Origin of the sequence: Mycoplana sp. BE70 (assembly GCF_031455855.1) — a bacterium.
In the GTDB taxonomy this organism is placed as follows: domain Bacteria; phylum Pseudomonadota; class Alphaproteobacteria; order Rhizobiales; family Rhizobiaceae; genus Mycoplana.
In genome coordinates this window covers 276,950-333,088 of sequence record NZ_JAVDTM010000003.1, presented here as the reverse complement: position 1 = coordinate 333,088, position 56,139 = coordinate 276,950, and the positions used below count along the sequence as shown (strand labels likewise).

General features: G+C 64.0%; 54 protein-coding genes and 1 tRNA gene (2 of these 55 only partly in view). 32 read left to right on the top strand and 23 right to left on the bottom strand.

The annotated features are described in order from the left end of the window. From J2Y48_RS25320 to J2Y48_RS07770, 4 genes are all read right to left on the bottom strand, one after another. Positions 1-168: the 5' portion of a DUF982 domain-containing protein gene (locus J2Y48_RS25320; RefSeq protein ID WP_405030180.1), read on the bottom strand. The gene continues 72 nt to the left of window position 1, outside the view; only the first 168 of its 240 coding nucleotides appear in the window; its start codon is at positions 166-168; the stop codon falls past the left edge of the window. Between the two features lie 159 nt (positions 169-327). Beyond that, complete coding sequence (locus tag J2Y48_RS07780) at positions 328-477, bottom strand: hypothetical protein (RefSeq protein WP_310415283.1); 150 nt, start codon at positions 475-477, stop codon at positions 328-330. A 53-nt stretch (positions 478-530) separates the two neighbouring features. Further along, positions 531-752 (bottom strand): hypothetical protein, encoded by a 222-nt coding sequence (locus J2Y48_RS07775; protein ID WP_310415280.1) that lies wholly within the window; start codon positions 750-752, stop codon positions 531-533. 418 nt (positions 753-1,170) lie between these two features. Next, a complete protein-coding gene (locus J2Y48_RS07770; RefSeq protein WP_310415277.1) occupies positions 1,171-1,725 on the bottom strand; it encodes a hypothetical protein in 555 nt (184 codons plus the stop codon). A 284-nt stretch (positions 1,726-2,009) separates the two neighbouring features. On the opposite strand from J2Y48_RS07770, the gene J2Y48_RS07765 reads away from it, so the two are divergent. Then, on the top strand, positions 2,010-2,351 hold the full coding sequence (locus J2Y48_RS07765; RefSeq protein ID WP_310415274.1) for a hypothetical protein: 342 nt from the start codon (positions 2,010-2,012) through the stop codon (positions 2,349-2,351). A 381-nt stretch (positions 2,352-2,732) separates the two neighbouring features. On the opposite strand, the gene J2Y48_RS07760 is transcribed toward J2Y48_RS07765, so the two are convergent. After that, a tRNA-Gln gene (locus J2Y48_RS07760) sits at positions 2,733-2,806 on the bottom strand. A gap of 304 nt (positions 2,807-3,110) precedes the next feature. On the opposite strand from J2Y48_RS07760, the gene J2Y48_RS07755 reads away from it, so the two are divergent. From J2Y48_RS07755 to J2Y48_RS07745, 3 genes are read left to right on the top strand one after another with little or no spacing between them, the layout of a single operon-like run. Beyond that, entirely contained in the window at positions 3,111-4,661 is a 1,551-nt protein-coding gene (locus J2Y48_RS07755) for an exopolyphosphatase (RefSeq protein WP_310415269.1), read from the top strand. Further along, complete coding sequence (locus tag J2Y48_RS07750; protein WP_310415266.1) at positions 4,658-5,395, top strand: RlmE family RNA methyltransferase; 738 nt, start codon at positions 4,658-4,660, stop codon at positions 5,393-5,395. The genes J2Y48_RS07755 and J2Y48_RS07750 overlap by 4 nt, the downstream gene beginning before the upstream one ends. Then, on the top strand, positions 5,395-5,778 hold the full coding sequence (locus J2Y48_RS07745; RefSeq protein ID WP_310415263.1) for a VOC family protein: 384 nt from the start codon (positions 5,395-5,397) through the stop codon (positions 5,776-5,778). Before J2Y48_RS07750 ends, J2Y48_RS07745 begins: the two co-directional genes overlap by 1 nt. Before the next feature lie 6 nt (positions 5,779-5,784). On the opposite strand, the gene J2Y48_RS07740 is transcribed toward J2Y48_RS07745, so the two are convergent. After that, positions 5,785-7,191, bottom strand: a complete 1,407-nt coding sequence (locus tag J2Y48_RS07740) for a DHA2 family efflux MFS transporter permease subunit (protein ID WP_310415260.1) — start codon at positions 7,189-7,191, stop codon at positions 5,785-5,787. Between the two features lie 260 nt (positions 7,192-7,451). Between J2Y48_RS07740 and guaB the strand changes: the two genes are divergently transcribed. The 3 genes from guaB (at position 7,452) to J2Y48_RS07725 (ending at position 11,253) form a co-directional block, all read left to right on the top strand. Further along, positions 7,452-8,951 (top strand): IMP dehydrogenase, encoded by a 1,500-nt coding sequence (gene guaB / locus J2Y48_RS07735; RefSeq protein ID WP_310415257.1) that lies wholly within the window; start codon positions 7,452-7,454, stop codon positions 8,949-8,951. A 258-nt stretch (positions 8,952-9,209) separates the two neighbouring features. Next, a complete protein-coding gene (gene adhP / locus J2Y48_RS07730; protein WP_310415254.1) occupies positions 9,210-10,238 on the top strand; it encodes an alcohol dehydrogenase AdhP in 1,029 nt (342 codons plus the stop codon). 136 nt (positions 10,239-10,374) lie between these two features. Next, positions 10,375-11,253, top strand: coding sequence for a dienelactone hydrolase family protein (locus J2Y48_RS07725; RefSeq protein ID WP_310415251.1), 879 nt, complete (start codon positions 10,375-10,377; stop codon positions 11,251-11,253). A 92-nt stretch (positions 11,254-11,345) separates the two neighbouring features. Here the strand turns inward: J2Y48_RS07725 and J2Y48_RS07720 are convergent, their stop codons facing one another. Then, the gene (locus J2Y48_RS07720; protein ID WP_310415248.1) at positions 11,346-12,299 is read right to left on the bottom strand and encodes a LysR substrate-binding domain-containing protein; all 954 of its coding nucleotides are present in this window, start codon (positions 12,297-12,299) and stop codon (positions 11,346-11,348) included. A gap of 276 nt (positions 12,300-12,575) precedes the next feature. Between J2Y48_RS07720 and J2Y48_RS07715 the strand changes: the two genes are divergently transcribed. After that, positions 12,576-12,875, top strand: coding sequence for a DUF1127 domain-containing protein (locus tag J2Y48_RS07715; protein ID WP_310415245.1), 300 nt, complete (start codon positions 12,576-12,578; stop codon positions 12,873-12,875). A gap of 108 nt (positions 12,876-12,983) precedes the next feature. Here the strand turns inward: J2Y48_RS07715 and J2Y48_RS07710 are convergent, their stop codons facing one another. From J2Y48_RS07710 to J2Y48_RS07685, 6 genes are all read right to left on the bottom strand, one after another. Beyond that, complete coding sequence (locus J2Y48_RS07710; RefSeq protein ID WP_310415731.1) at positions 12,984-13,832, bottom strand: DUF937 domain-containing protein; 849 nt, start codon at positions 13,830-13,832, stop codon at positions 12,984-12,986. Between the two features lie 150 nt (positions 13,833-13,982). Further along, positions 13,983-15,356: a glutamate--cysteine ligase gene (locus tag J2Y48_RS07705; RefSeq protein ID WP_310415242.1), complete on the bottom strand. Its 1,374-nt coding sequence runs from the start codon at positions 15,354-15,356 to the stop codon at positions 13,983-13,985. Between the two features lie 160 nt (positions 15,357-15,516). Further along, positions 15,517-16,254 (bottom strand): 16S rRNA (uracil(1498)-N(3))-methyltransferase, encoded by a 738-nt coding sequence (locus J2Y48_RS07700; protein WP_310415239.1) that lies wholly within the window; start codon positions 16,252-16,254, stop codon positions 15,517-15,519. Positions 16,255-16,265: 11 nt separating this feature from the next. Next, the gene (locus tag J2Y48_RS07695; RefSeq protein ID WP_310415236.1) at positions 16,266-17,768 is read right to left on the bottom strand and encodes an anion permease; all 1,503 of its coding nucleotides are present in this window, start codon (positions 17,766-17,768) and stop codon (positions 16,266-16,268) included. A gap of 66 nt (positions 17,769-17,834) precedes the next feature. After that, entirely contained in the window at positions 17,835-18,344 is a 510-nt protein-coding gene (locus tag J2Y48_RS07690; protein WP_310415233.1) for an NUDIX hydrolase, read from the bottom strand. A gap of 156 nt (positions 18,345-18,500) precedes the next feature. Beyond that, positions 18,501-19,307 carry a FadR/GntR family transcriptional regulator gene (locus J2Y48_RS07685; protein WP_310415230.1) on the bottom strand — a complete coding sequence of 269 codons (807 nt, stop codon included), beginning with the start codon at positions 19,305-19,307 and terminating at the stop codon, positions 18,501-18,503. 235 nt (positions 19,308-19,542) lie between these two features. Here J2Y48_RS07685 and J2Y48_RS07680 point away from each other — a divergent pair, with 235 nt between their 5' ends. Next, the gene (locus tag J2Y48_RS07680; RefSeq protein ID WP_310415227.1) at positions 19,543-20,820 is read left to right on the top strand and encodes a DUF3422 family protein; all 1,278 of its coding nucleotides are present in this window, start codon (positions 19,543-19,545) and stop codon (positions 20,818-20,820) included. A 3-nt stretch (positions 20,821-20,823) separates the two neighbouring features. On the opposite strand, the gene J2Y48_RS07675 is transcribed toward J2Y48_RS07680, so the two are convergent. Further along, the gene (locus J2Y48_RS07675) at positions 20,824-21,735 is read right to left on the bottom strand and encodes a LysR family transcriptional regulator (RefSeq protein ID WP_310415224.1); all 912 of its coding nucleotides are present in this window, start codon (positions 21,733-21,735) and stop codon (positions 20,824-20,826) included. Positions 21,736-21,843: 108 nt separating this feature from the next. On the opposite strand from J2Y48_RS07675, the gene J2Y48_RS07670 reads away from it, so the two are divergent. From J2Y48_RS07670 to J2Y48_RS07655, 4 genes are all read left to right on the top strand, one after another. Continuing rightward, positions 21,844-23,280: an FAD-linked oxidase C-terminal domain-containing protein gene (locus J2Y48_RS07670; protein ID WP_310415221.1), complete on the top strand. Its 1,437-nt coding sequence runs from the start codon at positions 21,844-21,846 to the stop codon at positions 23,278-23,280. Further along, positions 23,277-24,482 carry an FAD-binding protein gene (locus tag J2Y48_RS07665; RefSeq protein ID WP_310415217.1) on the top strand — a complete coding sequence of 402 codons (1,206 nt, stop codon included), beginning with the start codon at positions 23,277-23,279 and terminating at the stop codon, positions 24,480-24,482. The genes J2Y48_RS07670 and J2Y48_RS07665 overlap by 4 nt, the downstream gene beginning before the upstream one ends. 4 nt (positions 24,483-24,486) lie before the next feature. After that, complete coding sequence (gene glcF / locus J2Y48_RS07660) at positions 24,487-25,785, top strand: glycolate oxidase subunit GlcF (RefSeq protein ID WP_310415214.1); 1,299 nt, start codon at positions 24,487-24,489, stop codon at positions 25,783-25,785. A gap of 84 nt (positions 25,786-25,869) precedes the next feature. Further along, positions 25,870-26,241: a hypothetical protein gene (locus tag J2Y48_RS07655; protein WP_310415211.1), complete on the top strand. Its 372-nt coding sequence runs from the start codon at positions 25,870-25,872 to the stop codon at positions 26,239-26,241. Positions 26,242-26,318: 77 nt separating this feature from the next. Here the strand turns inward: J2Y48_RS07655 and J2Y48_RS07650 are convergent, their stop codons facing one another. Further along, the gene (locus J2Y48_RS07650; protein WP_310415207.1) at positions 26,319-27,026 is read right to left on the bottom strand and encodes a L,D-transpeptidase; all 708 of its coding nucleotides are present in this window, start codon (positions 27,024-27,026) and stop codon (positions 26,319-26,321) included. A 202-nt stretch (positions 27,027-27,228) separates the two neighbouring features. Further along, entirely contained in the window at positions 27,229-27,963 is a 735-nt protein-coding gene (locus J2Y48_RS07645) for a L,D-transpeptidase (protein ID WP_310415204.1), read from the bottom strand. A 251-nt stretch (positions 27,964-28,214) separates the two neighbouring features. Here J2Y48_RS07645 and J2Y48_RS07640 point away from each other — a divergent pair, with 251 nt between their 5' ends. Continuing rightward, positions 28,215-28,865, top strand: coding sequence for a DNA-3-methyladenine glycosylase I (locus tag J2Y48_RS07640; RefSeq protein ID WP_310415200.1), 651 nt, complete (start codon positions 28,215-28,217; stop codon positions 28,863-28,865). A 15-nt stretch (positions 28,866-28,880) separates the two neighbouring features. Further along, positions 28,881-29,279 (top strand): hypothetical protein, encoded by a 399-nt coding sequence (locus J2Y48_RS07635; protein ID WP_310415195.1) that lies wholly within the window; start codon positions 28,881-28,883, stop codon positions 29,277-29,279. Between the two features lie 56 nt (positions 29,280-29,335). Here the strand turns inward: J2Y48_RS07635 and J2Y48_RS07630 are convergent, their stop codons facing one another. Continuing rightward, positions 29,336-29,725, bottom strand: coding sequence for a DUF305 domain-containing protein (locus J2Y48_RS07630; protein ID WP_310415192.1), 390 nt, complete (start codon positions 29,723-29,725; stop codon positions 29,336-29,338). A gap of 60 nt (positions 29,726-29,785) precedes the next feature. Beyond that, entirely contained in the window at positions 29,786-30,205 is a 420-nt protein-coding gene (locus tag J2Y48_RS07625) for a hypothetical protein (protein WP_310415189.1), read from the bottom strand. A gap of 99 nt (positions 30,206-30,304) precedes the next feature. On the opposite strand from J2Y48_RS07625, the gene hisS reads away from it, so the two are divergent. From hisS to J2Y48_RS07595, 6 genes are all read left to right on the top strand, one after another. Further along, positions 30,305-31,825, top strand: a complete 1,521-nt coding sequence (gene hisS, locus J2Y48_RS07620; RefSeq protein ID WP_310415186.1) for a histidine--tRNA ligase — start codon at positions 30,305-30,307, stop codon at positions 31,823-31,825. 13 nt (positions 31,826-31,838) lie between these two features. After that, the gene (locus tag J2Y48_RS07615; protein WP_310415184.1) at positions 31,839-32,978 is read left to right on the top strand and encodes an ATP phosphoribosyltransferase regulatory subunit; all 1,140 of its coding nucleotides are present in this window, start codon (positions 31,839-31,841) and stop codon (positions 32,976-32,978) included. Further along, positions 32,975-33,670 carry an ATP phosphoribosyltransferase gene (hisG, locus tag J2Y48_RS07610; protein ID WP_310415181.1) on the top strand — a complete coding sequence of 232 codons (696 nt, stop codon included), beginning with the start codon at positions 32,975-32,977 and terminating at the stop codon, positions 33,668-33,670. Before J2Y48_RS07615 ends, hisG begins: the two co-directional genes overlap by 4 nt. A gap of 70 nt (positions 33,671-33,740) precedes the next feature. Then, positions 33,741-34,448 carry a glutathione binding-like protein gene (locus J2Y48_RS07605; RefSeq protein WP_310415178.1) on the top strand — a complete coding sequence of 236 codons (708 nt, stop codon included), beginning with the start codon at positions 33,741-33,743 and terminating at the stop codon, positions 34,446-34,448. 94 nt (positions 34,449-34,542) lie between these two features. Further along, positions 34,543-35,760 carry an FAD-dependent oxidoreductase gene (locus J2Y48_RS07600; protein ID WP_310415175.1) on the top strand — a complete coding sequence of 406 codons (1,218 nt, stop codon included), beginning with the start codon at positions 34,543-34,545 and terminating at the stop codon, positions 35,758-35,760. Positions 35,761-35,941: 181 nt separating this feature from the next. After that, positions 35,942-38,722 carry an EAL domain-containing protein gene (locus tag J2Y48_RS07595; RefSeq protein ID WP_310415173.1) on the top strand — a complete coding sequence of 927 codons (2,781 nt, stop codon included), beginning with the start codon at positions 35,942-35,944 and terminating at the stop codon, positions 38,720-38,722. A 51-nt stretch (positions 38,723-38,773) separates the two neighbouring features. On the opposite strand, the gene J2Y48_RS07590 is transcribed toward J2Y48_RS07595, so the two are convergent. The 3 genes from J2Y48_RS07590 to groES form a co-directional block, all read right to left on the bottom strand. Next, positions 38,774-39,220, bottom strand: coding sequence for a hypothetical protein (locus tag J2Y48_RS07590; RefSeq protein ID WP_310415170.1), 447 nt, complete (start codon positions 39,218-39,220; stop codon positions 38,774-38,776). A 455-nt stretch (positions 39,221-39,675) separates the two neighbouring features. Beyond that, positions 39,676-41,316 (bottom strand): chaperonin GroEL, encoded by a 1,641-nt coding sequence (gene groL, locus J2Y48_RS07585; protein ID WP_310415167.1) that lies wholly within the window; start codon positions 41,314-41,316, stop codon positions 39,676-39,678. A 74-nt stretch (positions 41,317-41,390) separates the two neighbouring features. Further along, a complete protein-coding gene (gene groES, locus J2Y48_RS07580; protein WP_097135412.1) occupies positions 41,391-41,687 on the bottom strand; it encodes a co-chaperone GroES in 297 nt (98 codons plus the stop codon). 270 nt (positions 41,688-41,957) lie between these two features. On the opposite strand from groES, the gene J2Y48_RS07575 reads away from it, so the two are divergent. The 8 genes from J2Y48_RS07575 (at position 41,958) to J2Y48_RS07540 (ending at position 51,429) form a co-directional block, all read left to right on the top strand. After that, positions 41,958-42,797: a sulfurtransferase/chromate resistance protein gene (locus J2Y48_RS07575; RefSeq protein ID WP_310415160.1), complete on the top strand. Its 840-nt coding sequence runs from the start codon at positions 41,958-41,960 to the stop codon at positions 42,795-42,797. Beyond that, a complete protein-coding gene (chrA, locus tag J2Y48_RS07570; RefSeq protein WP_310415155.1) occupies positions 42,790-44,169 on the top strand; it encodes a chromate efflux transporter in 1,380 nt (459 codons plus the stop codon). Before J2Y48_RS07575 ends, chrA begins: the two co-directional genes overlap by 8 nt. An 89-nt stretch (positions 44,170-44,258) precedes the next feature. Further along, the gene (locus J2Y48_RS07565; protein WP_310415152.1) at positions 44,259-45,107 is read left to right on the top strand and encodes a TIGR01459 family HAD-type hydrolase; all 849 of its coding nucleotides are present in this window, start codon (positions 44,259-44,261) and stop codon (positions 45,105-45,107) included. A 17-nt stretch (positions 45,108-45,124) separates the two neighbouring features. Then, the gene (locus J2Y48_RS07560) at positions 45,125-46,105 is read left to right on the top strand and encodes a bifunctional riboflavin kinase/FAD synthetase (RefSeq protein WP_310415150.1); all 981 of its coding nucleotides are present in this window, start codon (positions 45,125-45,127) and stop codon (positions 46,103-46,105) included. Positions 46,106-46,352: 247 nt separating this feature from the next. Continuing rightward, positions 46,353-49,268, top strand: coding sequence for an isoleucine--tRNA ligase (gene ileS, locus J2Y48_RS07555; protein ID WP_310415147.1), 2,916 nt, complete (start codon positions 46,353-46,355; stop codon positions 49,266-49,268). A 171-nt stretch (positions 49,269-49,439) separates the two neighbouring features. Then, positions 49,440-50,057 carry a hypothetical protein gene (locus J2Y48_RS07550; RefSeq protein WP_310415145.1) on the top strand — a complete coding sequence of 206 codons (618 nt, stop codon included), beginning with the start codon at positions 49,440-49,442 and terminating at the stop codon, positions 50,055-50,057. Positions 50,058-50,061: 4 nt separating this feature from the next. Next, positions 50,062-50,544, top strand: a complete 483-nt coding sequence (locus J2Y48_RS07545; protein WP_310415142.1) for a GNAT family N-acetyltransferase — start codon at positions 50,062-50,064, stop codon at positions 50,542-50,544. A 78-nt stretch (positions 50,545-50,622) separates the two neighbouring features. Next, a complete protein-coding gene (locus tag J2Y48_RS07540) occupies positions 50,623-51,429 on the top strand; it encodes a GGDEF domain-containing protein (protein WP_310415140.1) in 807 nt (268 codons plus the stop codon). A gap of 2 nt (positions 51,430-51,431) precedes the next feature. On the opposite strand, the gene J2Y48_RS07535 is transcribed toward J2Y48_RS07540, so the two are convergent. Continuing rightward, the gene (locus tag J2Y48_RS07535; RefSeq protein ID WP_310415137.1) at positions 51,432-51,884 is read right to left on the bottom strand and encodes a nucleoside deaminase; all 453 of its coding nucleotides are present in this window, start codon (positions 51,882-51,884) and stop codon (positions 51,432-51,434) included. A gap of 73 nt (positions 51,885-51,957) precedes the next feature. Between J2Y48_RS07535 and J2Y48_RS07530 the strand changes: the two genes are divergently transcribed. The 3 genes from J2Y48_RS07530 to J2Y48_RS07520 are packed head-to-tail and all read left to right on the top strand — an operon-like array spanning position 51,958 to position 55,452. Further along, the gene (locus tag J2Y48_RS07530; protein WP_310415134.1) at positions 51,958-53,967 is read left to right on the top strand and encodes a pseudouridine synthase; all 2,010 of its coding nucleotides are present in this window, start codon (positions 51,958-51,960) and stop codon (positions 53,965-53,967) included. A gap of 6 nt (positions 53,968-53,973) precedes the next feature. Then, complete coding sequence (gene rsmD, locus J2Y48_RS07525; RefSeq protein WP_310415131.1) at positions 53,974-54,534, top strand: 16S rRNA (guanine(966)-N(2))-methyltransferase RsmD; 561 nt, start codon at positions 53,974-53,976, stop codon at positions 54,532-54,534. A 24-nt stretch (positions 54,535-54,558) separates the two neighbouring features. After that, positions 54,559-55,452, top strand: a complete 894-nt coding sequence (locus J2Y48_RS07520) for a patatin-like phospholipase family protein (protein ID WP_310415128.1) — start codon at positions 54,559-54,561, stop codon at positions 55,450-55,452. 9 nt (positions 55,453-55,461) lie between these two features. On the opposite strand, the gene J2Y48_RS07515 is transcribed toward J2Y48_RS07520, so the two are convergent. Beyond that, positions 55,462-56,139: the 3' end of a monovalent cation:proton antiporter-2 (CPA2) family protein gene (locus J2Y48_RS07515; protein WP_310415125.1), read on the bottom strand. 1,146 nt of this gene lie beyond the right edge of the window; the window shows 678 of its 1,824 coding nt (coding positions 1,147-1,824); its start codon lies off the right edge, out of view; its stop codon occupies positions 55,462-55,464.

Here is a 56,139-nt window from a genome sequence, read left to right as displayed (position 1 = left end):
AGCCCCGCTCCTGAGCACGGCGCGGAAGACCCGCTTGGCTTCGCCGTAGGCAATCCCTTGTTTGTTGGGCCACAGCTTCAGGCATTCCGAAGCTTCAAGAGTGCTTCGCACTTTTTGGAGCCGACCGGGACCGTTCAACTCCAATTCCACGGATTTTGTCCAGTACATTGGATCCATTGTGGCACTCCTCCGATCCCTCCTGGGGAAAGAAACGGGCCAGGACAAGCAGTGTTCCATGCTATCCAAGCGTCGGGGATTGCAGGCACAGTCCCCGGAAGGTCGCTCGAAGCCAGCGCACAGGCCGTCCAGATCTAATTTACAAGCATACTATTGTGGTTGCTCCTGTCTATGGGGCGGTACCAGCGTTTCATCGCCCGGCGACATTTCCAGTCGACGGTTATGGAACAGCACCACGCTGAGCACGATAGCGGCCAAGACGCACAACAGGAACACGAAGGAAAGGCCGGACTTGTCCATGACGCATTCTAGCACCGGCGCGACACGCCTGCCGAGTGTTTGCTTCTAGTGCGTCAAAACAGGTGGTCGCTTCTTTCGAGTGCGATACTCGTGGTCAGATAGCCGACGGCAAAGGGTATGAAACTCCACAGTTGCAGGCAGAGACCGACGGTATTGATGCCGCGACCGTGACCGAAGCCAACCGGGTCAAGATATATCAGGGCGAATTGTGTGGCCGCGCCGATTGCGAAGCCGATCGCCATTCGGACCGCCACTTTGAAAGCCAAGGTGTCCATTGCCGTTCCTCCTGCCGGCACGAACTGTGCTTTCGATCAAATGTTCCTCGCTGCTTTGCGACAAACGCGGGAGGGCGTTAGCACATTGGCCGGGCCCGATTGGGGGAACGTCCTCCAACGTGTCATAAGGACGGTCAGCAGCCACGGTCGCCACATATTCGCCTAAAAAAACGGTCAATATAAATCCGGTATCGGGTAGATACTGTTTCCTCCTGTTGAGTAACGCATGGATAGATCGGAGTTCTTCCGGTCGGTGTTGCCGATCTTAACGATCCAGCGGCGACAGCGGACCTATACGCTCCGGTCTGACTGATGGGAGAATCTCATGGCACGGCTAGGTCTCATAGCAGTGGCAGCGCTTTCGCTTGCCACTTCACTTCCCCTTATCTGCGCAACGACTGCCCCGGCCGCCGCACAATCATTGAGCGGGGGCGACGACGGCGGCGATATCAGCGCCAGCGACGTACGTGAGTTTTTGAGGGATGCGCTTCGCGCCCGCCAGGATCGGCGCGACGTGCTCCGAGATTTGCTCGCCGAACGGCGTGACCGTCGTGATGAGCTCATGGACCTGATCGGAGACGGCGGCGACACGATGGGAGACCGCGGCGATCGACGCGAGCGGCTTCGCGATCTCCTCGCCGACCGACGGGACCGCCGGGATGATCTGATGGATCTGATGGGGGACCGTGGCGACCGGCGCGAACGGCTCATGGACCTCATCTCCGCACGGCAGGACCGCCGGGATGAGCTCATGGATCTGATCGGACAGCGCGGCCGGCTTGGAGGAGACCGCGGCGATCTGCGGCAACGCCTGCTGGAGCGTCTTGCGGCAGGCGACGACGAAAACTGCGTCTTCATTTCGCGCAGCTTGCGGGCCGAAAACGGCGACTGGCTGGCCTTCGTTCGCAGGCGGGTCTGCCGGGACTAAGGCGCGTCGCGACTGTTCGCTCGCACGCTGTAGGTCATTGCGCATGTCTTTGTCCCGAAACCGGTTCCCCTTTCGGGAGACAAGGCCGGATGACGCTTCGACTGCGCGTATGATCGAGCTTGGTGATGAGCGCGATCTTTCCGAGACCCGTGGCGGCGAGGGCGAGCATGCGCTTCCCGCCGGCGACGTGCCCGCAAATGGAAGGTCTATTGGGTTCCAGTTCGCCTTCGCAACGGGATGCACACAACGGGATGCACGAGGCCGGCTGGGGTATTCCTGCCGGCCAACTGAACACGAAGCCAGGAGAACACGAAGCCAGGAGAGGTCAAATGAACAGGATTCTTTTCATAGCGGCAGGCCTCCTGCTGTTGTCGTTCCCAGCCTTGGGTCAGACCGCGTCCGGCTCAGGCTCCGGCGACCGGGGCGCGATCCAGGATCGCGAAATCGAAGACCTCTTGCGCAGCATCACGGACGAGGTCTCCGGCGGAGGTGGCCCGCGGCGCGGCGCGGCCTTTGTGCTCCGCAGCGGCGATGCGACGGTAGCTGTCCGCTGCGACCCGCGGGAAACGATGAAAGACTGTGTGGACCTGACCGCGGCGCTGCTGGAAAAGGCTCGCTCTGCGATGCCACCGGGCGGCGGTGCCGCCGGAACCGCACCTCCGCGGCCATAACCTGCCGCAGACGGATGCCATCGTCATCGCCGAGCCTTGTCGACAGCAACCGGTCGCTGCCGCAGGACGGTAAAACTCTGCCTGCGTCGGCGACTTGATCGTCCGAGAGCATCGGGCTCGGCGGTCCAGTTAGAAGAGCTGTTTCATCCCGTTTAGCCGATCCGGAAAGCGGCCGCGCAGTCATCGTTGCGGCTTGCGAAGCTGCAAACCAGTGCCTGCCGATCCGCTCTCGAAGCTCAACCGTCGCGACACGTTCGAGATTGCCAAGGTTTCCGCCACCTACCGCACGGTGGGCTTGTAGCAGCGGATTGCAGCAAAATGCCATCATCCGCCGACGTTGGCGTGGGGCATTTCGACGATCCAATGAGGTAGAAAGAGAATTGGCTGGGGAACCTGGATTCGAACCAGGACTAACGGAGTCAGAGTCCGTGGGTCTACCGTTAACCTATTCCCCACCAGCTGGCTTCGACCAAGGTGGCCGGCGCCTGTGAGGCGGGCTTATAACCAAAAGCCTCGCGGATGCAAATAGGGTTCTCGATTTTTTTTGTGGGACATCCAAGCCCGTCATTCTTGACCTGCGCGCGATTGGTTCCCCGCGCTCGATGGATCGGTCGTTGTGGCCACGAAAGCATGGGATTTTGCCGACGCACAAAAGCAATTGTCCAAAACGGTCCGCGCTGGTAAGGTCGCGGCAACGAAAAATCGAGAGAGCGCCTGCTGCAGCTCGTCAGGGCTTTGCGCGGCGCGATAGGCAGACACGTGAACGACCCCGACCACGGCCAAAGGCCGTCCGTTTCCGGGGGGCAGGCCACGGGTGGACCGGCAAGACCGAAGCGGTCGCGCCGCCGCAAGGGAAAGGCAAAACGGGCCCAAGGTCCGTCTGGCGGTTCCCTTTCCCCGGGCAACGATTCCAGCCACAGCGGCCTGGAAACTCGCCCCCAATCCGTCACCAAAGACGGCGATGCCGTCCGCAAGCGCAAACGTCGGCGCCGCGGCAAGGGTGGCGGCCAAGCCAACACGCCGGCACCGGCCGAGGCCGGGTCTCCCGCGCCAGCCGTTTCGGAGCGGTCCGGGCAGGGCCATTCGAGCCGCCCGCCCCATCACCAGCGCGGCCTGCAGGGCCGCCCGTTGAAGAGTTCGGAGCGGCCGCCCGAGGTTGTCGGGCCGTCGCTGAAGTCCGTACCGTCGTCGATTGCGCGCCAGCCGGTGCCGCCAACAGCCGGCCGCAACGGAGGCCAGCCTTCGACGGTCAGCGGAACGCGCGGCGAGCCGAACGACACGTCGCTCTATGCCGCGCTCGATCTCGGCACGAACAATTGCCGGCTGCTGATCGCGCAGCCCACCCGTCCCGGGCAGTTCCGCGTCGTCGACGCCTTCTCGCGAATCGTGCGGCTCGGCGAGGGGCTCGCCGCAAGTGGCCGCCTTTCGGACGAGGCGATGGACCGATCGGTCGAGGCGCTGAAGATCTGCGCGGGCAAGCTGAAGAGCCGCAACATCCGCCGCAGCCGGCTGATCGCCACCGAGGCCTGCCGGCGGGCGGAGAACGGCGAGGCCTTTCTCAATCGCGTCCGGTCGGAGACCGGCCTGGAGCTTGAGATCATCAACCGGGAGACAGAGGCGCGGCTTGCCGTTTCCGGCTGCTCCTCGCTGGTCGGGCGCGAGGCGAAGTCGGTCGTCCTGTTCGATATCGGCGGCGGCTCGTCAGAAATCGCCGTGATCCGCATCGGCGAAAATCGTTCCAGCCGGCTTGCCAATCACATCACGCACTGGACATCGCTTCCGGTCGGCGTCGTGACGCTGTCGGAACGCCATGGCGGCCGCGACGTCACGCCCGAGAGCTTTGCGGCCATGGTCAGGGAAGTCGAGGCGATGCTTGCCGATTTCGACTGCGCGGCGCACGGCGCCCATGCACCTGAGGACTTCCATCTGATCGGAACGTCCGGGACCGTCACCACGCTCGCAGGCGTGCATCTCGACCTTCCGCGCTACGACCGGCGCCAGGTGGACGGCGTGTGGCTCTCCGATGCGGAGGTGACCGCCATGCAGGCGCGGCTGCTGTCGTGGGATTTCTCCGCGCGGGCCGCCAACCCGTGCATCGGTCCGGACCGGGCCGATCTGGTTCTGGCCGGCTGCGCCATTCTCGAGGCCATCCGCAACCGCTGGCCCTCGACCCGCATGCGCGTCGCCGACCGCGGCCTGCGCGAGGGCCTTTTGACCGACATGATGGCCGATGACGGGGTCTGGCGACGCGGCCGCCATCGCCGGCCGAACCGCGGCCAATCCGGCCGATCGGAAGGACGAGAAAAATGACCAAGCCCCCTGTCGGCGGCAATCGCTCCGGCCGCAAGCTCGGCCAGAAGGTGAAGAAGGGCAAGCTCAAGGCGTCCTCGCGGCGCTGGATCGAGCGTCACATCAACGACCCGTACGTGCAGCGCGCGCGGCTCGAGGGCTATCGCGCGCGCGCCGCTTTCAAGCTTCTGGAAATCGACGAGAAACACAAGATCCTCGAAGGCGCCAGGCGCATCATTGACCTGGGGGCCGCGCCGGGAAGCTGGTCGCAGATCGCCGCCAAGGTGACGAATTCGACCGACGCGGATCCCCGCGTCGCGGCCATTGATTTTCTCGAGGTGGATCCGCTGCCGGGCGTGAAGATCCTGCAGATGGATTTCCTTGATCCGGAGGCGCCCGAGAAGCTGAAGGAGGCGATCGGCGGCACGCCCGACCTCGTCCTCTCCGACATGGCAGCACCGACCACCGGCCATCGCCAGACCGACCATCTGCGCACCATGCACCTGTGCGAGGTCGCCGCGTACTTCGCCGTCGAGGTGCTGGCCGAGGGCGGCCACTTCCTGGCGAAGACGTTCCAGGGCGGCACCGAGCGCGACCTCCTCAACATGCTCAAGCAGAACTTCCGGCAGGTTATTCATGTCAAACCGGCGGCCTCGCGCGCCGAATCGGTCGAGATGTTCCTGCTCGCCAAGGGCTTCAAGGGACGCGGCAAATCGGTGGCCGGGGCGGAAGCCGAGGCGGGCGAGGAAGCCTGATGCTGCTCTATGTGACCGTCGGCACGAACGACCTCGAACGGGCCGGCAGGTTCTATGACGCGATCCTGCCGCTGCTCGGCTATCGTCGCCAGAAGCAGGCCGGGGGCGAGATCGGGTACGGTGCGGACGAGGACGTGCGCTGCCGTTTCTGGGTGGTCGAACCGTTCAACCGCGAACCGGCGACGTTCGGCAATGGGGTGACGGTCGCCCTCGACGCACCAAGCCGGGCTGCGGTGGACGCATTCCACGCCGCCGCACTGGCAAACGGTGGAACGGACGAGGGTGCGCCGGGCATCCGGCCGTACCATGCCGATTTTTATGCCGCCTTCGTGCGCGATCTCGACGGCAACAAGCTGTCGATCGTTTGCGAGCGCCCCGAGTAATGTCGTCTACTTAATCGCCACGGTCTCTTCCTTCGTCGCGATCCGGTGGCCGGAGACCGAGGCGCCGGCATTGCGTGCCATGGTCAGGAACGGCACGAGGGCGATGAGTGTCAGCGCTGCGATGATCATGAAAGCGATATGGAAGTCGCGCAGTTGGAGCTGCGTGCCCGTCAGCATCGTCTCGACCTCCAGGATCGTCCCGGCGATCGCAACACCGAGCGCCAGGCTCATCTGCTGCAACACCGCGCTCATCGAGGTCGCCTTGCTGGCGTCTCTGTCGGCAATGTCTGCAAACGACAAGGCGTTGACGCTGGTGAAGAAGAACGAGCGCGCGAAGCCGGCCAGGAGCAGCACGAAGGAGATCAGCGCTACGGATGTGTCCGGCGTAAAGAGGCTGTTGACGGCTGTGAGCACGGCGCCGGCGATGGTGGCGACGATCAGCGTCGTGCGGAAACCGGCGAAGGTCAGCACCCGCTTGGCGAGGAATTTCGTCGTAATGGCGCCGACCGCGCCGGTGAAGGTGATAAGCCCGGACTGGAACGGCGAAAGGCCGAAGCCGACCTGCAGCATCAGCGGCATCAGGAAGGGGATCGCGCCAACCGAGAGCCGAAACAGCGTCCCGCCGATCGCAGCAGCCCGAAACGCGCCGTCCCGGAAGAGGGCCAAATCCAGGAGCGGCGCCGGGTGACGCCTGGCATGGCGCACATAGAGCCAGCCGGAGAGGAGCCCGACTGTCGTCGCGGCGAGACCGATCTCCGGCGGAAGCGCCGGCAGGCTGATCACCGAGAGACCGAACATCGTCCCGCCCGCGGCGACGGCGCCAAGCAAAAAGCCCTTGATGTCCAGTGGCGCAGGCGGGGCTGACTGGATGTCCGGCAGGTAAATACCGGACAACACATATCCGACGATGCCGACCGGTACGTTGATGAGAAAGATCCAGTGCCAGGCGAAATAGGTGGTGATGAAGCCACCGAGCGGCGGTCCGGCGAGCGGGCCGACGAGGGCCGGGATCGTCAGCATCGCCATGGCCGAGACGAGTTCGCTGCGCGAGGTGCTGCGCACGAGCACCAGGCGTGCCACCGGCGTCATCATTGCCCCGCCCATGCCCTGGATGAAGCGCGAGACGACAAAGGCAACCAGGCTGTTCGACACCGCGCAAAGAATGGACCCGAAAATAAAGACGAGAATCGCCAGCCGGAAGATGCGCTTGGCGCCGAAGCGATCCGCCATCCATCCGGAGAGGGGAATAAAGATCGCCAGTGATACCATGTAGGCCGTCAACGCCAGCTTCAGCGTGATCGGCCCGACACCGAGATCATGCGCGATTGCCGGAAGCGAGGTGGCGATGACCGTCGAATCCATCTGCTCCATGAAAAGCGCGACGGCAAGGATGAGAGGGACGATACGGTTCATGCGATACGCCGCGGATCGATTTGGGGAGAAGGTGCGGTCAAAGCGAAAGGGTCTCGGTACATCGCCGCCCGTCAGTCGTCAGCCTTTTGCGCCTGCTTCGAGCCTCTGTCAAACTGAACTCGGGCATTTTGCTATTTCCAATCCGTCATGAACGTGTTACGAGCCCTCGCCAACTTCCAAGACTTATCTTGCAAGCGACCAGGTGGACCGTTCCCAAGCGTTCCCTTGGCCCGCAGCCTATTACACCGAAGGGATTGGCCATGGCACGCATCGTAGAAACCGCAACCGGACTGGAAGCACTCACCTTCGACGACGTGCTGCTGCAGCCGGGTCACTCGGAGGTCATGCCGGGTCAGACGAACATCGCCACCCGCATCGCCAGGGATTTCGACCTCAACCTGCCGATCCTCTCGTCGGCGATGGACACGGTCACCGAGGCGCGGCTGGCGATCGCCATGGCCCAGGCCGGCGGCCTCGGCGTGATTCACCGCAATCTCACTCCGATCGAGCAGGCGGAGGAGGTCCGGCAGGTCAAGAAGTTCGAAAGCGGCATGGTGGTCAATCCCGTGACGATTGGTCCGGACGCCACGCTCGCCGATGCGCTGTCGCTGATGAAGGCGCACGGCATTTCCGGCATCCCGGTGGTCGAGAACGGCACCAAGGGTGTCGCCGGCCGCCTCGTCGGCATCCTGACGAACCGCGATGTCCGCTTCGCCTCGGATCAGAAGCAGAAGATCTACGAGCTGATGACGCGGGAGAACCTCGTCACGGTCAAGGAGAATGTCGAGCAGCAGGAAGCCAAGCGTCTCCTACACAAGCATCGCATTGAAAAGCTTCTTGTCGTCGATGCCGACGGGCGCTGCGTCGGCCTGATCACGGTCAAGGACATGGAGAAGTCGCAGCTCAACCCGAACGCCTCGAAGGACGCGCAGGGCCGCCTTCGCGCCGCCGCGGCGATCTCGGTCGGCGACGATGGCCTCGAACGGGCTGAGCGGCTGATCGACGCCGGCGTCGACCTTCTGGTGGTCGATACGGCGCACGGCCATTCGCAGCGTGTTCTCGATGCCGTGTCACAGGTCAAGAAGCTCTCCAACGCCGTCCGCATCATGGCCGGCAACGTCGCGACCGTCGACGGTACGAAGGCGCTGATCGACGCGGGCGCGGACGCGGTCAAGGTCGGCATCGGCCCGGGCTCGATCTGCACGACCCGCATTGTCGCCGGCGTCGGCGTTCCGCAGCTCGCCGCGATCATGGCGGCGGTCGCTGCTGCGCGCGATGCCGATGTTCCGGTCATCGCCGACGGTGGCATCAAGTTCTCCGGCGACCTTGCCAAGGCGATCGCCGCGGGCGCCTCTGCCTGCATGGTCGGTTCGCTTCTCGCCGGCACGGATGAGAGCCCGGGCGAGGTGTTCCTCTACCAGGGCCGCTCGTTCAAGGCCTATCGCGGCATGGGGTCGGTCGGCGCGATGGCGCGCGGCTCGGCCGACCGCTACTTCCAGGCCGAGGTGCGCGACACGCTGAAGCTCGTGCCGGAAGGCGTCGAAGGCCAGGTGCCCTACAAGGGCCCGGTCTCGGGCGTCCTGCACCAGCTCGCCGGTGGCCTGAAGGCGTCGATGGGCTATGTCGGCGGCCGCGACATCAAGGACTTCCAGGAGAAGGCGACGTTCGTGCGCATTTCCGGCGCGGGCCTGCGCGAAAGCCACGCCCACGACGTCACGATCACCCGCGAAAGCCCGAACTATCCGGGCGCCATGGGCTGAGCAGTCCACGGTTGATTTAAACGCAAAGCGGCGGTCGTCGATCACATCGGCGGCCGCCGTTTCATTCTATACCACCGGCGTAAGTCGGTTGACCTCGGTCAACTTCCAATTCGTCCGCATTGCTCATAATCTTTCACGCGCGCCCGGTGTGGCGGCTCATGCCACCCGGCCGCACCAGAAAACACGTCGTCACTATTGGAACCTGCCTGCGCTTCTTCCGGTTGCCGGGACAAGCGTGCAAGCCCAAGGAGACCTGCAATGGCAAAGACGATGAAGGCCGCGATCGTGCGGGAGTTCGGCAAGCCGCTGACGATCGAAGAGGTGGATATTCCCGAACCGGGGCCGGATCAGATCCTCGTCAAGTATGAGGCGACCGGCGTTTGCCACACCGATCTGCATGCGGCCAACGGCGATTGGCCCGTCAAGCCGAAGCCGCCGTTCATACCCGGTCATGAGGGCGTGGGTTTCGTCGCCAAGCTCGGCTCAAAGGTCAAGCGCATCAAGGAAGGCGACCGCGTCGGTGTGCCCTGGCTGCATACGGCCTGCCGCAGCTGTAGCTATTGCAACACCGGCTGGGAGACGCTCTGCGCCGAGCAGCAGAACACCGGCTATTCCGTCAACGGCACCTTTGCGCAGTATGGTCTTGCCGATCCGGCCTTTGTCGGCCGCTTGCCTGACAATCTTGAATTCGGTCCCGCCGCCCCCGTCCTCTGCGCCGGCGTCACCGTGTATAAGGGACTGAAGGAAACCGAGGTCAAGCCCGGAGAGTGGGTGGTCGTCTCCGGGATCGGCGGGCTCGGTCACATGGCCGTGCAGTATGCAAAGGCTATGGGCATGAATGTCGTGGCCTCCGACATCTTCGAGGACAAGCTGGCGCTGGCCGAAAAGCTCGGTGCCGACATGATTGTCGATGCGCGCAAGGCAGATGCGATCGAGAAGGTCCAGAAGCAGATCGGCGGCGCGCACGGTGCGCTGGTCACGGCGGTGTCGCCTAAGGCCATGGAACAGGCCTACGGCTTCCTGCGCTCCAAGGGGACGATGTCGCTCGTCGGTCTGCCGCCGGGCTTCATCTCGCTTCCCGTGTTCGACACCGTCTTGAAGCGCATCACCGTGCGCGGCTCCATCGTCGGCACCCGGCAGGATTTGGAGGAATCGCTTGAATTTGCCGGCGACGGCAAGGTCGCCGCGCATTTCTCCTGGGACAGGATCGAAAACATCAACGACATCTTCAAGCGCATGGAAGCCGGGAAGATCGACGGCCGCATCGTGCTCGACTTGAACGGCTGACCGCGCCGGTGGGGCCGGCGCGCGCGGTGGATCACGCAACCGTGAGGAGGTGTTGCTCGGACATTGTTCCGCGTTGGCATATTCTTTCGCGCGAGCGCCCAACCGAGGGGCGCAAGGAAACGCGGGAGAAGACATCATGGAGCGGACGCCGAAGATTACGCAGGCGATGATCGACGCCTATGACGAGTACACCCACCTGTCTCTCGACCGCCGCCGCTTCATGGCGCGGCTGACGGCGCTTGCCGGGTCTGCCGCGGGAGCTGCCGCCATCGCGCCGCTGCTTGCCGCCAACAGTGCCAGCGCCCAGATGGTCGCGGAAGGCGACAGCCGGCTGACGACGGAGGAGGTGTCCTTCGCCGCGCCGAAGGGCCAGATGAAGGGCTATATTGCCTGGCCGAAGGACGCGCAGGGTCAGCTTGGTGGTGTCGTCGTCATCCACGAGAACCGCGGCCTCAACCCGCATATCCGCGACGTGGCGCGCCGCATGGCGCTGGAAGGGTTCGTGGCGCTGGCACCCGATTTCCTGTCGCCAGACGGTGGCACGCCGGCCGACGAGGACAAGGCGCGCGAGATGATCGGCAATCTCGATCGCGAGGCTACCGTCGACAATGCCGTGGCGACGGTCTCCTATCTTTCCAAGCTCGACCGGGTGAACGGCAAGGTCGGCGCCGTCGGCTTCTGCTGGGGCGGGGGACTGGTCAACCAGCTGGCGGTCGCCGACCCGAACCTGAACGCCGCCGTCGCCTACTACGGCGCGCAACCGCCGGCCGAAGCCGTGCCGAACATCAAGGCGGCAGTAATGCTGCACTACGCCGGGCTTGACCAGCGGATCAATGCCGGTATCGATGCCTACAGGAAGGCGCTCGAGGACAATGGCAAGACCTTCGAGATCTTCATCTACGACGGCGTCAACCATGCCTTCAACAACGATACCTCCGCCGCCCGCTACGATAAGGCGGCCGCGGAGCTTGCATGGAAGCGGACGGTCGAATTTCTCAAGAAGAATCTGGCCTGACGAGCAGACGTACCGCGCCTTTCTGCGCAGCCGAGGACAAGTTGGACAGGTCTGTCTTGACGGCAGGGGCAGCCGCATTGCTGGCCCCGACCTCACCACCCCGGCATCAGGTGCCCGGGCCGCAGCCGCTGCAGCCGCGGGAACTGCTTGACGTCGGCCTCCGGCAGGTCGTCGTTGACGGCGAGCGGCGAGATGTTGTCGAGGCAGGCGGTGATGTGGCTGGTGATCGCATTCATCAGTGACGGCGACAGCCCCGGCCGCTTCATGATGCCGATTTGTACGGGCGCGAGCGGCGGGAAGCCGTCCGCCTGGGTCAGCACCTTCATGCCCGGTCTCAGCGCCGACTCCGGCAGGACCGAAACCGCCATGCCGGCCATCACGGCGGCGGCGACGACGGTCGAGGACCAACTCGTGAACAGCACCTGGTAGTCCCGGCCGACGGAATCGAGCGCGGCACAGGCGACCTGCCGCCACTGGCAGTCGCGCCGGCCGACCGCAAGCGGCACTGGCGCGTTTTCCGGCAGCGGATGATTGGCCGACATGACCCAGCAGAGCGGTTCGGTCCGGACGACGTCGGACTGGCGCTGGCGCGGGTTGTGTGTGACGAGCGCGATGTCGAGTTCGCCCTTGCCCATCTTCTCGGCGAGATCGACCGAGGGTTCGCAGACGATATAGAGCTCCACATTCGGATGCGTCTTGGCGAACCGCATGATGATCTCGGGCATGTAGCGGTCGGCATAGTCGTCGGGCGTTCCGATCCGCAACGTGCCTTCGAGGCGGTTGTCGTCGAAGGCAGCGATCGCCTCGTTGTTCAGCCGGATCATCCGCCGGGCGAAATTCAAGAGCCGCTCGCCTTCCGCCGTCAGCCGGTTGCCGCGCCCGTCCTTCATGAACAGCTGCTTGCCAATGCGTTCTTCGAGGCGTCGCATCTGCATCGAAACGGCGGACTGGGTCTTGAAAACCCTCTCAGCAGCCCTGGTGAAGGAGCCGGTGTCGGCGATTGCGACGAAAGTCTGGAGCTGATCGATGTCTAGCGGGGCGGACATGGCGACATTCCATAAGAGGGTTTGATTGATACTATTAAAAACATTCGTTGGACTGATCAATGTCTATCTGCGACAAAGAGCCACAAAGTGAATTGTCGCGCTGCCGGCCTTTCATTTTGACCTTCTGTCTCACGTAGTCCTGTGGGGCGGCGAGATTATTTTGAAGTACTGAAGAGATTTTGACCGCCAGTCGTCCCGATTGGCGAAACGAATATGGCTGTGCGCGCAGTTTTCCGCCGAGTGAGGCGATGCGCCTTGCCGGAAAGGAGAAATGCCATGCGCATGATTGAAAGCCAATTTGGTCACGGGGTTGCCAGCTATCGCTCGCCCGTTGCGTCCGTTCTTGCCGGCCTTCGTATGTCCGCGACCCGGATCGTGCGCACCTGGCGAAACCGTTCGGCGCTCAATCGACTTCATGATCTCGACGATCACATGCTGCTCGATATCGGGCTGCGGCGGGAGGACGTGCGCAATGCGCTTATCTCCTCCTATTACTGGGCCGATCCCGACATGCACCTGACCATCACGGCGCGTGACCGCGCCCGTAGACATTTGCGGAGCGGCCGTCCCGACTAGGGCGCTCCCAGCTTCCCCGCAGGGTGAGAGCCAATAACCCTGCCGCTTGCCCGGCGCGCGACCCTCCCAGGTCCCGCCGGGCTTTTTCTTTGCGATGTGCTCAGCAAGTCAATCCGGCTTTTTGCCCGGTTCCGCTGGCGACCCCGTCGACGAAGCCTTGCTCATCGTGTCGAAGATGCTTTCGATGCTCTTCTGGTAATCCTTCTGCATCTCGATCCCGGCGTCGAACATGGTCGTCACCAGTTGCGTCAGCGAAGCGGCCGGTGTCCCCGCCTTGTCCGCGGCGGGCGCTTCGGCCGATGTTCCGCTCATGCCGGTCATCATGTCGGTAAAGGCTTTGGCGAAAGGATTGTCGAGGAAGGGATTTTCGGCCGGCTTCTTGTCGGAACCGGTGCCGAAGAAGGCCTGGGTGAAGGGATTGTTGAAGGGATTGGTCTGCGGCTCCGGCTTCTTTGCCATGCCGGTCGCCTCCATCCACTGCCGCATGGCTGCAGCGAAGGGATTGTCAGTGTCCTGCTGGGTGGCCGCGAAGAACGGCGCGACTGACTGCTTGAACAGCCCGCCCATCAACGTGCTGGCGACCACCGGCAGCATCTGCTTGTAGATCTCCTGGCCGATACCGGTCATTTGCGCCGCTTGCGCGGCGACTGCGCGCGACACGTCCTTCGAGCCGAAAAACTGGCCGAGCAGATCGTTGCCTTCCTCGATGCCCCTCGGCGTGAAGGCCTTGGTCATGTCGTCGAAATATTTGGCATAGTCACCCGAATAGAGGGCCTTGAGAAACGAACCGAAATCGTAGGGATTGGCGGCGCTGCGCTTCAGCCCTTCCGAAAAGGCCGGCATCAGGGCGGTAATGGCCTCGTTGGCCTGCTTTTGCGCCAGCCCGAACTGCTTTGCCATCACGTCCAGCGCGCCGCCGTTCTGTGCCTGCAGCATCAAGTCGTAAAGCGGGATCATCGCCGGTCCTTTCGTCATCGTGCGGGCATTTCCATGCGGCACGGGCCTGCCGGCGTTGTGCGCCGTGGCTCGTGCGGAAGCATGACTGTCGCACTATAACGGGAATATGCGGGACGAAAACCGCTTTCTTGCCGAGATGGCGGCGGGCGATCAGTACTGGTAGTCGGTAAAGACCGGTTCGACGGACTGGTTCCAGCGACCGTTGTACAGCGCCAGCATGTCCTCTGCGAGCGTCGACTTCTTGGCCAGGACCTCTTCCAGCGGTGCAAGGAACACCGACTCGTCCACACCATCGCCGTTGACCCTGCCGCGCGCGACAAGGCCGGAACGAGCGATCGACAGCACCTCGCGGCCAACGTCCCAGAGCGTCACGCCGCGGTGTGTTGCATTGAGCCCCTGCGCGGGAACCGCATCGCGGAGAGCGGCGACCTCTTCGACTGTCCAGTCGCGCGTCAGGTCTTCGGCGGCCGAAAGGGCTGTGTCGTCATAGAGCAGCCCCACCCAGAAGGCCGGCAGCGCGCAGATGCGGCGCCACGGGCCGCCGTCGGCGCCGCGCATCTCCAGGAAGCGCTTGAGGCGCACGTCCGGGAAGAGCGTCGAAAGATGGTTGGTCCAGTCGCCGATGTTGGGCTCCCAGTCAGCGATCTCGCCCTTGAGCGCCCCGGCCATGAACTGGCGGAAGGTGATGTGCGTACAGTCGTGGTACTTGCCGTCGCGCACGACGAAATACATCGGAACGTCCAGTGCCCATTCGACGTAGCGCTCGAAACCGAAGTCAGGGGCGAAGGCGAAGGGGATCAGGCCTGCACGATTGTTGTCCGTATCGCGCCAGATATCGCCGCGCCAGGAAAGAAGGCCGTTCGGCTTGCCCTCGGTGAAGGGGGAAGAGGCGAAGAAGGCGGTCGCAAGCGACTGGAGCTTCAGCGACACCTGCATCTTGCGGCGCATGTCGGCTTCGGAGGAGAAGTCGAGGTTCACCTGGATCGTGCAGGTGCGGTACATCATGTCGAGGCCGTGCGAACCGACCTTTGGCATGTAGCGCGTCATAATCTCATAGCGCGACTTCGGCATGCGAGGCGTCTCGGCGAGCGACCACTTTGGGCTGCCGCCCATGCCGAGGAACCGGATACCGAGCGGTTCGGCGACTTCGCGCAACGTCGAAAGATGCTGGTTCGATTCCTTGCAGGTCTCGTGGATGGTCTCCAGCGGCGCGCCGGACAGCTCGAACTGGCCGCCCGGTTCCAGGGAGATCGCGCCGGCGCCGGCCGGGCCGGCAAGCCCGATGATGTTGTCGCCGTCCATGATCGGCTCCCAGCCGCTCTTGGCCTGCATGCCGGTCAGCAGCGCGGAGATGCTGCGCTCGCCGAAATAGGGAACCGGGCCGTTGTCGGCGGTGAAGAATGCAAACTTCTCATGCTCCGTGCCGATGCGAAACGCGTCCTTCGGCTTGCAGCCGGAGGCGAGGTATTCGGTCATGTCCGCTGTCGAGCGGACCGGCGTCTGGTCGGTGGTATCACGGGCCATGGGCATCTTCTTGTCAGGTGGGCACCGGCCGAGTGGCGGGGCAAGTGGAGGGTGCTTGGACCGTATTTATGTGCGGCGCAAGCGAATTTCTTTCAAGATGCCATCAAAAAAACGGAAAGGTCGTCCTTGGCGCAGGCAATGTCGCAGCAGCTCGAACTGGTTATTTCCAGTCACCAATCGTGGCCTGGATGATGGCCAGGGCCGCGACCGCAGCGGTGTCCGCCCTGAGGATGCGGGGGCCGAGCGGGATCGGCGTTACGAACGGCAGGTTGCGCAAGATTGTCCGCTCGCCGTCGGAAAAGCCGCCTTCCGGACCGACCAGAAGCGCCAGCTTGTTCTCCCGTACCGCATTGAGCGCAGGCAGCGGATTTTGGCTGCCATGTCCCTCGTCGCAAAATAGGATGCGTCTATCCTGCGGCCAGTCCTGCAGCAATTCATCCAGCCGCCGGGGTGCCGAGACCTGCGGGATGGCGAGAATGCCGCACTGCTCCGCGGCCTCGATCACGTTCGCCTCGATCCGGTCCAGGCTGGAAATCTTGCCTTGCACGTGCTGCGTCATGACCGGCTGCAGCACGCCTGCGCCCATCTCCACGGCCTTTTGCACGAGATAGTCAAGGCGGCCGACCTTCAACGGCGCAAAGAGATAGTGCAAGTCGCTCGGCGCGGGCTGCGGCCGCGTCTGTTCCACGGGAGTAAGAAGCAGACGCTTGCGGGTCGGGTAGGAGAGCTGGGCCCGCCACTCGCCGTCGCGACCGTTGAAGGCGAGAACCTCCGAGCCACCTTCCGCCCGTAGCACGTTGGCAAGATAGTGAAACTGATCTTTCGCGGCCTCGAACGCCGCCCCTGCGGACAGGTGAGCTTCGACGAAGAGGCGTTGCATGCGGTAGTTGGCGCGCATTGTGATCCCTGTCAGCCGAACAAGCCGTTGAGAAGACTGAAGAGGATGGCGGCCGCCATCGCAGTGAGCGGTACGGTGATGATCCAGGCCGCGACGATGGTCATGAAATGCGAGCGTCGCACCAGGCGGCGCCGGCGGATCTCATCGGGGTTGCGATCCTCCAGTTCCTCAAGGTCGATGATGCCGCCACGCTTGCGGATGTACTCCAAGCGGCGTCTCGAATTGCGCGTGTACCATTCGCGGAAGAACCCGACGCCGAAGACGGAGCCGACGGCAATGTGGGTCGAGCTGACCGGCATGCCGAACGCCGAGGCGACGAGGACCGTCACCGCCGCCGACAGCGCTACGCAATAGGCCCGCATCGGGTTGAGCTTGGTGATGTCCTTGCCGACGAGCTCGATGAGCTTCGGCCCGAACAGCAGCAGCCCGACCGAGATGCCAAGCGCACCGATCAGCATCACCCACTGCGGCACGATGGCATCAAAGCCGCCCTGTGCCGTCTGCGCCGCATGGACGATCGCGGCAAGTGGGCCGACTGCGTTGGCCACGTCGTTCGCACCATGGGCGAAGGAGAGCAGGGCTGCCGAAATGATCAGCGGAATCCGGAAGAGCCTGCGCAGCGACTGGTTGCGATTTTCCAGCCCGATCGATTGCCGCGCGATGAAGGGATGGCTTGCCGCATAGGTCAAGGCGCCTGCTATCAAGCCGAGCAGGACGCTCGTGCCGAAGCCGATATCGAGCAAATGTTCCAGCGGGCTGATCAGGAGATAGGCCGTGAAGCTGCCGCTCATCAGCCCGATCAGCACCGGCACCCAGCGGCGCGCCGCGGCGATCTTGTCGTCGCGATAGACGATCGTCTCCTTGATGAAGAAGAGGAGCAGGGCCGCAATCACCCCGCCGAGCAGGGGCGAGGCGACCCAGCTCGTGGCGATGCCCGACATGAGTTTCCAGTCGACCGAATCTGTGCCGGCGGCAGCGATACCGGCGCCCATCACGGCGCCGACGATCGCGTGTGTCGTCGAGACCGGCGCGCCAAGCCAGGTGGCGGCGTTGATCCATACCGCGGCGGAAAGCAGCGCGGCCAGCATGGCGCGGATCAGCGTATCCGGCGGCATCGACGACGGAGCGACAATTCCCTCCGAAATCGTCGAGACCACGTCCCCGCCCGCAAGCATGGCGCCCAGCGTCTCGAAGACGGCAGCGATGGCGAGGGCCGCGGCCATCGACAGGGCGCGCGAGCCGACCGCCGGGCTGACGTTGTTGGTGACGTCATTCGCGCCGATGTTCATGGCCATGTAGGCGGCAAGTGCTGCGGCGGCGACAATGACGGCAGCACCAGGACGGTCGATCACGAAGGCGCCAGCGACGATCATGGCGAGTGCGAGGAAAATCAGGCCGATGCCCGGCGCAAGCAGGCCTCGGGAAATGAAATTCGTCGCCTCCTCGAGGCGTGTCAGCTTGTCGAGATCCTTGTCAAGCGTCGGCTTGCCCAGCCGCGTGGGGGTATTGTCCATCCGGTTGCTCCAGGGGTTACCGTGGCACTACTGCCTCAGCACAACGAGAGCAATATGGCGGGATCTTCAGGCGTGCGCATTTTTTGCCTGAACAGGCTGGTGCGGGGCTAGCCAGCTTTGTTCAAAGGCCAGGAACAGTTTCCTCAAGCCGGGTTCGGCGACGCGTGCGGCGGCCTCGGAGCAACTGACCCATTCCAGGCGGCGTTCTCTCTTTTCGGGAAAGTTCTTGGAAAGTTCGTGCACTTCCAGCGAATAGACTTGGACCTTGCAACGAACCTTCAGCCCCTGGGGAAGGCCTTTCTGATACATATAGTGGCCGATCGGTTCGTTGTGCACCTTGCCCTTGACGCCGGCCTCCTCATAGGCCTCGCGCTCGGCGACGGCATAGGACGGCCGCCCCTCCATCGGCCAGCCTTTCGGTATAACCCAGCGTCCGGTATCACGGCTGGTGATAAGGAGGACCTCGATCTCGCCCCGCTTCTTCCTGAATCGGAAGCACAGCGCGGCATACTGAATCCGGGCCGGCCGCCGGAGCATCAGTCGCACGTCGCTGGCAATTCGGGTGAGGATATTCAATCTCTTCTTCATTCCTTCCAGCCGGTTCCGAGGCTGATTCGTTTTGGACGGGTGTCCGTGGAGTATGGGCGCATTTGTGCCACTGTAAACGGCTGCGCCATCGCTGATCCTGCCGATAGTCGTGAAAAGCGGCGAATACACGGTGGAACCTGGACCCTAATCGCTCTTGCCAGCGGAGCGCTGCTGCATCCGCAGTTGTGAAATGCGCTGCCACTCGCCTGTGCGTTCCGCCTCGCGGATGGCGCTGTCGATATAGTCTATATGGGCCTGCGCAGCCGCTTTTGCCATGACGGGATCGGCGTTGAGGATGGCGACGCAGATCGCCTCATGCTGATCGAGCAGGTCGCCGCGGGCTTTGTCCGAAGCGAACACCAGATGCCGGTGGAAGAAAATCCCCTGCTCGAGCAACCGGTAGCAGGCCCGCAGCGTGTGCAGCAGGATGATGTTGTGTGCGGCCTCGCCGATCGCGTTGTGCAGGTTTACGTCGGCGGCAAGCTCGTCCTCGAAGCGACCACTTGTGTGGGCCTTCCGCATGTCCTCCAGGATCTTTTTCAGCGCCTGCCTGTCATAGGCCGTTGCCCGCTGGGCGGCGAGTTCGGCGGTGATCCCCTCGAGCGCGCGGCGGTATTCGAGAAAATCGATCGTAGCGCGCCGGTGGCGGGCGATCAGGTCGACCACCGGTCTGGAGAAGATCTGGCCGATGATATCGGCGACATAGGTGCCGCCGCCATGATGGCTGACGAGAAGGCCGCGGGCCTCCAGTTCCTTCAGGGCCTCGCGCAGGATCGGTCGCGACACGTCGAGCCGCTTCGAAAGCTCTCGCTCGCCCGGCAGCCGGTCGCCGTCGCGCAGGATCCCTTCCAGCAAAAGCAGCTCGATCTGGCGGACGACCTCGTCTGCCGTCCGGCTGTGGCTGACGCGGGCGAACAGGTCGAAGGGCGTGTCGGCAGGCAGGCTTTCCATGGCCGAAGGATAACAGTCCGCCATCACTGGTCAATAAACTTGTCCACGGGGGCGGGCGGGCGAGCGACCCTGCCCGATGATCGATGCGATTGCGAGCAAGGACGGGGCGCGACCGATAGAGACTTGTGGATGGGGTCAGAATTTCAACTGCCTGCGTCAATGCGCCGTTTTTTCCGGCAATTGTCTTTTGCTAAACAAGCCAAGATAAATGCATCACGAGGGGGACGATGCAGGCATGACCAATGGAAGCTTTGCCTTTCCGACCGCTGCGGCCCGGGCGCAGGCGCTCGGGGAGATACACGCCAGGCCCTACGCGCTGGTGCCGTCGCCGCGCGTCATTTTTCAGCTCGCGTTCCTGACCGAGGGTGGCACCGGCGTCGATCACGCGGTGCTTTCCGACCTCTCCCGTACGCGCGGGATTTCGCCGCCGGCGCGCGACGCCAGCCACCATGCGATGAGTTGGGGGCAGGGGACGCTGCGTTGGGAGCGTCATACCGAGTTCTCGACCTATTTCTGGGACTGCCCGGTGCCGGAGAAGTTTGGCGACGTCGTTCCCGTCCACCCGTTCGGCGACAGTTTTTCGCCGCCGGGTACGCTGATCTCCGGCGTCCGCCTGGAGATCCGCCCGGACACGCCGCAGACGCGGGACGCGATCGGCAATTTCGACCCGACAAGCCTTTGCTACAGCGAGGTCAAGGACGGGCAGGCGGTCATCCTCACCGACTTCCGACAGAACGGCGACGGGCTGACGCAGATCCTCGTGATCGACCGCGGCATGACCGAAGCCGGGCGCGGCGCACTGGTGCAGCGCCTGCTCGACATCGAGACCTACCGGACGCTGGCGATGATGGGGCTGCCGCTCGCCCAGTCGCTGTCGCCGGAGATCCGCCGCATCGAGGACGGTTTGACGGCTGTGACGCAGCGCATGAAACAGCATGCCCGCGACGAGGCCGATCAGATGCTGTCCGAGATCACGCGCCTTGCCGCCGAACTCGAGGCCAACGCCGCGCTTAGCCTCTATCGCTTCGGCGCCAGCCGTGCCTACTACGGCATCGTGCAGGAGCGCATCCGGACGCTGGCGGAGACGGCCATTCCCGGCTACGAGACGCTCGGCTTCTTCCTGGAGCGGCGGCTGGCGCCGGCCATGCGCACCTGCCAGTCCGTCGAGGAGCGGCAGGCGAACCTGTCGCGCAAGCTCGCACGCGCGACAGCGCTCCTGCGCAGTTGGATCGACGTGGAACTGGAGCAATTGAACACCGGCCTGCTCAATTCGATGGACCGGCGCGCCAAGCTGCAACTCCGCCTGCAGCAGACCGTCGAAGGATTGTCGGTCGCGGCGATCTCCTACTATGTCGTCGGCCTGTTCGGCTATCTCGCCAAGGCCGCGAACGGCCTCGGGCTGCCGATCAAGCCGGAAACGCTGACCGGTCTCTCCGTACCGGTCGTCGTCCTTGGCATGTGGCTGCTGGTGCGGGCGATCCGACGTCGGCACGCCGAAGAGGACGCGCACTGACGATCAGCCAGGCAACTGACCATGCTCCCAGTAGGGTGTCGGCCCATAGAGGTCGGCGAGGTAGTCGATAAAGACGCGAACCTTGGCCGGAAGGAACTGGCGGCTGGCGTAGATCGCCGAGAGCACGACGTTGCGCGAACCTTCATACTGCGGCAGCACCTGCACCAGCCGACCGTCCCGCAATTCCGGGCCGATGTCCCAGGTCGAGCGCAGCGCGATTCCCATGCCGGCGATCACCGCCTCGCGCACGACCTCGCTCGAATTGGTGATCAGCGTGCCCTGCGGTCGATAGGCCACTGCACCCTCCGGCCCCTCCAGCCGCCAGACATCCTGGTTGTGCGGCGGCAGGCAGATGTGTTGCGCCAGGTCGGCGATTGCAGCCGGCGCGCCGCGGCGCTTGAGATAGGCAGGCGAAGCGGTGAGCACACGCCGCACCGGGGCGAGGCGGCGGGCCACCAGCGAAGAATCCTCCAATTCACCGATGCGGATCGCCAGGTCGAACGCCTCCCCGACGATGTCGGAGAAATCATCCGTCAGCACGAGATTGACGGTCAATTCCGGATTGGCCTCCATGAAGGGCATCAGGTGGGGCGCGATGTGCAGCCGCCCAAAGGAGGTCGGGGCGGAGATCCGCAAGACGCCGCGCATGGCACCGGCACGGCCGGACACAAAGGCTTCCGCCTCCTCGATGCCGGCGAGGATGCCGAGGATGCGCGCGTGGAAGCCTTGCCCGGCTTCCGTCAGCGAGATCTGCCGGGTCGTGCGCTGCAAGAGCCGCGTGCCGAGCCGCTCCTCCAGGCGCTTGATGCGCTTTGAGACGACGGCGGGCGAGAGCCCGAGCGCCCGGCCGGCGGCGGACATGCTGCCGGTCGTGACCACGCGCGAGAAAATTTCCAGATCGCCCAGGTTCGTCATAAATGATATCCATTTTCGTCCTAGCGGAAAAAATGCTTAGCATTTGCCTGCCTTCCGGCAAAGTGGTAAACAAAAAATACCATTTTGCCCGATTTGGAGATCTCAAATATGGAGCAGATCGGCTTTCTGCCGCCGAAGTCCGCGGTGTTGTCGCGGCGGAGCGAGATCGTCGAAGACCTTCTGGATCTGTTGCCGGAGGGGTGCCTGGTGCATGAGCCGCGTGCGCTCGTGCCCTTCGAGACCGACGCCTTCGTCTCCTATCGTCGCGTGCCGCTGGCCGTGGCGCTGCCGGAGACGACCGCTCAGGTCGCCGCCGTCCTGAAATACTGCCATCGCTACGGCATTCCCGTCGTTCCGCGCGGCGCGGGGACATCGTTGTCGGGCGGCGCGATCCCGCAGGAAGACGCCGTCGTCCTGGGGCTTTCCAAGATGTCGCGCATCCTGGAGGTCGACTATGCGAACCGCACCGCCACCGTCCAGGCCGGGGTGACCAACCTTGCCATTTCCGACGCCGTCTCCGCCGACGGCTATTTCTATGCACCGGATCCGAGCTCGCAACTCGCCTGCACGATCGGCGGCAACATCGGAATGAACTCCGGCGGCGCGCATTGCCTGAAATACGGCGTCACGACCAACAATCTGCTTGGCGTGAAGATGGTGCTGGTCGACGGCACGGTGATCGAGCTTGGCGGCAAGGCGCTGGACGCGCCGGGCCTTGACCTGCTCGGCCTCCTCTGCGGCTCCGAGGGCCAACTTGGTGTCGTCACCGAGGCGACGGTGCGGCTGATCGCCAAGCCCGAGGGGGCCCGGCCGGTTCTGTTCGGCTTTGACAGTTCCGAGGAGGCCGGCGCCTGTGTCGCCGACATCATCGGCGCGGGCATCATCCCGGTCGCAATCGAATTCATGGACAAGCCGGCGATCGAGATCTGCGAGGCCTTTGCCCAGGCCGGATACCCGATGGACGTCGAGGCGCTTTTGATCGTCGAGGTCGAGGGCTCCGAGGCGGAGATGGACGGCATGCTGGAGAGCATCATCACGATTGCCCGCCGCCATGGCGTCAAGGTCGTCAAGGAAAGCCAGTCGGCCACGCAGGCGGCACTGATCTGGAAAGGCCGCAAGTCCGCCTTCGGCGCGACGGGCCGGATCGCCGACTATATCTGCATGGACGGCACCGTGCCGCTCAGCCAGTTGTCGAACGTGCTGCGCGGCACCGCCGAGATCGTCGCTCGCCACGGGCTGCGCGTCGCCAACGTCTTCCACGCCGGCGACGGCAACATGCATCCGCTCATCCTTTTCAATGCCAACGACCCCGAGGATGCGGCCCGCGCGGAGGCAGCCGGAAACGAGATCCTCAAGCTCTGCGTCGACGCCGGCGGCTGCCTCACCGGCGAGCACGGTGTCGGCATCGAGAAGCGCGACCTGATGCGCCACCAGTACAGCGAGGCCGACCTGGTCCAGCAGATGGGCGTGCGTGCAGCCTTCGATCCGCAGTGGATCCTCAATCCCTCGAAAGTCTTCCCGCTGGAGGGGCGACCAGCCGCATGACCATGATTCATGATCCCTTGTCCGAGGAGGCCGCCTCCCGGATCATCCGCGCTGCCTCGGCTTCGTCCGCGACGCTAGAAATCCGCGGTGGCGGAACGCGCACGCTTTTGCCCGGCCCCGCGGGCCGGGACGTGCTGTCGTCGGCCGGTCTCTCCGGCATCGTCGCCTACAATCCGGCCGAGATGACCATGACCGCGAAATCCGGGACACCGCTCGACGAGGTCGCCGCGGCCCTTGCCGAAAGGCGGCAGATGCTGTCCTTCGAGCCGCTCGACCTGCGGCCGGTGCTCGGCACGGGCGGAATTCCGACGATCGGCGGGGTTTTTGCGACCAATGCCTCCGGTCCGCGCCGCTTCGTCGCCGGCGCGGCGCGCGACAGCCTTCTCGGTGTCCGCTTCGTCAATGGCACCGGCGAGGTCGTCAAGGCGGGCGGGCGTGTGATGAAGAACGTCACCGGCCTGGACCTGACGAAGCTGCTCGCGGGCTCGCGCGGCACGCTCGCCTTCCTGACGGAGGTGACGTTCCGGTTGCTGCCGGTTCCGGAAACGGCGGCCACGATCGTCGTCTCCGGCCTGAACGATGCGGAGGCCGCAGCCGCAATGGCGACGGCGATGTCGATGTCGGTGGAAGTCTCCGGCGCGGCACACCTTCCCGAAAGCGTCTGCGGACGGTTCGTTGGCGGCCGTCTGCCGGACGGGGCGGCGACGGTGCTGCGGCTCGAGGGCCTGGCCGCCTCCGTCGCGGTGCGCGCCGAAAAGCTGCAGGCGGCGTTGGCGTCGTTCGGCGCGATCTCGTCCCTGAGCGCCGAAGAGACAGCTCTGCTCTGGCGCGAGATCCGTGACGTCCACCCCTATGCCGACGGCACCGCCCGCCCGCTGTGGCGCGTCTCCGTCGCGCCGACGGCAGGCCACCAGCTTGTCGCAGCTCTTCGTCTCGAAACGGGCGTCGATGCCTATTTCGACTGGCAGGGTGGCTTGGTGTGGCTGCGCATGGAGGCCGATCCCGAGGCGGAACTGGTGCGCCGCTACATCAAGGCGCTCGGCGGCGGGCACGCTACGCTGATGCGCGCCGCGCCGACAGTGCTGGCAGCGACGTCTGTCTTGCAGCCGCAAGCCGAAGCGATCGAGCTCTTGAGCGCGCGGATCAAGGAAAAGTTCGATCCGGCGGGGATCTTCTCCGGCGCATCTGCAGGCGAGGCGTAGGACGATGCAGACCAATTTCACCGCCGAGCAGCTTGCCGATCCGCATGTCGCGACATCCGAGACGATCTTGCGCAAGTGCGTCCATTGCGGCTTCTGCACCGCCACCTGTCCGACCTACGTGACGCTCGGCAACGAGCTCGACAGCCCGCGCGGTCGCATCTACCTGATCAAGGACATGCTGGAGAACGGCCGGCCGGCCGACGAGCAGGTCGTGACCCACATCGACCGCTGCCTGTCGTGTCTCTCCTGCATGACCACCTGCCCCTCCGGCGTCGACTACATGCATCTGGTCGACCACGCCCGCATGCACATCGAAAACACCTATCGGCGCCCGTTCTGGGATAGGCTGACCCGCAACCTGCTCGCGGCTGTGCTGCCCTATCCGCGGCGCTTTCGGCTGGCGCTGCGCGCCGCCGCTCTCGGCCGACCGTTCGCCGGCGTTTTCAAGCGGGTGAAGGGGCTGGAGCCCTTCGCTGCCATGCTGGCCCTGGCGCCCCGGCATGTGCCAAAGCCGTCGCCGAGCGCCCGGCCCGGCACGCATCCGGCCACAGGAGCGAAACGCGGTCGGGTCGCGATCCTGTCCGGCTGCGCGCAGCCGGTGCTGAAGCCAGAGATTAACGACGCGACGATCCGGCTTCTGACGCGCCTCGGCGTCGAGGTCGTGGCGCCGGCCGGCGAGGTCTGCTGCGGTTCGCTCGTGCATCACATGGGCCGGGAGGAGCAGGCGCTCGAGGCGGCCAGACGCAATGTCGACGTCTGGCTGCGCGAGGTCGAGCACGGCGGGTTGGACGCGATCATCATCACGGCGTCCGGCTGCGGCACGACCATCAAGGACTACGGCTTCATGCTGAGACTTGATCCGGCCTATGCGGAAAAGGCGGCGCGCGTCTCGGTGCTCGCCAAGGATGTGACGGAGTACCTCGCCACCCTCGACCTGCCGCAGCAGGAGACGAAACGTGTCACTGTCACCTATCATTCCGCCTGCTCGATGCAGCACGGCCAGAAAATCACCACGCTGCCGAAGACGCTCTTGAAGAACGCGGGCTTCATCGTGCGCGATCCGGCGGAAGGACACCTGTGCTGCGGCTCCGCCGGCACCTACAACATCATGCAGCCGGAGATCTCCGAGAAGCTGAAGGCGCGCAAGGTGAAGAACCTGGAGGCGACGAAGCCGGACGTGATCGCCACCGGCAACATCGGCTGCATCACCCAGATCGCCACGGGCACCGAGGTGCCGATCCTGCATACGGTCGAACTGCTGGACTGGGCCTATGGCGGGGTAAAGCCGGCGGGGCTGGCATAGGCGGTCGGAGGTGTGTCTCGGTTCCGCACTCCTGCGTGGGGAGCGAAGACACTCACCTTCCCGTGGCATTTGTTGGAGTTTCTCATGCGTTTACCCAGTCTTGTCTTTCTCGCGAGCCTGGCCTCGACGGCCACCGCCCACGTGACCGGCGGCTTTGGCTACGCTGTTGACGACGACAATCTGAAGCTCGAGGTCGAAAGCGCATTCGGCCACGGCAACGGCGCGCCCCTCCTGAATTTCCGCGGCCAGTTCACCCTCCCGCCGGCGATCGCGCCGAAGGGGCTGGAACGGGTGGCGCTCGACCGCGCCAACCTTCCGCAGGAAATCGTGATCATGACGAAGGCGGGTGATGACGACATCGCCTACGTTGGCGAATACGAAATGCGACTGTTCGCTGCTGCCGGCGAAGGGGAGGCGACCGAGAGACGGGGTAAGGTGAGTTGTTCGGTCGGCTGACGCCGGACCACTCGCTCGTATGAAGACGGCGCTCAGCCGGCAGGCGGCGCGCCGTAAACTGGTCGGCTCTGCCCGGCTCAGCCGCCGAAGCTGCCGAAGATCGTCCGCAGCACGTCGACGCCGCGGTCGTCGTAGCTGACCTTGCCCTGCTTGTTGCCGGGGCCGACGACGACCACCTTTGCGCCCAGGTTAGCGCGCTCGTAAAGATGCTCGACGTCCTTGTTCATCATGCGGATGCAGCCGGACGACATGTTGAGGCCGATCGACCAGGGCTCGTTGGTGCCATGGATGCGGAACGCCGTGTCGTTGCCGGCCTTGCTGTAGAGATAGAGCGCGCGGGCGCCGAGCGGGTTGTTGATGCCGCCCTCCATGTAGGGGGGCAGGATCCGGCCCTTCTTGCGCTCGCGGATGACCATCTCCGGCGGCGGCGTCCAGCCCGGCCACTCGGCCTTGCGGCCGACCTTGACGACGCCCGACCAGCCGAATCCCTCGCGCCCGACGCCGATGCCGTAGCGGATCGCCCGGTTCTTGCTTTCGACGAGATAGAGGAACTTGTTGTTGGTATCGACGATGATCGTGCCCGGGGGTTCGTCCGTCACCAGGCGCACCATGCGTCGATGGTACTTTTGCGCGACCGGTTTTTGTTGCGCCACCCTGACGATGTCGGTGGACGCCACATCCGGCATACCGGCCGATCCAGCGGTGAAGGCGTTCGCGGATGCGGCCGGCAGGGCGGATGCGAGCGCGACGCCCGCCGCCAGCAGCATGTGCACGAGTTTCGTCATGTGGATTCCCTCTCGCTCCCGAAGTGCCGCGGAAGCTAGCGAAGTTTCGTCGCATTTCAAGCGGTCAAGCGTATGGTAAGGAACCTGTTAAGCCAATGGGGTGTCAGTAACGCCGTGACTGTTGCGCAGGGCACACAGCAAAACGGCGGCATGATTGCTGCCGCCGCCGAGCTTTCAACCCTTGATGCTTGCGCGGATGCGCTCAGATCACGATGACCTTGGTGCCGACATTGACGCGCTCGTAGAGGTCGACCACGTCTTCGTTCCGCATGCGGATGCAGCCGGAGGAGACCCCGTAGCCGATCGTCCAGGGGGCATTGGTTCCGTGGATGCGGTAGAGTGTCGAGCCGAGATACATGGCGCGTGAACCGAGCGGGTTGGCGGGGCCGCCCTCCATGAAGTCGGGCAGGTAGTGGCCCTTGGCGGCCTCGCGCGCGATCATTTCCTTTGGCGGCGTCCAGCTCGGCCATTCCCTCTTGGCCGTAACCTTGTGCGTGCCTGCCCATTCGAAGCCGGGCTTGCCGACGCCGACGCCGTAGCGCCGGGCCTTGCCGCCATCGAGAACCAGGTAGAGGAAGCGATTGTTGGTGTCGATGATGATCGTACCGGCCTTGTGGGTGCTTTCGTAGTCGACGATCTGCGGCAGGTACATCGGATCGATCTGGCGCGTGGCCGGCTGCCCGCCGTTCACCGCGGCAAGCTGCACGCCGGCTGTGTTCGGATGCACGAACCGCTTTTGCTGTGCCGACTGGCGCGTGTCGGTCCTGCGCGTTGTTACGGCCGGCCGGATACCCTGTCCGGTCAGTTGCATCACCCAGGGAGCGGTCAGGTCGGGGCTGACGACCACCGGCGGCCGGGTGGCGTAGCGGTCGCTCGCCTCAGCCACCGGAATGGCGCAAAGAAGGCTTGCGGAAAGCAGAAGGGAATTTTTCAACATCGGGCGTACTCTCAACCTTTCGCCGGACATGATGATGCCGTCACCCGGATGGGCGGCGGCATGTCGAACGCAAATGGGCGCCGTCTTGGCGCATCGTTCGCGATGGTCGCACCGGGCCGGAAGCGAAAGGTAAATTCCCGTTCGTTAAATGGCACCGGAACCATGAAACCTTCGGGTAGGGTTATTGCCGCCTTTCCGAATCTGGTTGATGAATGGTAAAGCGGAACAAAGCAGAAACGCGGAGAGCGAATATGACCGAGAAGGGGATTGTCACGGGCGAGGACGGCCGGCAGCGTTGCGCCTGGCACGGCAACCTGGACGACTACCGCCGCTATCACGATGCCGAATGGGGGCGTCCCGTCACCGATGACGTCCGACTGTTCGAGAAGATCTGTCTCGAAGGCTTCCAGTCCGGCCTCTCCTGGCTGACGATCCTGCGCAAGCGCGAGAATTTCCGCGCCGCCTTCGCCGACTTCGACTTCGACCGGGTGGCCGCCTTCGGTGATGAGGACATCGCCCGCTGCCTTGCTGATACGGGCATCGTGCGCCACCGCGGCAAGATCGTCTCCACCATCAATAACGCCCGCCGGGCGCAGGACATGCGCGCGGAATTCGGCTCGCTGGCGGGCTATTTCTGGAGCCACGAGCCGCCGGCCGGGGAACGGCCAGCCGTCATGGACTATGAGACGCTGATCGCCAATCCGAGCACGCCGACTTCCGTGCGGATCTCGAAGGATCTGAAGAAGCGCGGCTGGACCTTCGTCGGACCGACCACCGTCTATGCGTTCATGCAGGCGATGGGGCTGGTCAACGATCATCTCCCGGGTTGCTACTGCCAACCGGAGGTCGAGCGCCTCCGCCAGGAAATGAAAAGGCCAGCCGGGGTCGCTGCCTTGAGCTAGGAAACCGCGCGGCCGATGGCAGTTCCGGATAATCCTGTGGGGAGAATGTTGTCGATTCAACCGAGTTTGTCGGCTCGCGTGTATTTTCTGGCGAATCATGTATCGTTCCGGTTGCGGGGCGATCAGATCAACCGGGAAGTTTTTGCGTTTCCAGCCTGGGTGCACCGTTCAGGGCTGAATGATTTGGCCAGCGGGGAAGTCATGACGCAAAACGGAAATGCACTTGAAGTTTGGGCCTGTAACAAGGCCCAGGAAATCGTTCTGCGCGAGGGGTTCGACCTGATCCGCTCGGCAAGGACCGGCAGCAGCATTGAAATCCGGCAGCACAGCCTGACGCTGGCCAAGGCAATTGCCGCTTCGCTGCTCGAAGCTTCGGCTGCGACCGAAAAGCAGTTTACGTCCGCGGGTGAATAGCCGGCCGCGCTGGGATCGAGCCCGGCGGCAGCTTCGCCGGGCTCGTCGCTTAACGGTTACTTGGCGTTCTTTTCCAGCCAGGCCTTCATCATTGCGATTTCGCCTTCCTGGGCCGTGATCACCTCTTCGGCCAATTGACGCATGGCCGGATCCTTGCCGTATTCGAGCTCGATCCTGGCCATGTCGATTGCGCCCTGGTGGTGGGCGATCATGCCGCGGGCGAAGTCGACGTCGGCATTGCCGCTGAACTCGATATCCATTCCGGCGTGCATCTTGGCATTGGCCTCGGCGAAGGCTTGGCTTGAGGGTCCGTTGTCCCCCTTCGGCTCTCCCATCTGCATGGTGCTGCCGTCCATCATCTGATGGGTGGAGTGGTCCTGCGCAACAGCGGGGGACGCGAGAAGCAGCGCCAGGGCGACGCCCGGTGCGAAGTGTCTGATGTTCATTTTGAAAGTGTCCTATCTGAATTGTATGTCTGCGGGGCAGCGCCCCGTGTGGCAAGGTCTTCAGAAGGCTCGGCTTCGGGGTGGCGGTTCCAGTGGCAGGACGTATCCGCCAGCCAGCGTGTCGCTAATCGCGATGGGGCGGGCGTGGGGAGTGAGCGGCGGCGCGACCTGCTCCGCCTCGGCCACAACGGCGAAACAGGCCGAGCACAGCAGCGGGTGGACCGCCTGGTGCTTCTGGTCACCTTGATGCTCGTGCTTGGAGCCGGTCCGATGATCGGCGTGTTCGGTTGCCACCGCGGCCGCATGCAGCGACGCAGCCATCGCGGGCGTCCAGCGGCCAGGAGGGCGGCAACAAAGGTCAGGATCACGAACAATCTTCTCACGTCGCTGATGTAGGACGGCAATCTGGACGTGAAAAGTCCCGATCAGCCTTTTTTGCTTCTGCAGGTTTCGCGTGCGGCCACCGGCCACTTTCATCACGCCGTTTGGGGCTCCCGCAACTGCGGTCGCCCTTGCCGCACCCGGCCCAATCCGCTAGGGAAGCCTCCAAAAGCGATATCAGCATTTTTGGGCGCCCCGATGAGCGAAAAGCAGAAGAAACCGCAGAAACTGAAGGCGCGCCTGCCGCGCGGCTTCGTCGACCGTTCCGCCGCCGATATTCGCGCGGTCGAAGAGATGACGGCGAAGATCCGCGAGGTCTACGAGCGCTACGGCTTCGACCCGGTCGAGACGCCTCTGTTCGAGTACACCGATGCGCTCGGCAAGTTTTTGCCCGACAGCGACCGCCCGAACGAGGGCGTGTTCTCGCTGCAGGACGATGACGACCAGTGGATGTCGCTGCGTTATGACCTGACCGCGCCGCTCGCCCGCCATGTGGCGGAGAATTTCAACGAGATCCAGCTGCCCTATCGCACCTACCGCGCCGGCTACGTTTTCCGCAACGAGAAGCCGGGACCGGGGCGTTTCCGCCAGTTCATGCAGTTCGATGCCGACACCGTCGGCACCGCTGGCGTCCAGGCCGACGCCGAGATGTGCATGATGATGGCCGACACGATGGAGGCGCTCGGCATCAAGCGCGGCGACTACGTCATCCGTGTCAACAACCGCAAGGTTCTCGATGGGGTGATGGAAGCGATCGGCCTCGGCGGCGACGACAAAGCCAATGCCCGCCTGACCGTGCTGCGCGCCATCGACAAGCTCGACAAGTTTGGCCCCGAGGGCGTGCGCCTGCTGCTCGGCGAGGGGCGCAAGGACGAGAGCGGCGATTTCACCAAGGGTGCCGGGCTCGGTGCCGAGCAGATCGAGAAGGTTCTCTTCTTCGTCGGCATCAAGGACTATGCCGAGAGTGCGGACGATCTGGCTGCAATCGTCGCTGGAACCGCTAAGGGACCGGAAGGGGTCGAAGAACTCAATCAGATCGGCCACCTGGTGACGTCCGCCGGCTACGAGCCTGACCGCATCAAGATCGATCCCTCGGTCGTGCGCGGCCTTGAGTACTACACCGGCCCCGTCTTCGAGGCGGAACTGCAATTCGCGGTCACCAACGAGAAGGGCGAGAAGGTTGTGTTCGGCTCGGTCGGCGGCGGCGGCCGCTACGACGGGCTCGTCTCGCGCTTCATGGGCCAGCCGGTGCCGGCGACGGGCTTCTCGATCGGCGTCTCGCGCCTGATGACGGCGCTGAAGAACCTTGGCAAGCTAGGCGCGGACGAGGTGGTAGCGCCGGTGCTCGTCACCGTCATGGATGGCGACACCGAGAGCATGGGCCGCTATCAGCGCTTCACCCAGGCGCTGCGGGCTGCCGGCGTCCGCGCCGAGATGTACCAGGGCAACTGGAAGAAGTTCGGCAACCAGCTGAAATATGCCGACCGCCGCGGCTGCCCGATCGCCATCATCCAGGGCGGTGACGAGCGCGCGCTCGGCGTTGTGCAGATCAAGGACCTGATTGAAGGCAAGCGGCTTGCCGGCGATATCGAGGACAACGTCACCTGGCGCGAGGCGCGCGTGGCGCAGGTCGTGGTTTCGGAAGAAGACATGATCCAGCGCGTGCGCGAGATCCTGGCCCATCAGGCCGACGATCGGAGCCGGGCGGGCAGGGGCTGAGGGAAGGCGTGCCATGCCGCTGATCAATCTTCCTGCCTTCGCCCCCGACATGCTCGCCGAATTCGCAAGCCTTGGCACGGAGCGCGTCGACACGCCGGTGATCCAGCCGGCCGAACCGTTCCTCGACATGGCCGGTGAGGATCTGCGCCGGCGCATCTTCATGACCGAGAGCGAGACCGGGCAGAGCCTTTGCCTGCGACCGGAATTCACGATCCCCGTCTGCCTGCGTCATATCGAGACCGCAACCGGGACGCCGAGACGCTACGCCTATCTTGGCGAGGTGTTCCGCCAGCGGCGCGAGGGTGCGAATGAGTTTTATCAGGCCGGCATCGAGGATCTCGGCGAGGGCGACGTCGCCCGCGCTGACGCGCGTGCCGTCCATGACGCGCTGATCGTGCTCGGCAACCGGCTGCCTGGGCGCAGGTTCAATGTCGTGCTTGGCGACCAGAGCGTCTTCGAGGCGGTCGTGGCCGCGTGCGGGCTGCCGTCGGGCTGGCAGAAGCGCCTGATCCATGCCTTCGGCAATCAGGATCGGTTGCGCAAGCTCTTGGCGGAGCTGTCACAGCCCGCCGCCAAGGGGGTGTTCGGCCCGGAGGTGGAACGTCTGGCGAGCCTTGGTCTGCTTGAGGAGGAGGCGACGCTCGCCCGCCACCTCGACGAGACGATGCAGGCGACCGGCTACTCGACCAACGCCAGCCGCAGCCCGGTTGATATTGCCCGGCGGCTTCGCGAGAAGATGACGCTGGCAAGTACCCGTCTCGACGCCGGCACGCTGGACACCCTGCGTGCATTTCTCGCCATCGAAACACCGTTTGCGGACGCGCCCAAGGCGCTTTTCGATTTTGCCCGTACGGCCGGCCTTGCCATCGACGAGGCGTTGTCGCGTTTTGACGCCCGTGCAAAGGCGCTGGTGGAGGCGGGCGTCGATCCCGCTTCGATCACCTACCGAAGCGCGTTCGGCCGTCCGCTCGACTACTACACCGGCCTCGTCTTCGAGATCACCGCGAACGGCAATCCTGCGGTGCTGGCCGGCGGCGGCCGCTTCGACCGGCTGATGACGCTGCTCGGGGCGACGACGCGCATCCCGGCCGTCGGCTTTTCGCTTTGGCTCGACCGCATCGAACAGGCGATTTCGGAAGGTGTCTCCGCATGACCATCACAATCGCGCTGCCTTCGAAGGGCCGCATGAAGGAGGACGCCTCGGAGATCTTTTCCAGGGCGGGCTTCACGATCGCCTCGGTCGGCAACGACCGCTCGTATCGCGGGCGCGTCGAGGGCCGAGACGACATCGAGATCGCCTTCCTCTCGGCCTCGGAAATCTCCCGCGAGATCGGCAACGGCTCGATCGATTTCGGCGTCACCGGCGAGGATCTGGTGCGCGAGGGGCTGGCTGAGGCCGACGCCCGCGTCGAGTTCTGTGCCCGCCTCGGCTTCGGCCATGCGGACGTCGTCGTCGCAGTGCCGGAAATCTGGCTCGACGTCGACACCATGGCCGATCTCGGCGACGTCGCCGCCGATTTCCGCGCCCGTCATGGCCGCCGTCTGACGATCGCGACAAAATACTGGCGGCTGACGCAGCAGTTCTTTTCCGGCAACCACGGCATCCAGCTCTATCGTATCGTTGAGAGCCTCGGCGCCACTGAAGGCGCGCCGGCCTCCGGCTCGGCCGACATTATCGTTGACATCACCTCGACCGGCTCGACGCTCACGGCCAACCACCTGAAAATCCTGTCCGACGGCGTGATCCTGAAGTCCGAGGCATGCCTCGTGCGCGCCCGCAAGCAGGAGCATGAGACAAATCCGGCGGTGGCGGAGATTATCCAGGCGGTCCGCACGGCCCTTTGATCGGAAGGGGCTGGTGGCGGCAAGGCTGCCATTCTATGTAGGGTGCTCCGACTAAAACGAGGAGTTGTCCGTGGCCGATCTTTCCGCCTTCCCGATCACCAAGAAGTGGCCTGCAAAGAACCCCGACATCATCCAGCTCTATTCGCTGCCGACACCGAACGGCGTGAAGATTTCGATTGCGCTGGAGGAGCTTGGCCTGCCCTATGAGGCACATCGCGTCGATTTCGGCGCCAACGAGCAGAAATCTCCGGAGTTCGAATCCCTCAATCCGAACGGCCGCATTCCTGCGCTGATCGATCCGAACGGCCCCGACGGCAAGCCGATCGGTCTCTTCGAGTCCGGAGCGATCCTCTACTACCTCGCCGAAAAGACCGGCAAGCTGATCCCCGCCGACGCGGCGGGCCGCTATGAGACGCTGTGCTGGGTGATGTTCCAGATGGGCGGCGTCGGACCGATGTTCGGCCAGTTCGGTCATTTCTACAAATATGCCGCCGAAAAGGTCGCCAACAATTCCTATCCGATGGAGCGCTATCGCGATGAGGCCAAGCGCCTGCTCGGCGTCATGGAAGGCCGGCTGAAGAACCGGCAGTGGATCATGGGTGACACCTACACGATCGCCGACATCGCGCTGTTCCCGTGGGTGCGCGGCGCGGATGTGTTCTACGGCGGCCGAAACGTGATCGGCTACGACGATTTTCCCGCCGTGATGGACTGGTTGGAGCGCTGCCTTGCCCGTCCGGCGTCGGGCAGGGGCATCGACATCCCCACCAAAGAGTGACGCAAAGGCGCGATCGGGCGGCGCGGCCACGCGTTGACGCCGCCGGTCTCTGCGCGCTACCTCTGACGAAACGCAAGGACGCAGGAACAGCATCGTGACCGGAAGATTGGTAGTCGTGGGCGGCGGTCAGGCCGCGTTTGCCTTGGTCGCAAAACTGCGCGCGCTGAAGGACATGCGCCCGATCACGATCGTCGGCGCCGAAGCAAGCCTGCCTTACCAGCGCCCGCCGCTTTCCAAGAAATACCTCCTCGGCGAGGCCGACCTCAGTCGCCTGCAGTTCCGCCCCGAAGCCTGGTACCCTGAAAACGATGTTGAGATCAGGCTTTCGACCGAAGCGGTCTCGATCGACCGGGCCGCAAAAACTGTCACGCTTTCCGACGGAGCCAGGCTCGATTACGAGTACCTGGCCCTTGCGACGGGTGCGACCCCCCGCCGTCTTCCTGCTGAGATCGGCGGCGACCTGAAGGGCGTCTACACGGTGCGTGATTTTCTCGATGCCGACCGGCTCGGGCTTGAGATGACCGAGGGGCGCAAGGCGCTGGTCGTCGGCGGCGGCTATATCGGGCTGGAGGCGGCCGCGGTCGCCCGGGGCCGGGGGCTCGACGTCACCGTCATCGAGATGGCCGACCGCATCCTCCAGCGCGTCGCCTCGCCGGCGACCGCGACGATCCTCAAGGCAATCCACATCGCTCGCGGCGTCGATGTCCGCGAGAAGACCGGGCTTGCCCGGCTCCTTGGCGAGGACGGCCGCGTCACCGGGGCAGAGCTTTCGGATGGGACGGTTCTTCCCGCCGACGTCGTCATCGTCGGGATCGGCATCGCGCCGAATGATCGGCTGGCGCGCGACGCCGGCCTGGAGGTCTCGAACGGCATTGTCGTCGACGCGTTTGCCCGCACCTCCGACCCGGCGATCTTCGCGATGGGCGACTGCGCAGTCCTACCCTTCGAGGGCAGGATGGTACGGTTGGAATCCGTGCAGAACGCTGTCGATCAGGCCGAGGCCGCCGCCGCTGTCATCGCCGGCGGCGATGAACCCTACGTGCCAAAGCCCTGGTTCTGGTCGGATCAGTATGACGTGAAGCTGCAGATTGCCGGCTTCTGCATGGGCTATGACGACACGCTCGTCCGGCCGGGCCAGCGCGAGGGCAGCGTGTCCGTCTGGTATTTCCGCGAAGGCCGGTTCATCGCCGTCGATGCGGTCAACGACGCCAAGGCCTATGTGGTCGGCAAGAAGCTGCTGGAACTCGGACGCAGCCCGGATCGGACGCAGCTCGAAGATCCCGCCTTGGATCTGAAGACGCTGACACTTTAATCGGCCGGCGGGCTACTTGCATCTGAAGACAAAGCAGTCCTGGCCGGGCGTGTGCCGTTTTGCGTTCGTTAAGCATCACGCCGCATAGGGCTGCACAGATCCGCCCTTCACGGCCGGGTTCATCCAATCTTCAGCATTCTGCGGCTGAGTGCGGCTCCGTGCCCATTCTACCGGATTTGTCATGCTCCGCATCCTCACCTGCCTCACCGTAGAGCACGATCTGCGGTTGGTTCTACTCGCTGCCTTGATTTGCTTCTTGTCCTGCTATGTCGCGGTGTCGCTGATCCAGCGGGCGAGATCGGCCTCGGCAAAGGCACGGCTGCTGTGGCTCGGCGCGGCGGGTGTCGCGAGCGGGTTCGGCATCTGGGCAACGCACTTCATCGCCATGCTCGCCTACGATCCCGGCGTCGTCATCGGCTACGGTCTGGAGCTGACGCTCGCCTCGCTGATCGTCGCCATCGCCGTGACGACGATCGGCGCCGCTGTTGCGACCTATGTCGCCGGCCCGGTCGCCGCAGCCTCCGGCGGGCTCATCGTTGCTGCCGGCGTCGCCAGCATGCACTATCTCGGCATGTCTGCGCTCGAACTGCCCGGAGAGATCGTCTGGGACCACGCGCTGGTTGCCGCATCTCTTGCCGGCGGCGCTTTGTTCTGCGGGTTGTCCCTGGTGCTCTGCATGCGCCGCGGAGGGGCGACGGCATCGCGCCTTGGCGCGACCTGCTTCATGGCGCTTGGGGTCGTGTCGCTGCATTTCGTCGCGATGGCGGCCGTCACCGTGATGCCCGGGCCGATGCATGTCAACGACAGCGCGGTGCTGTCTCCTGCACTGATGGCGCCTTTGATCGCGGTCGTTGCATTCTCCTTGCTTTTCACCGGCCTGACGGCTGCGATCTTCGCACGACAGACCGAGACGGCGCTCAACGATGGTCTGCGCCAGTTCGCGCTGCTGGTTCAGGGCGTTTCCGACTATGCGATCTACATGCTCGATCCGAAGGGCGTCGTCACCAACTGGAACGCGGGGGCGGAACGCAACAAGGGATACAAGGCCCACGAAATCGTCGGCCAGCATTTTTCGCTGTTTTATAACGAGGCCGATCGCGAGGTAGGCCTTCCGGAAGAGGCGCTGAGGATCGCTCGCGCGGAAGGCAAGCACGAAGCCGAGGGACGCCGTTATCGAAAGGATGGAACCCATTTCTGGGCACATATCGTCATCGATGCGATCCACGACAATGACGGCACGCTGATCGGCTACGCCAAGATCACCAAGGACGTCACCAAGGAAAAGGCGGATGCCGACCGCATCGCCGAGGTCAGCAAGAACCTCGACCTGGCTTTGGAAAACATGTCACAGGGCCTGTGCCTGTACGATCGCGACGAGCGGCTCGTGTTCTCCAACAAGCGTTTCGCCGAGCTGTTCGATTTTCCCGGCAAGCGCGTAAGAGCCGGTCTCACCTTCCGGGAACTGATCGACCGTGCGCTGGCGGACAGCTATCGGATGCCGGAAATCTGGCTGCCGAAGGCCTCGGAACTCTATGCGCGGCATCGTGCAATCATCCAGCAGAGCGGCGCGGTCGTGGAGAAGCTTACGAATGGCGTGTCCGTCCAGATCCGATACCGGGTCCTTCCCGATGGTGGCTGGGTGGTGACCTATGAGGACATTTCAGAGCGCTTGCGCAACGAGGAACAGATCGCTTTCATGGCGCGGCATGACGGCCTGACGGGGCTGCCGAACCGCGCGAATTTCAACGACAGTCTCGCCGCTGCCGTCGACCACGCCGACCGCTACTCCGGCAAGGTCGCCGCAATCGGCATCGACCTCGACAAGTTCAAGGAAATCAACGACACTCGCGGCCATTCCGCAGGCGATCAGGTGCTGATCACGCTGTCGCAGCGCATGCAGGCCTGCCTCGAGCCCGACGAAAAGATCGCCCGCTTCGGTGGTGACGAGTTCGCCGCCTCCAAACGCTTCGACGACATTGCCGATCTCAACGATTTCATTGCGCGCCTGGAGGTTTGCTTCCAGGAGGACATCGTTATCGACGGGTACGAAATCAAGCCGGCCGCGAGCCTCGGCGTTGCCATTTATCCGCAGGACGCCAGCGACCTTGAAGCGCTTCTCAACAACGCAGACCTGGCCATGTACCGGGCCAAGGACGCGCTGATGGAGACAGTTTGTTTCTATGAGGTCTCCATGGACGAGGCCGCGCGAAGCCGCCGCCTTATCGCCAAGGATCTCTGGCTTGCGATCGAGCGCAACGAGCTTCAACTGCACTATCAGGTCCAGAAGGCGGTCGATTCCGGATCCATCACCGGTTATGAAGTGCTGCTGCGCTGGCACAACGCCGAGAGAGGCACGATTGCGCCATCGGATTTCATTCCAATTGCCGAAGAGTGTGGAGCGATCATCCCGCTTGGCGAGTGGGTGCTACGCGAGGCTTGCAAGGAGGCCGCGAGCTGGGAGAAGCCGCACAAGATCGCCGTCAACCTTTCCCCCGTTCAGCTCGGCCATGCCGACGTGGCAGCTCTGGTGCATCGCGTTCTGATCGAGACGGGTCTTTCACCTGAGCGGCTCGAGCTGGAAATCACGGAATCGACCATCATCGGCGACAAGCAGCGCGCCCTCCACACGCTGCGCCAGATCAAGGCGCTCGGCGTCACCATCGCGATCGACGATTTCGGAACCGGCTATTCGTCCCTGGAAACGCTCCGTTCGTTTCCGTTCGACAAGATCAAGTTGGACCGCAGCTTCATGAACGAGGTGGAGGAAAGCCCGCAGGCAAAGGCGATCCTCCGCGCGATCGTGGCGCTCGGGCAGACCTTGGAGGTGCCTGTGCTCGCCGAAGGCGTCGAGACCAGGGACCAACTCGATATCCTCCGCTCCGAAGGATGCGCGGAAGCGCAGGGATACTATCTCGGTCGGCCGCAGCCGATGACCGGCACGAGTGAAACGAGGGCCGCCTGAGACCGCGGCGACCCTGCGGTCGCCAGCCACGGGTTGTCAGGCTGTCTTCTATCACTGCGACATGAAGCAGTGGCCGGTGCGATCGAGCTGGAAGCGGGGAAAAAAGAAGACGCCGATGATCGTGCCCGCATAACGCTGCTCGAGGCCAGTCGATTCGCCGATGCAGAAGACCGGCTGGCGTGGCGCGCCCGTCGTGTTGATCGTCGTCGAAAAACAGAAGCTCGAGGATGCCGTCGCCGCTTGCTCGAACAGTTCGAGAACGCGGTTGCGATCCTGCGGCTCATAGCGGCGCACGAGGTTGAGAAGGCCGCAATTGCGTTGATCCAGCCCGTGCATGCGCGCGGCTTTGTCACCCAGGCGAAAGAGGCCATTCGACAGGTCGCCCGTCCAGCGCTCGGTGATACAGTATTGTGTCAGGAGCTCATTGTCCGAGGCATCGAAAGACACGGAGCCGGGCACGAATGGCGAGACGAAGGCGGACTTGGCAATCTTGAACACATCTAACCCCAGCCGGCAGGCCCGGCTCGACCACGATGCCGCCTGTTAGCTGCGGCGCAAGCAAACTGATTGTCTCGGTGAAGGTACGGGCTTCAGCCGATTGAAATATACTCCGCGACACCCTTCCGGTTCTCGGAAAGAGGCCTGTGAACGGTTGGCGCCGGTGGACCACGATCCGGCCGGCAATTCCACTATGATTGGTCGTTCTATGATTTCAACGGGCAGTTTGGTTGCACGGTTAACGTGCCATGGCTCCGTGTCATTGTGCCGATTGCCTCCCTCGCCAGTCTATCGCTCGCTTCAGGTGCGTCTATACTGCTAATTTTGCAATCGGCAACAACTGGAAACTAAAATAGTCCAGTATCCGCAAGTTAATTCGGTTCATGACTGACAAACGTCAACAAAAAGGGCGGCCCGAAGACCGCCCTCCTGTATGTCATTAGACTTTCGTCTAATTACATCATTCCGTCCATGCCCATGCCGCCCATGCCGCCCGGCATGCCGCCGGCAGCTTCCTTCTTCGGGAGCTCGGCGATCATGGCTTCGGTGGTGACGAGCAGGCCGGCAACCGAAGCTGCGTCCTGCAGAGCGGTGCGGACGACCTTGACCGGGTCGACGATGCCCATGGCGATCATGTCGCCGAACTCGCCGGTCTGGGCGTTGTAGCCGAAGTTGTCGCTCTTTTCGTCGAGGATCTTGCCGACGACGATCGAAGCTTCGTCACCAGCGTTCTCGGCGATCTGACGGGCCGGAGCCTGCAGGGCGCGGCGAACGATGTTGACACCGGCTTCCTGGTCGGCGTTCTCGCCCTTGACCTTGAGCTGGGCGGAGGCGCGCAGCAGAGCGACGCCGCCGCCCGGTACGATGCCTTCCTGAACGGCAGCGCGGGTCGCGTTGAGCGCGTCGTCGATGCGGTCCTTCTTTTCCTTCACTTCGATTTCCGTCGAACCGCCGACGCGGATCACGGCAACGCCGCCGGCGAGCTTTGCAAGGCGTTCCTGCAGCTTCTCGCGGTCGTAGTCCGAAGTGGTTTCTTCGATCTGGGCCTTGATCTGAGCGACGCGGCCTTCGATTTCAGCCTTCTGGCCGGCACCGTCGACGATCGTGGTGTTTTCCTTGGAGATCGAGACTTTCTTCGCACGGCCGAGCATTTCGAGCGTGACGTTTTCGAGCTTGATGCCGAGGTCTTCGGAGATCACCGTGCCGCCCGTGAGGATGGCGATGTCTTCGAGCATGGCCTTGCGGCGGTCGCCGAAGCCAGGAGCCTTGACGGCAGCGATCTTCAGGCCGCCACGCAGCTTGTTGACGACGAGCGTTGCAAGAGCTTCGCCTTCGACGTCTTCAGCGATGATGACGAGCGGCTTGCCGGTCTGGACGACGGCTTCGAGAACCGGGAGCATCGCCTGCAGGTTCGACAGCTTCTTCTCGTGCAGGAGAACGTAGGCGTCTTCCAGGTCGGCGACCATCTTTTCCGGGTTGGTGACGAAGTAGGGCGACAGGTAGCCTCGGTCGAACTGCATGCCTTCGACGACTTCGAGTTCGGTTTCGGCGGTCTTGGCTTCTTCAACCGTGATGACGCCTTCGTTGCCGACCTTCTGCATGGCTTCAGCGATATCGAGACCGATCTGCTTTTCGCCGTTTGCCGAGATCGTGCCGACCTGTGCAACTTCTTCCGAAGTGTTGATCTTCTTGGCCTTGGCCTGGAGGTCCTTGACGACTTCCTTGACTGCGAGGTCGATGCCGCGCTTCAGGTCCATCGGGTTCATGCCGGCAGCAACGGCCTTGGCGCCTTCGCGGACGATGGCCTGGGCCAGAACGGTTGCGGTGGTGGTGCCGTCACCGGCGATGTCGTTGGTCTTCGAAGCGACTTCGCGGACCATCTGGGCGCCCATGTTCTCGAACTTGTCTTCCAGTTCGATTTCCTTGGCAACGGAAACGCCGTCCTTGGTGATGCGCGGAGCGCCGAACGACTTGTCGATGATGACGTTGCGACCCTTCGGGCCGAGCGTGACCTTCACTGCGTCAGCGAGAATGTCGACGCCACGCAGCATCTTTTCGCGCGCGGTGCGGCCGAACTTGATTTCTTTGGCTGCCATTTTCAAAACTCCTGGTTTCGAAATGCCGGTGGTCCCGGCTTGAATTTACAGAAACGTTCGTGGGGAACCGGCGATCAGCCGATGATGCCCATGATGTCGGCTTCCTTCATGATCAGAAGGTCTTCGCCGTTGAGCTTGACTTCGGTGCCCGACCACTTGCCGAACAGGACGCGGTCGCCGACCTTAACGTCAAGAGCGACGATCTTGCCGCTTTCGTCACGGGCGCCCGAACCGACGGCGACGATTTCGCCTTCCTGCGGCTTTTCCTTGGCAGTATCCGGAATGATGATGCCGCCCTTGGTCTTTTCCTCGGACTCGACGCGACGTACGACGACGCGGTCGTGGAGCGGACGGAAGTTGGTGCTTGCCATTGTCTAATCCCTCGATCAAATGACATGTCCCGGATCGGGAACCGACCCGGTGGATTTGTGTTAGCACTCGCCATAGATGAGTGCTAGCCTGACCGAGATAGGCTCGGGTCCGGATCGAGTCAAGAATTGGCCACCAAAAAAGTTGGCCCCCGTGGATCCGATTGACTTAATTGCCGGGATTATGTTTAACGGTGCCATGGGGTTTGCGAATGCCCCACGAGGCGCCATGCCAAATTTCGCGTCCTTTATAGCACTATCGAGGGACGTATCATGGCTTCCTACAATGCAATCTCTCCCGAAAAACTCGTGAGGCTGATCGGTACGCCGAAAGCGCCGATCATCATTGATGTTCGCGATGACGACGATTTCGCCACCGCTCCCTACCTGCTGCCGACGGCGATACGCCAGGGCCATTCCGATGTCGAGGCCTGGGCCTCGACGCCGGCCTACCGCGACCGCGGCGTGGTCGTTGCCTGCCAGAAGGGGCTGAAGCTCAGCGAAGGCGTTGCCGCCTTGCTGCGCCTTGCCGGCGCACAGGCGGAAATCCTCGAAGGCGGTTTCGCCGCATGGCAAGCGGCTGCCCTGCCGCTTGTTCCAGTCAGGAGCCTGCCACAGGGCAGGACGGCCGGCGGCACGCTCTGGGTCACGCGATCCCGCCCGAAGATCGACCGGATCGCTTGCCCTTGGCTGATCCGGCGGTTCGTCGACCCCGCGGCAAAATTCCTTTTCGTCTCGCCGTCGGAGGTGGAGGCGGTGGCCGCGCGCTTCGGGGCAACGCCCTTCGATATCGAGGGTGTGTTCTGGAGCCATCGCGGCGAGCTTTGCAGTTTCGACGTGTTTGTGGAGGAGTTCGGGCTTGCCTTCCCCGCCCTGAAGCACGTGGCGCGGATCGTGCGGGGCGCCGATACCAACCGACCGGATCTCGAGCCGCAGGCATCGGGCCTGCTTGCGATTTCGCTCGGCCTGTCGCGCATGTATGCCGACGATCTCGAACAGTTGGAAGCCGGCATGCTGATCTATGACGCGCTCTATCGGTGGGCGCGCGATGCCGCCGACGAGATGCATGACTGGGTCTCGCACACGCCCCGCAAGAGGGACGGCCGTGAATAAGCCCATTCTGTCTGGCGGTGCCGATCTGTCGCCGCCGCCGCATCCCTCCTTCCGCGAAGCGCTCGGCGTATGGATGAAGATCGGTCTCCTGAGTTTCGGCGGTCCGGCCGGCCAGATCGCGTTGATGCACAAGGAACTGGTCGACGAGCGCCGCTGGATCTCGGAGAGCCGGTTCCTGCATGCCCTGAACTACTGCATGCTGCTGCCGGGTCCGGAGGCGCAGCAGCTTGCCACCTATGTCGGCTGGCTGCTGCACGGCACGCGCGGCGGTATCGTGGCGGGAACGCTGTTCGTGCTGCCGGGCTTCCTCGTCATCTGTGCGCTGTCGGCCGCCTATGCGGTCTTCCAGCGAACCGACTGGCTGCAGAACCTTTTCTTCGGCCTGAAGGCAGCGGTGCTGGCGATCGTGCTCGAGGCGCTGGTGCGGGTGGCAAGCCGCGCACTGAAGACCCCGTTCATGCGCCTGTTGGCGGCGCTTGCCTTCGTTTGCCTGTTCGTCCTTGCACTGCCCTTTCCGCTGGTCATCGCTGCGGCAGGCATTTGTGGCTACCTTGTCGCGCGAACCGCGCCGGGTCTCCTGCAGCCGCCGGCCGGTCATAAGGCACACGCAGTCGACAAGCCTTCCGTGATTGGCGATGCGTTCCCCGACCGGCAGCGCGGCATCGGCGCAACGCTCGGTATCGTCGTTGCCGGCGCCGTTCTTTGGGCCGCACCCTTTGCTCTTCTGCCGCTGCTTCCCGCCGGACCGGGTGCGTTTGTCGCCATCGGCGTCTTCTTCTCCAAAATGGCGGTCGTCACCTTCGGCGGCGCCTATGCGGTGCTCGCCTATGTCGCCCAGCAGGCGGTCGAGACCTATCACTGGCTGAAGCCGGGCGAGATGCTGGATGGATTGGCGCTGGCGGAGACGACGCCGGGGCCGCTGGTTCTCGTCCTCTCCTTTGTCGGCTTTCTCGCCGCCTTCCGGGATACGGCGGGGCTCGATCCGCTCGCAGCCGGCCTGCTGGGCGCATTCCTCACCACCTGGGTCACCTTCGTTCCCTGCTTTCTCTGGATCTTCCTTGGCGCTCCCTATGTCGAGCGCCTGCGTGCCAACGCTGCCCTGTCCGGCGCGCTGGCGGCGATCTCGGCCGCCGTCGTCGGTGTCATCCTCAATCTGGCCGTCTGGTTCGGCCTGCACGTGCTCTTTCGCGAAGTCGGCGCGTTGCGGCTTGGCCCGATCTCGATGGCGCTGCCGGAACCGGCCTCGCTCGATGCGCTCTCGCTCCTGTTGACGGTCGCAGCGGCCGTGATGCTGTTCCGCCTGCGCCTCGGCATCGTCTACACGCTGCTCGTCTGCGCGGTGGCGGGGTTTGCGCTCAACGCGCTCATTTAGTCGCGGCAGCGGCAAAATTGTCGGCAGGGCCTTGTTTTCTCGATCCGGCTTTGCGATGTCAGCCGGGCTTATCAGGATCGGGAAACAGCATGGCCAAGCGCATTCAGTCCTTCCGCGAGATCACGGACCAGTACGACGTCGTGCTCTGTGACGTCTGGGGCGTGCTGCACAACGGTGTGGAAGCCTTCGCGCAGGCCTCGGAGGCGCTGGCGGAGGCGCGCGCCGCCGGGCTGACCGTCGTGCTGATCACCAATTCGCCGCGCCCCCGGCCCGGCGTGCAAGTGCAGATCCGCGGCCTTGGCGTTCTGGACGAGGCCTATGACCGCATCGTCACCTCCGGCGACGTGACCCGCTCGCTGATCGCCGCCGGTCCGGAAAAGATCTATTTCATCGGTGCCCGCAAGGACGAGGTGCTGCTCGAGGGGCTTGGCGTGAAGGCCGTCTCGGCGGAGGAAGCCGGCATTGTCGTCTGCGCGGGGCTGCGCAACGACGAGAAGGAAACGGCGGACGATTATCGCGCCGAGCTGGAGAAGCTCGCGGCCCGTCATCTGCCTTTCATCTGTGCCAACCCCGATCTGGTCGTGGAGCGCGGTCACCGGCTGATCCCCTGCGCCGGTGCGCTCGCCAAGCTCTACGGAGAGATGGGTGGAAGCACGCTGATCGCCGGCAAGCCGCATCGACCGATTTACGAGAAGTCGCTGGAGGAGGCGCGCGACGTGCGGGACGGGTTCGACCTTTCCCGCGTGATCGCGATCGGCGACGGCATGCCGACCGACGTGCGCGGCGCTGAAGCCTTCGGCCTCGATGTGCTCTATATTTCCGGCGGCATTCACGCCAAGGAGTACGTCAAGGACGGCGTGACCGACGAAGCGAGGCTGGAAGCGTTCCTGGCGCGCGAACAGGCGGCGCCGAAATGGTGGATGCCACGATTGCAGTGATTGGACGACGAGGCCGTATGACCGTATTCCATCGCAACGAAACCAAGGAGCCGCTGCCCGAGCATCTGCGCGCGGGCGTGATTGCGATCGGCAATTTTGATGGCGTTCATCGCGGTCATCAGTCCGTCTTGCAGCGGGCGCTGGACATTGCGAAAGCGCGTGGCGTGCCGGCGCTGGTCCTCACCTTCGAGCCGCATCCGCGCACGGTCTTTCGCCCCGATCAGCCCGTCTTCCGCCTGACGCCGGCGCACCTGAAGGCGCGGATCCTGGAGGGGATGGGGTTCTCGGCGGTGATCGAATATCCCTTCAACCGGCAGTTTTCGCAGACCGCGGCAGCAGACTTCGTCCGTCAGGTGCTGATGGACTGGCTGCACGCCAGTCATGTCGTCACCGGCTTCGACTTCCATTTTGGCAGGGGCCGGGAGGGCGGTCCGGCCTTCCTGATGGCGGCCGGGGAAGAAAACGGCTTCGGCGTGACTCTGGTGGACGCTTACCGCGACGAAAATGCCGAGGTGATTTCGTCGAGCCGTATCCGCGAACTGCTTGCCAAGGGCGACGTGGCCGAGGCCGCGGGCCTGCTCGGCTACCACTACACCGTCGAAACCGAGGTGATCGGCGGCAAGCAGCTCGGCCGGACGCTCGGCTTTCCGACCGCGAACATGCAGCTTCCGCCCGAAGTGGAACTGCGCACCGGCATTTATGCGGTTCGTTTTCGCCGCGCCGATGGTACGCTGTTCGACGGCGTTGCCAGCTTCGGTCGCCGCCCGACCGTGGACAGCAACGGCGCGCCGCTGCTCGAGACCTTCGTCTTCGAGTTTTCCGGCGACCTCTATGGCGAGACCTGTACGGTTTCCTTCTTCGAACACCTGCGCGACGAGCTGAAGTTCGACGGTCTCGACGCGCTGGTCGTGCAGATGAAGCGCGACGAGGAGGAGGCAAGGGCGCTCCTTTCCGGCGTGCGCCCCCTCGGCGAAATCGACCGGCTGCTCTGTTGCTAAAGAAGAAAACGCGCGCGGCCGCGCCACCGCACCTTTTCAACTGGCCGAAAACGCCGTAATACCGCGCGTCATGATGTTCTACCGGCTGACCATCGACCTGCGAATTAGTGGCCCGGCCTTCCGCGCGCTCTGAGCGAGGCCGGAAGGTCCGGGATTTCGGGCGTTGCGAACGACGCCCCCGCCGTCACCGACAGACAGATCCCCTCTTGCAGCGCGACAATTCGCGCGATGAAGCGATAGCCAAGCCATGACCGACACGCCCGAGAAGATCGACTATTCCTCCACTCTCTACCTGCCGCAGACGGATTTTCCGATGCGCGCCGGCCTGCCGCAGAAGGAGCCGGAAACGGTGGCCCGCTGGCAGCAGATGGACCTTTACAAGAAGCTGCGCGCCTCCGCCGCCGGCCGCGAAAAATTCGTGCTGCACGACGGCCCGCCCTATGCCAACGGCAACATCCATATCGGCCACGCGCTGAACAAGATCCTCAAGGATGTCATCAACCGCTCGTTCCAGATGCGCGGCTATGACGCCAACTACGTTCCCGGCTGGGACTGCCACGGCCTGCCGATCGAGTGGAAGATCGAGGAGAAGTACCGCGAGAAGGGCCAGAACAAGGACGAGGTTCCGGTCAACGAATTCCGCCAGGAATGCCGTGACTTCGCCACCGGCTGGATCAAGGTGCAGACCGAGGAGTTCAAGCGCCTCGGCATCGAGGGCGACTTCGAAAACCCCTACACGACGATGAACTTCCACGCGGAAGCCCGCATCGCCGGCGAACTGATGAAGATCGCCAGGAGCGGCCAGCTCTACCGCGGCTCCAAGCCGATCATGTGGTCGGTGGTCGAGCGCACGGCGCTGGCGGAGGCTGAGGTCGAATATGCCGATGTCGAGAGCGACATGATCTGGGTGAAGTTCCCGGTCAAGGAAGGCCCGGACGCACTCGCCGGCACCTTCGTCGTCATCTGGACCACCACCCCCTGGACGATCCCCGGCAACCGCGCGATCGCGTTTTCCTCGCGCTACGCCTATGGCCTCTATGAGGTCGCGACCGCCGAGAACGATTTCGGCCCGCAGCCCGGCGAGAAGCTGATCTTCGCCAAGCGCCTTGCCGACGAGTCCGCTGCCAAGGCCAAGCTGACCTTCAACTTCGTCCGCGACATCGAGGCCGATGAACTGGCCGCGATCACCTGCGCCCATCCGCTGCACGGGCTCGGCGGCGGCTACGACTTCAAGGTGCCGCTGCTCGACGGCGACCATGTCACCGACGACGCCGGCACCGGCTTTGTCCACACCGCCCCCGGCCACGGCCGCGAGGACTTCGATGCCTGGATGGATAGCGCGCGTGCGCTCGAAGCCCGCGGCATCTCGTCGGCGATCCCCTTTACCGTCGACGACGCCGGCTACTTCACGTCTGACGCGCCCGGCTTTGGTCCGGATGCCGAGGGCGGCGCCGGCCGCGTCATCGACGACAAGGGCAAGAAGGGCGATGCCAACGAGCGTGTCATCAAGGCGCTGATCGCCCGTCATGCACTGTTCGCGCGCGGCCGCCTGAAGCACTCCTATCCGCATTCCTGGCGCTCGAAGAAGCCGGTGATCTTCCGTAACACGCCGCAGTGGTTCGTCTATATGGACAAGGAACTCGGCGACGGCACGACGCTGCGCTCGCGCTCGCTGTCTGCCATCGATGACACCCGTTTTGTGCCCGCGGCCGGTCAGAACCGCCTGCGCGCGATGATCGAAGGCCGTCCGGACTGGGTGCTTTCGCGCCAGCGCGCCTGGGGCGTGCCGATCGCGATCTTCGCCGACGAGCAGGGTGAAATCCTCGTGGATGAGGCCGTCAACGCCCGCATTCTCGAAGCCTTCGAGAAGGAAGGCGCCGACGCCTGGTTCGCCGACGGTGCCAAGGAGCGCTTCCTCGGCAACGACCACGACCACGTCCGCTGGACGCAGGTTATGGACATCCTCGACGTCTGGTTCGACTCAGGGTCGACCCACACCTTCACGCTCGAAGACCGTCCTGACCTGAAGTGGCCGGCCGACGTCTACCTGGAAGGCTCCGACCAGCATCGCGGCTGGTTCCACTCGTCGCTGCTCGAAAGCTGCGCCACGCGCGGCCGCGCGCCCTATGACGCCGTCGTCACCCACGGGTTCACGATGGACGAGAAGGGCGAGAAGATGTCGAAGTCCAAGGGCAACGTTGTTTCGCCGCAGGACGTCATGAAGGACGCCGGCGCCGACATTCTGCGCCTCTGGGTGATGACCACCGACTACTGGGAAGACCAGCGCCTCGGCAAGACGATCATCCAGACCAACATCGACGCTTACCGCAAGCTCCGCAACACCATCCGCTGGATGCTCGGCACGCTCGCGCACGACAAGGGCGAGGAAATCGCCTATGCCGAGATGCCGGAGCTGGAAAAGCTGATGCTGCACCGGCTTGCCGAATTGGATCAGCTCGTCCGTGAGGGTTATAACGCCTTCGATTTCAAGAAGATCGCCCGGGCGCTGATCGACTTCTCCAACGTCGAGCTCTCGGCCTTCTACTTCGACGTTCGCAAGGATGCGCTCTACTGTGACGCACCCTCTAGCCTGCGTCGCCGTTCGGCGCTGGCGGTGATCCGCAAGCTGTTCGACTGCCTAGTGCTGTGGCTGGCGCCGATGCTGCCGTTCACGACGGAAGAGGCCTGGCTTTCGCGCAAGGCCGATGCCGTCTCGGTTCACCTCGAACAGTTCCCGGAAATTCCGGCCGAGTGGAAGAACGAGGCGCTCGAGGCGAAGTGGGAGAAGATCCGCACTGTCCGCACCGTCGTCACCGGCGCGCTCGAGATCGAGCGCCGCGAGAAGCGCATCGGCTCGTCGCTGGAGGCAGCACCCGTCGTCCACATCGCCGATCCGGCATTGCTGGCGGCGCTTGAGGGCGAGGACTTCGCCGAGATCTGCATCACCTCGGCGATCACGCTCGTTGCGGGCGAGGGGCCAACCGAAGCCTTCCGTCTGCCGGAGGTTTCCGGCGTTGCCGTCGAGCCGAAGCTGGCCGAGGGCAAGAAGTGCGCGCGGTCCTGGCGCATCACCACCGATGTCGGCTTGGATGCGGACTATCCGGACGTCTCCGCTCGGGACGCGGCGGCGCTTCGCGAGATCGGCTTCCGCGCCGCGGCCTGAGGGCTCAACCCGACGAAAGGTTGTGCACAAGACACGCAAGATACCGGATGAATTGCGCTTTTGCGCTTCATCCGGTATTGCTGCCTGAAAATCGTCGGATTTTTCCGCCAACGCACGGCATTCGACGGACGTGATCGAAGCGATTCACCGGCTTTGCTGGGAAGGGTTTGCATGAGAATGACGCGAGGAATTCGACTGGGCGCCAGCGTGGCGGCACTGCTTGGCGCATGCGCCATTCTTTCCGGCTGCATCGGCGGCCCGACCTACGGAACCGACAAGACAAGCGGCGAACAGCTGATGGACGACCTCGGCAATTCCGTGATGCTCAGGACGCCGAACAGCGGCGACAAGAAGATCGCCTACCAGCCGCGCGGCGGCCTCGTGGTCCCCAAGGATCAGGGCCAGCTCGTGGCGCCGCAGAAGTCGCTCGCCTCCACCGCCGACAATCCGCAATGGGTGGAAAACCCCGAAGACATGCGCGATCGCCTCAAGGCCGAGGCGACCGAGAACGAGCGCAAGATCGGCTACAATTCGCCCCTGCAGACGCAGCACAACACGATGCGGCAGCTCTCGACGAAGGAGCAGACCGAGCAGTACCGCGAGGCGCGCCGGGTGCAGCAGGGCATCTATTCCGACAAGCGCCGCTACCTCAGTGATCCGCCGCTCGACTACCGCAAGATGCCCGAAGAGGCTGCCGCCGACCTCGGCGAGCCGGAGAAGAAGAAGGAGCGCCGGCGCCTGAAGGAGGCCAAGATGGCCAGCGGCGGCTCGACGTGGTGGCCTTTCTGATCCGATGAGCTACCGCATTCGCAACGCGACCGCCGCCGATGCGGCGATCATCCTGCGTTTCATCACCGAACTGGCCGTCTACGAGAAGGCGGGACATGAGGTCGAGGCGACCGTCGAAACGCTGACGGCTTCGTTGTTCGGCCCTGAGGCCGTGACACGCGCGGTGATCTGCGAGACCGAAATGGGCGAACCGGTCGGATTCGCCGTGTGGTTCTACAACTATTCCACCTGGCAGGCCCGCAACGGGCTTTATCTCGAAGATCTCTACGTGACACCAGAACATCGCGGTGCCGGCGTGGGGCGCAAGCTCCTGCGGCATCTCGCCCAGGTCGCCGTGGCCGAAGGCTGCGGTCGCTTCGAATGGAGCGTGCTCGACTGGAACGAGCCGGCGATCCGCGCCTATGACGCGATCGACGCCGAACCGCAGACCGAGTGGATACGCTACCGCCTGGCGGGCGAAAAATTGAAGGCATTTGCAGCCGGTTGATGCGTCCGTGTTGTGAAAGCCGCAAATTTCATTTCACATCTCATATCTTCTTAACCCGGCAGGGATAGCTTCCGCCGCATGTTGGGTATCAGCAGAAAAACGGCCATGAAGGCTGCGGTTACGACGGGAGCCTCCGTCGTTGTTTCCGTTTGCATCGTTCTGTTGCTGGTGCCGATGCTGGGCGGCCACCCGGACGGTCCGGGCTTTTGGATGAGTGTCCTGTGTCCGTTGCTTATCGGCGGCCCGGCCAGCACCTACCAATTCCACCAGAAGGAAATAACCGCACGTCAACGCGACGCTCTGGCGCGTATGCATGTCGAGCTGGAAGACGCACATCTGGCGTTGAAAAAGCTGCATGCTGACCTTGAGCGCAAGGCCCGAACCGATTCTCTGACTGGCGGCCTCAACCGTGAGGCGTTCTTCGCCAGCTTTGAAGCGGAGGGGGCCAACAATGCAGGGCCTGTTGCGCTGTTGATCGCCGACGCGGATCACTTCAAGAAGGTCAACGATGCCTTCGGTCATCTCGTCGGTGACGAGGCGTTGCGAATGATCGGTGCCGTCATGGCCCGAACCGTCGGAGAAGGCGTTCCGTGGGCCAGGATTGGTGGGGAAGAATTCGTCGCCTTCCTGCAGGGGGCGGATCGCACCAGCGCCGTTCAGGTGGCCGAGCGCATCCGCCGCTCCGTCCTGGCAAGCGGCCTCTCGGCCGACGGGCAACCGGTCCCCTTGAGTGTCAGCATCGGAATCGTGTGCAGCGATGGCCCTTTCGATCCAATGGAGTTGTTTCGTCAGGCGGATGCAGACCTTTACCGCGCGAAATCTGCGGGTAGAAATTGCATCGTGATGGACGGATGCGAGGTATCCGCATCCAGCATGGCTGCTTGAGATCAGTCGCCCTCGCGACGCTCCCGGAAGAACTGTCTGAGTATCTCTGCCGCCTCGATCTCCTGCAGGCCTGAATAGACCTCGGGCGCGTGGTGGCAGGTGGGCTGATTATAAAAGCGCACGCCGTTGTCGACGCCACCGCCCTTGGGGTCCTCGGCGCCATAATACAGCCGCCGCAGCCGGGCAAAGGAGATGGCGGCGGCACACATGGTGCAGGGTTCAAGCGTGACATAGAGGTCCGCCTCGTTGAGGCGTTCGTTGCCGAGGATTTCGGCCGCGGCGCGGATGACCAGGATTTCCGCATGCGCGGTGACGTCGTGATCCGCGCGCGTGCGGTTGCCGGCGCGCGCGATAACCTTTCCCGCATGGACGAGAACGGCGCCGATCGGCACCTCACCGCGTTCTGCAGCCTGATGTGCCTCCGCCAATGCCTGGTCCATGAACCTATTCGTCATGCCCGCTCACAATTTCTCTTAACCCCGGTCGCCTGACCTGATACGACACGCCAAAACGGTAGGCAAACAACATATGACATCCAGAGACAAGCCAAAACGGCCGGGCGCAAAGCCCTTCGACCGCGATCGCAAGCCGCGTGACGGCGCCGGCAAGCCCGATGGCAGGAAGCCGTTCGGCGCAGGCGCAAAGGCGGCCGGCTTCGCCAAGTCCGAACGGGGTTCTTCCAAACCGCAGGGATCGTGGAAGGACGAAAAGCGGGACTTCGGCAAGAAGGCCGGAACGAGCGCGCCGGCGGCTGCCGCCAGCCCGACCACCGGGCAGGAACCCGAACGCATCTCCAAGCTGCTCGCGCGCGCCGGCGTGGCCTCGCGCCGCGACATCGAGCGCATGATCATGGACGGCAGGGTCAGCGTGAACGGCGTCGTGCTCGACACGCCGGTCGTCAATGTCACCTTCTCAGATCAAATCGAGGTGGATGGCGTTCCCATCCGCGGCATCGAGCGCACGCGCCTGTGGCTCTATCACAAGCCCGGCGGCCTGGTGACGACCAATGCCGATCCCGAAGGTCGCCCGACCGTGTTCGAGCACCTGCCGGAGGACCTGCCCCGCGTGATGTCGGTCGGCCGTCTCGATATCAACACCGAAGGCCTGCTTCTTCTGACCAATGACGGTGGTCTCGCGCGCGTCCTGGAACTGCCGACCACGGGTTGGCTGCGTCGCTACCGCGTGCGTGCCCACGGCAAGATCGACCAGGAAGCGCTGGATCGGCTCAAGGACGGCATCGCCGTCGACGGCGTACTCTACGGCGGCATCGAGGCGACGCTGGACAAGGTTCAGGGCTCGAACGTCTGGATCACGATGGGGCTTCGCGAGGGCAAGAACCGCGAGGTCAAGAACGTGCTCGGCGCGCTTGGCCTCGAGGTGAACCGCTTGATCCGTATTTCCTTCGGACCGTTCCAGCTTGGCGACCTCCCGGAAGGCCAGGCGCTGGAAGTTCGCGGCCGCACGCTGCGTGATCAGCTCGGTCCGCGGCTGATCGAGGACGCGAAGGCGAACTTCGAGGCGCCGCTCTTCGAGCACCAGCACGACGACAGGGAAGAAGCCCCCGCACACGCCCAGAGGGGTGGCCGCGAGGAGCGTCAGCCGTTCCGCGAAAAGGACGGTGACCGTCGGGAGAAGGCGCGGGCGCGCCTGGACACGAAGCGAGACGACCGGTTTGGCGACAAGAGGGAAGACAAGCATCGACGCGACCGCGACGATGACCGCTTTTCCGACCGGCCGAAGCACGAGCCGGGCAATCGTGCCCGCAAGTCGAACGTCTGGATGGCACCTGGCGCCCGTCCCGTAGCGGAGAAGAAGCCGCAGGCGGCCGAGAGCGAGGAGGCTGTGAAGCGCACGCCGCGTGACCGGCCGGAAGGCGCTCCAAAGACCAAGCGCTATGGCCGGACCCGCGATGGCGAGGCGACGAAGACGAAGCACAAATTCGATCCTGACCGGAAAAAGCCCGGCGGCCGTTTCGAGGAACGCGGCGATCGGGACCGCAACCGCGACAGTGGCGGGCGCGGCCCGCGTGTTCTCGGCGCCGGGGATGAAGGCGGCGAATGGATCCGCGCCAGCGAACCGGAAGCGCAGTCGCGTGACGATCGCGGCGGTGGATTCGGTCGCCCGCGCTCCGGGGCCGGCGACGCGCGTGCTCCGCGTGATTTTGGTGATCGCGCTGGACGCGACGACCGCAAGCCGCGTGGCAAACCCTTCGGCGATCGCGGTGGGGACAAGCCGTTCGGCAAGCGCGAGGACAGGCCCTTCCGCGGGCGTGAAAACGACAGGGGCGACCGCTCTTTCGGCGACAGGCCTTCCGGTGGCCGAGGCGGCGAGCGTTCCTTCGGCGACAAGCCTTCCGGCGGTCGCGGCGGTGAGCGGTCGTTCGGCGGCAAGCCGGGCGGCAAGTCCTTTGGAGGAAAACCGTCCTTCGGCAAGTCGGCGGGTGGCCGTCCGGGCGGCAAGCCTGGTGGTGGTAGACCGGCTGGCAAGCCTGGTGGCGGTCGCCCGACCGGCGGCAAGCCGCGCGGCCGGGGGAACTGACGCGTCGTGCGGATTGTCGGTGGAACATTGCGCGGCCGCGCGCTAGCCACGCCGAAGGGTGCTGACATCCGGCCGACCGCGGACCGCACGCGCGAGAGCCTCTTCAACATCCTGGCGCACGCCTATCCCGAGCATGTCGACGGCGCCCGCGTCCTCGATCTGTTTGCCGGAACTGGCGCCGTCGGTCTCGAGGCGATCTCGCGCGGCGCTCGCGCCGTGCTGTTCGTCGAGCAGGGCGTCGAGGGGCGCGGCCTGATCCATACCAACATCGAGGCATTCGGCCTGCAGGGCAAGGCCAAGATCTTCCGGCGCGATGCGACGTCACTGGGTGGGGTCGGGACGATGGAGCCTTTCGATTTTCTGTTCGCCGACCCACCCTACGCTCTCGGTCTGGGCGAGAAGGCCCTTGACGCTGCGGCAAAAGGCGGTTGGCTTGTGCCCGGAGCGCTTGCCATCCTGGAAGAGCGGGCGGATGTGACGCCCGCCGCCGTCGACGGCTATGAGCCGCTGGAGGTCCGCACGTTCGGCGACACGCGGATGCATTTCTACCGGTATACGCCCGCCTGACGACTTACGGGCGGAGGAGGTTCGATGCTGAACGATGCCCCCAAACCGGACGCCTCAAGAAGCAATGCGCGGCAAGCGACGCCGACGGTTGCCATCGCCCTTGGTGGCGGTGGTGCGCGGGGGCTTGCGCATATCCATGTGATCGAGGTCCTAGACGAGCTCGGCATTCGGCCGAAACTCATCGCCGGGTCGTCGATCGGCGCGATCATGGGAGCGGCAATGGCGGCGGGCCTCAGCGGCAAGGAAATCCGTGAGCATACGCTTGCCGCCGTCGGTCGCCCCAGCGAAGCGCTTGGCCGTATCTGGGGCTTGCGGCCAGCCACTCTCGCCGAAGCCTGGACAAGCAAGTTTCGCATCGGTCAGTTCAATCTGGAGCGTGTCTTGCGGGCCTTCCTGCACCCGCAGATACCCGATCGGTTCGAGGACCTGCAGATTCCACTGAAGGTCATCACGGCCGATTTCTACGAGCAGTGCGAGCGTGTCCTGGAACGCGGCCCCCTGTATCCGGCGCTTGCGGCCTCCGCCTCGCTTCCGGCCGTCTTTCTTCCCGTGCGCATCAACGGGCGCATTCTCATCGATGGCGGCTTGTGGAACCCGATACCGTTCGATCATCTCATGGGAGCGGCGGACATTACCATCGGTGTCGATGTTGTCGGCAGGCCGACCGGTGACGAAGGCGCAATCCCCAACAGCATCGACAGTCTCTACGGAGCAAGCCAGTTGACGATGCGCTCGATGATCGCGCTCAAGCTGAAGCAAGGCCGGCCCGACATTTTCCTGCAGCCCGAGGTCGGTCGGTTCAGGGTTCTCGATTTCATGCGCGCGAAGGACATCCTCGTTCAGTCCGCCGGCGTGCGCGACGATCTCAAACGGGCGCTCGAAAAGCGGCTTTCCTCAAAAGCCAACGGCCCGGAATAGCAGGCAGCGTCAGTCGGCGGCCGTCTGCGCCATGACCGCAATGTCCTCGTCTTCGTCGTCGTCCGCTACCTGCTCGGTATGCTTGGGCTTGATCAGCGGCTCCGGCCGTACGGGGCGCGAATGAAGCATGTGCCGGCCCGCCGTCAGGCCTTCCGCCGCCTGCAGGATGAGGCGCTCTTCGTCGCGGTGGCGGATATCGTCGCTGATCGCCAGCGCCTCGTCGTCGTGGACACCGAGTGCCTCCAGGGTTTTGCGACCGAACAGCAGACCCGACTCGAAGGTTTCACGCACCTCGACATCCACGCCGCGGGCCCGGAGGGACAACGTGTGGATGCGGTCGTAGGAGCGGACGTAGACCCGCGCGTTCGGGTAGTCGGATTGCACCAGATCGACGATCCGGTCGGTGATGTCGGCCTTGTGGGTGCAGACGGCGACGATCTTTGCCTTCTCGATGCCGGCAGCCCGCAGCACCTCCTTGCGGGTCCCGTCGCCGAAGTAGATGCGAAAGCCGAAGCTCGCCGCCTGCCGGACGCGGTCGGCGGAGAAATCGATGACGGTGACGTCGCGCCCGCCTGCCAGAAGGATCTGCGAGGCGATCTGGCCGAAGCGGGAGAAACCGATCATCAGCACGTCCGACCCGGCGCCTTCGAAGTCCTCCTCGATCTCCTCGCGGCCGTCCTCGCGGAT

Bases quoted from the DNA above. Each gene is read 5' to 3' on its own strand.
- J2Y48_RS07695 (WP_310415236.1), bottom strand. From the start codon at position 17,768: ATGGACAATACCCCCACGCGGCTGGGCAAGCCGACGCTTGACAAGGAT.
- J2Y48_RS07655 (WP_310415211.1), top strand. From the start codon at position 25,870: ATGCGTTTACCCAGTCTTGTCTTTCTCGCGAGCCTGGCCTCGACGGCC.
- J2Y48_RS07595 (WP_310415173.1), top strand. From the start codon at position 35,942: ATGCTCCGCATCCTCACCTGCCTCACCGTAGAGCACGATCTGCGGTTG.
- J2Y48_RS07745 (WP_310415263.1), top strand. From the start codon at position 5,395: ATGCTGCTCTATGTGACCGTCGGCACGAACGACCTCGAACGGGCCGGC.
- J2Y48_RS07720 (WP_310415248.1), bottom strand. From the start codon at position 12,299: ATGTCCGCCCCGCTAGACATCGATCAGCTCCAGACTTTCGTCGCAATC.
- J2Y48_RS07765 (WP_310415274.1), top strand. From the start codon at position 2,010: ATGAACAGGATTCTTTTCATAGCGGCAGGCCTCCTGCTGTTGTCGTTC.
- guaB (WP_310415257.1), top strand. From the start codon at position 7,452: ATGGCACGCATCGTAGAAACCGCAACCGGACTGGAAGCACTCACCTTC.
- J2Y48_RS07540 (WP_310415140.1), top strand. From the start codon at position 50,623: ATGTTGGGTATCAGCAGAAAAACGGCCATGAAGGCTGCGGTTACGACG.
- J2Y48_RS07740 (WP_310415260.1), bottom strand. From the start codon at position 7,191: ATGAACCGTATCGTCCCTCTCATCCTTGCCGTCGCGCTTTTCATGGAG.
- J2Y48_RS07640 (WP_310415200.1), top strand. From the start codon at position 28,215: ATGACCGAGAAGGGGATTGTCACGGGCGAGGACGGCCGGCAGCGTTGC.
- J2Y48_RS07705 (WP_310415242.1), bottom strand. From the start codon at position 15,356: ATGGCCCGTGATACCACCGACCAGACGCCGGTCCGCTCGACAGCGGAC.
- J2Y48_RS07630 (WP_310415192.1), bottom strand. From the start codon at position 29,725: ATGAACATCAGACACTTCGCACCGGGCGTCGCCCTGGCGCTGCTTCTC.
- glcF (WP_310415214.1), top strand. From the start codon at position 24,487: ATGCAGACCAATTTCACCGCCGAGCAGCTTGCCGATCCGCATGTCGCG.
- J2Y48_RS07665 (WP_310415217.1), top strand. From the start codon at position 23,277: ATGACCATGATTCATGATCCCTTGTCCGAGGAGGCCGCCTCCCGGATC.
- ileS (WP_310415147.1), top strand. From the start codon at position 46,353: ATGACCGACACGCCCGAGAAGATCGACTATTCCTCCACTCTCTACCTG.
- J2Y48_RS07775 (WP_310415280.1), bottom strand. From the start codon at position 752: ATGGACACCTTGGCTTTCAAAGTGGCGGTCCGAATGGCGATCGGCTTC.
- J2Y48_RS07725 (WP_310415251.1), top strand. From the start codon at position 10,375: ATGGAGCGGACGCCGAAGATTACGCAGGCGATGATCGACGCCTATGAC.
- J2Y48_RS07560 (WP_310415150.1), top strand. From the start codon at position 45,125: ATGACCGTATTCCATCGCAACGAAACCAAGGAGCCGCTGCCCGAGCAT.
- J2Y48_RS07530 (WP_310415134.1), top strand. From the start codon at position 51,958: ATGACATCCAGAGACAAGCCAAAACGGCCGGGCGCAAAGCCCTTCGAC.
- J2Y48_RS07685 (WP_310415230.1), bottom strand. From the start codon at position 19,307: ATGGAAAGCCTGCCTGCCGACACGCCCTTCGACCTGTTCGCCCGCGTC.
- J2Y48_RS07650 (WP_310415207.1), bottom strand. From the start codon at position 27,026: ATGACGAAACTCGTGCACATGCTGCTGGCGGCGGGCGTCGCGCTCGCA.
- J2Y48_RS07520 (WP_310415128.1), top strand. From the start codon at position 54,559: ATGCTGAACGATGCCCCCAAACCGGACGCCTCAAGAAGCAATGCGCGG.
- J2Y48_RS07565 (WP_310415152.1), top strand. From the start codon at position 44,259: ATGGCCAAGCGCATTCAGTCCTTCCGCGAGATCACGGACCAGTACGAC.
- J2Y48_RS07680 (WP_310415227.1), top strand. From the start codon at position 19,543: ATGACCAATGGAAGCTTTGCCTTTCCGACCGCTGCGGCCCGGGCGCAG.
- J2Y48_RS07780 (WP_310415283.1), bottom strand. From the start codon at position 477: ATGGACAAGTCCGGCCTTTCCTTCGTGTTCCTGTTGTGCGTCTTGGCC.
- hisG (WP_310415181.1), top strand. From the start codon at position 32,975: ATGACCATCACAATCGCGCTGCCTTCGAAGGGCCGCATGAAGGAGGAC.
- J2Y48_RS07645 (WP_310415204.1), bottom strand. From the start codon at position 27,963: ATGTTGAAAAATTCCCTTCTGCTTTCCGCAAGCCTTCTTTGCGCCATT.
- J2Y48_RS07575 (WP_310415160.1), top strand. From the start codon at position 41,958: ATGGCTTCCTACAATGCAATCTCTCCCGAAAAACTCGTGAGGCTGATC.
- adhP (WP_310415254.1), top strand. From the start codon at position 9,210: ATGGCAAAGACGATGAAGGCCGCGATCGTGCGGGAGTTCGGCAAGCCG.
- J2Y48_RS07535 (WP_310415137.1), bottom strand. From the start codon at position 51,884: ATGACGAATAGGTTCATGGACCAGGCATTGGCGGAGGCACATCAGGCT.
- J2Y48_RS07545 (WP_310415142.1), top strand. From the start codon at position 50,062: ATGAGCTACCGCATTCGCAACGCGACCGCCGCCGATGCGGCGATCATC.
- J2Y48_RS07635 (WP_310415195.1), top strand. From the start codon at position 28,881: ATGGCAGTTCCGGATAATCCTGTGGGGAGAATGTTGTCGATTCAACCG.
- groES (WP_097135412.1), bottom strand. From the start codon at position 41,687: ATGGCAAGCACCAACTTCCGTCCGCTCCACGACCGCGTCGTCGTACGT.
- J2Y48_RS07710 (WP_310415731.1), bottom strand. From the start codon at position 13,832: ATGATCCCGCTTTACGACTTGATGCTGCAGGCACAGAACGGCGGCGCG.
- J2Y48_RS07550 (WP_310415145.1), top strand. From the start codon at position 49,440: ATGAGAATGACGCGAGGAATTCGACTGGGCGCCAGCGTGGCGGCACTG.
- J2Y48_RS07615 (WP_310415184.1), top strand. From the start codon at position 31,839: ATGCCGCTGATCAATCTTCCTGCCTTCGCCCCCGACATGCTCGCCGAA.
- J2Y48_RS07675 (WP_310415224.1), bottom strand. From the start codon at position 21,735: ATGACGAACCTGGGCGATCTGGAAATTTTCTCGCGCGTGGTCACGACC.
- J2Y48_RS07770 (WP_310415277.1), bottom strand. From the start codon at position 1,725: ATGCGCAATGACCTACAGCGTGCGAGCGAACAGTCGCGACGCGCCTTA.
- J2Y48_RS07750 (WP_310415266.1), top strand. From the start codon at position 4,658: ATGACCAAGCCCCCTGTCGGCGGCAATCGCTCCGGCCGCAAGCTCGGC.
- J2Y48_RS07700 (WP_310415239.1), bottom strand. From the start codon at position 16,254: ATGCGCGCCAACTACCGCATGCAACGCCTCTTCGTCGAAGCTCACCTG.
- hisS (WP_310415186.1), top strand. From the start codon at position 30,305: ATGAGCGAAAAGCAGAAGAAACCGCAGAAACTGAAGGCGCGCCTGCCG.
- J2Y48_RS07715 (WP_310415245.1), top strand. From the start codon at position 12,576: ATGCGCATGATTGAAAGCCAATTTGGTCACGGGGTTGCCAGCTATCGC.
- J2Y48_RS07670 (WP_310415221.1), top strand. From the start codon at position 21,844: ATGGAGCAGATCGGCTTTCTGCCGCCGAAGTCCGCGGTGTTGTCGCGG.
- groL (WP_310415167.1), bottom strand. From the start codon at position 41,316: ATGGCAGCCAAAGAAATCAAGTTCGGCCGCACCGCGCGCGAAAAGATG.